The following is a 57,671-nucleotide window of genomic DNA, read 5'->3' on the forward strand; positions in this document are numbered from 1 at the left end:
ATGAGCAATGGGGTGACGCAGAAGGATAGTGACGCGAGCTGATGGATGCTCGTCCAAGCAGTGAGGCTGATGTGTAGGCAAATCCGCACATCATTAAGGCTAAGCTGTGATGGGGAGGGAAAATTACAGTACCGAAGGTCATGAGTTCAGGCTGCCAAGAAAAGCCTCTAGCCAGGGAGAAGGTGCCCGTACCGCAAACCGACACAGGTAGGCGAGCAGAGCATGCTAAGGCGCGCGGAAGAACTCTCGTTAAGGAACTCGGCAAAATGACCCCGTAACTTCGGGAGAAGGGGTGCCTCGGTAGGGTGAATAGCCCGAGGGGGCCGCAGTGAAAAGGCCCAAGCGACTGTTTAGCAAAAACACAGGTCTGTGCGAAGCCGCAAGGCGAAGTATACGGGCTGACGCCTGCCCGGTGCTGGAAGGTTAAGGGGAGCGGTTAGGAGCAATCCGAAGCTGTGAACCGAAGCCCCAGTAAACGGCGGCCGTAACTATAACGGTCCTAAGGTAGCGAAATTCCTTGTCAGGTAAATTCTGACCCGCACGAATGGCGTAACGACTTGGGCGCTGTCTCGACGAGAGATCCGGTGAAATTTTAATACCTGTGAAGATGCAGGTTACCCGCGACAAGACGGAAAGACCCCATGGAGCTTTACTGCAGCTTGATATTGGACTTTGGTACGATCTGTACAGGATAGGTGGGAGCCTGAGAAGCATGAGCGCCAGCTTGTGTGGAGGCGACGTTGGGATACCACCCTGATCGTATCGGAGTTCTAACCTGGTACCGTGATCCGGTATGGGGACAGTGTCAGGTGGGCAGTTTGACTGGGGCGGTCGCCTCCTAAAGAGTAACGGAGGCGCCCTAAGGTTCCCTCAGAATGGTTGGAAATCATTCGAAGAGTGCAAAGGCATAAGGGAGCTTGACTGCGAGACAAACAGGTCGAGCAGGGACGAAAGTCGGGCTTAGTGATCCGGTGGTACCGCATGGAAGGGCCATCGCTCAACGGATAAAAGCTACCCTGGGGATAACAGGCTTATCTCCCCCAAGAGTCCACATCGACGGGGAGGTTTGGCACCTCGATGTCGGCTCATCGCATCCTGGGGCTGAAGTAGGTCCCAAGGGTTGGGCTGTTCGCCCATTAAAGCGGTACGCGAGCTGGGTTCAGAACGTCGTGAGACAGTTCGGTCCCTATCTGTCGTGGGCGTAGGAAATTTGAGAGGAGCTGTCCTTAGTACGAGAGGACCGGGATGGACGTACCGCTGGTGTACCAGTTGTCTCGCCAGAGGCACGGCTGGATAGCTAAGTACGGAAGGGATAAGCGCTGAAAGCATCTAAGCGTGAAGCCCCCCTCAAGATGAGATTTCCCAATTAGTAAGACCCCTTGTAGACGACGAGGTTGATAGGTTCGGGGTGGAAGCGCGGCAACGTGTGGAGCTGACGAATACTAATCGGTCGAGGGCTTATCCAAATACATGAACTTCAGCATGCTTTGTTTCGATCCAGTTTTCAGGGCGCAAACCTGAATATGTTTGGTGATGATGGCGGAAGGGAACCACGCGTACCCATACCGAACACGAACGTTAAGCCTTCCAGCGCCAATGGTACTTGGACCGCAGGGTCCTGGGAGAGTAGGACGTCGCCAAGCGAGTATTGTTTGATAATGTAATACTTAACAACCATTAACATTCCCTGATAGCTCAGTTGGTAGAGCACTCGACTGTTAATCGAGTTGTCACAGGTTCGAGTCCTGTTCGGGGAGCCATTTTTGGAGAGGTGTCCGAGCTGGCCGAAGGAGCACGATTGGAAATCGTGTAGGCGTCACAAGCGTCTCGAGGGTTCGAATCCCTCTCTCTCCGTAGATTTTACTAGCAAGATGAGGATTAAAGGAATTCGTGTAGCAGCATATTTATCAAGGCCCGTTGGTCAAGGGGTTAAGACACCTCCCTTTCACGGAGGTAACAGGGGTTCGAATCCCCTACGGGTCACCATTACTTTTTAATCCCATGGAGGCTTAGCTCAGCTGGGAGAGCATCTGCCTTACAAGCAGAGGGTCGGCGGTTCGATCCCGTCAGCCTCCACCATAGAGACTTACTGACGCGGGGTGGAGCAGCCCGGTAGCTCGTCGGGCTCATAACCCGAAGGCCGCAGGTTCAAATCCTGCCCCCGCAACCAATTTTTTTCGCGGAGCCGTGGTGTAGAGGCCTAACATGCCTGCCTGTCACGCAGGAGACCGCGGGTTCGAATCCCGTCGGCTCCGCCATTATTTTTTTAATTAAATTAGGTGCAAAATAAACATCGGAATGATGCGGAGAATATCCGATATGTCCGGCGTTTTTAATTTAAAGACTACGCCGTCGTAGCTCAGAGGCAGAGCAACGCACTCGTAATGCGTAGGTCGGAGGTTCGACTACTCTCGACGGCACCACTTTAATAAGCCTCATTCACTAAATATGGCGGTCGTGGCGAAGTGGTTAACGCATCGGTTTGTGGATCCGACATTCGAGGGTTCAATTCCCTTCGATCGCCCCATACTTTTATTAACATTGGGGATTAGCCAAGCGGTAAGGCAACGGACTTTGACTCCGTCATGCCTAGGTTCGAATCCTAGATCCCCAGTATTTCTCTCAAAGCTGATATGTAGAAAAGAGAAATGTTTGAGAGCCATTAGCTCAGTTGGTAGAGCACCTGACTTTTAATCAGGGTGTCGTAGGTTCGAGTCCTACATGGCTCACCATTGTTTCAACTGGAATACAGATCATTAAGCGGAAGTGGCTCAGGGGTAGAGCATCGCCTTGCCAAGGCGAGGGTCGCGGGTTCGAATCCCGTCTTCCGCTCCATAATGAATATGTGAAATATAGATACGATCCCATTGGGGTTCATATGGGCATATTCTTTTGGAGAGTAGTGGAGTATTTATTAAGCGGAAGTGGCTCAGGGGTAGAGCATCGCCTTGCCAAGGCGAGGGTCGCGGGTTCGAATCCCGTCTTCCGCTCCATAATGAGTTGAATCAACTCATTCATATAGGCCGGTATGGCGGAATTGGCAGACGCGCGCGACTCAAAATCGTGAGGGAAACCGTGGGGGTTCAAGTCCCTCTACCGGCATTGAATAACGGGACGTAGCTCAGCTTGGTAGAGCACCTGGTTTGGGACCAGGGGGTCGCATGTTCAAATCGTGTCGTCCCGACCACTATATTTTAATGCGGGTGTAGTTCAATGGTAGAACTCCAGCCTTCCAAGCTGGTAGCGTGGGTTCGATTCCCATCACCCGCTCCAAATCATTAGTTCCAGTAGCTCAGTTGGATAGAGCAACGGCCTTCTAAGCCGTCGGTCGGGGGTTCGAATCCCTCCTGGGACGTAAACAGTCTCTCGCATACGCGAGGGGCTTTTTTCGTATAAAGGGAGAGAACCTTAGAGGTATGTAGAGCAGGAATTAGTAAGAGAAACATCGCAATAGTGAATCTGTTCATAAAGGTTTGAATATACTTTCTCCATCACATTTCCTGTCAATGTGTCATAATCCAACACACAGCTAACTTGCCGCGTACTTCAATACTGTGTAAGCAGGCTACTCCATTTTTTGAAGGTCATCTTTAAATAAAGGAACCGTATTATAGAATTCTTACAGTAATCTCATATATTTGAGTAAGTTCCTTACATAATAAGAAATTCTGCGACTCGTAAAGGAGTGTCTTTGTTATTTAACATAAAATATAAAATAAAAAAGTCGTCGGGATACCCGAACGACATAGTTTAATTCCTTCATTATTCGACTGCTGACACAAACGGAGTGCGCAGCGGGCGGATTCAATGAATTGGGACAAGGTTCGAAAGTTTAGCCAAATCCAGCTAAGCGATTTTTTATTTTCTGCGTATGATAGACAGCCACGTTGTTCTTTCCCGCTTTCTTTACTTCATACATGGCTTTATCCTCATTTTATTGTTTGTTTATCTCAAATATGGTTAGAGAACTCTTCTTGAATGTTCTTCGCCTTGACCTCGACCGCATGTCGATCAGAAGGAGCATTAGAAAATGGGACTATTTCATTGAATGTGATGATTGAAATAGATAAATGACCTATTTTTCCCTCTTTTTCCTGAGAAGTTAAGAGCAAGACGATAATCATGAATGCTATCGATAAAATTGGATCAAATAAAAGAGGTTAAAATGACTTGTCCACGCCAATGGTGTGTAGTAAAATACGTTTTAGTTGAATTGTTAACCTAATATGATAAACGAAGGTTAACAATTAATAGATTCGCGTATAGGGGTATGACCTATGAGTACAGGATTGTTCGTTACCGGTACGGATACGGATGTAGGCAAAACATGGGTGACAGGCGCTCTTGCTGCTGCTATCCACCGTAGGCTGGGCAGCGAGGAGCGAAAACAAAAACTGCGTCTGTGGAAGCCTGTGCAGTCCGGAGTTCGAATGGGCGAGGCCCAAGCGGATAGTTACCGGCTTGTACATGGCAGCGGTCTACAGCAAAAGGAATCAGACACGGCTACCATTACACTTGAGGAACCGTTAGCCCCATGGATGGCAGCGGAACGAGCGGGCACGCCAATGGATTGGGACGAGCTGGTTCGGGAAGGACGCCAAAGGCTTCAAGCTGATGGACCGCTTCTTGTGGAAGGAGCCGGGGGACTGATAGTCCCCTTAACCGAGCACTGTTTGGTCGCTGATTTGGCTGCAGTCCTGAATCTGCCTTTGCTCATTGTAGCCCGTCCTAAGCTGGGCACGGTGAACCATACACTACTGACCGTAGAATATGCTAGGCAGAGAGGACTCCGGGTGGCCGGCGTCATTATGAACGGATATGAGGATGAACTCGACCCCATGTTGAAAGAAAACCAGCGCATGATCGAAACATTTGGTCAGGTTCGCGTATGGGGAATGCTGCCTTGGGTCGGAGAAAGCCCACAAACCGATGCAGCGTGGTCAGCTTGGCGCGATCTGTGGGTGGAGACGGTAGAGCGCCGGATCGATATGCAAGCGGTTATGGAATACTTTTAGCGGATTAAAATCACATTATTCATGAGGAGGACAATTTGGATGTTGACAATGCAGACTAATTGGAATGAGCTGGCGGATAAATCGATTCGCGGCGAATTGCTTACTTTGGAGGAAGGTTTATCGGTACTTCAAGCCGATGATGACGAACTGCTTTCCATTATGCAAGCGGCGTTTAAAGTAAGGAAGCATTATTACGGGAAAAAAGTGAAGCTGAACCTGATCATCAATGCCAAGAGCGGACTTTGCCCGGAGGACTGCGGATACTGCTCACAATCGATTGTATCGAAGGCCGCGATTCAAAAGTACCCGCTGTTGGAGAAAGACACACTGGTAGACGGTGCGCGCAAAGCGATGGAGCTCAAGGTCGGGACGTACTGTATTGTGGCCAGCGGCCGCGGTCCGTCGAATAAGGAACTTGATCAAGTCGTAGAGGCCGTAAAAGAGATTAAATCGACGATGCCGATGAAAATCTGTGCTTGCCTTGGGATTTTGAGCGAGGAGCAGGCTATAAAGCTAAAAGAAGCGGGCGTGGACCGGTATAATCATAATTTGAACACAAGCAAGCAAAATTTCACCAATATTACAACTACACATACATATGACGACCGGGTAAATACGGTGGAAATGGCGAAGGCAGCGGGCATGTCCCCATGTTCGGGCTGCATCATCGGTATGGGGGAGACAAATGAAGAGATCGTCGAGATGGCGTATGCTCTGCGGGAGCTGGACGCCGATTCGATTCCGGTCAATTTCTTGAATTCGATTCAAGGAACGCCGCTGGAGAACAATCGGGAGCTGAATCCTCGCAAATGCTTGAAGGTGCTTGCCTTGATGAGGTTGATTTGCCCGTCCAAGGAAATTCGGGTAGCAGGAGGACGCGAGGTGAACCTGCGTTCGCTGCAGCCTCTAGCACTATATGCGGCAAACTCCGTATTTGTCGGCGATTATTTGACTACGGAAGGTCAAGAGGCGACAGCCGACCACAAGATGATTGAGGATCTTGGTTTCGAGATCGAGCTGTGCGCTCTTTAAGGTGACGTCTACAGATGAGGAAATCAGCTTGGCAGTGGATGCATACGGAATTGGAATCGCTGAAGGAGCGGGCCCAGTTCCGTTCTTTAGTGGAATCGGAGCTGCAGGAACAAGGCTGGCTGCTGCGGGACGGACAGCGGATGCTGAATCTTGCTTCGAACGATTACTTGGGCCTGCAGCAGCGGAGCGGAATCGCTGATGCACGAATGGGGGCAACCGCTTCGAGGTTGATTGTGGGCAATGACCCGGTGTATCGACAATTTGAAGAGGAATTCGCCCGGTTTAAAGGAACGGAAAGCTGCCTGTTGTTCAGCAGCGGATACATGGCCAATGTCGGCGCCATCCCGGCTTTAATAGGGCGTCATGACATCGTGTTCAGCGACAGGCTGAATCACGCCAGCATTGTTGATGGCATTGTGTTGAGCCGCGCGGAGCATCTCCGTTACCGCCACCGTGATCTGCGTCATTTGGAATCACTGCTTTGCAAGGCGGATCCCGGCAGCAAAAAGCTGATCGTCACAGATTCGATCTTCAGTATGGACGGCAGCATAGCCCCTTTAGAGGAGCTGGTGGAGCTGAAGGACCGCTATGGCGCGATGCTGATGGTTGATGAAGCGCACAGCGGCGGACTCTACGGAGAACAGGGACAAGGTCTGGTGCATGAGCTTGGCTTAACGGAACGGGTAGAAATCCAAATGGGCACGTTCAGCAAAGCCTATGGAGGTTACGGCGCCTATATTGCTGGCGACGAGGTACTCAAGCAGTATCTCGTCAACAAGGCACGCAGCCTGATCTACACGACGGCGCTGCCTCCTGCCGTCATTGACTCGGTAAGGCGAAGCTGGCTCCAGGTGCGGGAGGAGGATTGGCGGCGTAAGGAGCTGTCCCGCAAGTCCGCCTGGTTCCGCGATGCGCTGCAGCGGCGGGGGTTCGATACAGGTGAGAGCGAGTGCCATATTATACCGCTTCTGTTGGGCAGTAACGAGCAAACGGTGCATTTTAGCGAGAAGCTGCAGCAGGCGGGCATCGCCGCCGTAGCGATCCGGCCGCCAACGGTGCCGGAGGGAACGGGAAGAATACGTTTTACACTGATGGCTACGCACCGGGACGAGGATTTGCAGTGGGCGGTGGAGGAAATTGACAGAGCAGGACGTGATTTAGGCTAGGCTCATCGCCTATCTTTGTGATCAAGATGGTATGGAAGTCGGTGATAGAGATGATAGACGGCAAAAGACGTATCTTATGGATTCACGGCTGGGGCATGTCGCCTGCCGTATGGGAACAGTTTGCTCGGGAGCAGGTGACAGGTCAGGGAGTAGAACATCATTTTTTTTCATACACGGACTGTCATTCGATCGCAGAGTTCCACGAAGCGCTGGACCGGACGCTCCGCGAGGTGCAGCCGGAGGCGGTCATCGGGTGGTCGATGGGCGGCATGTTGGCTATCGACCGGTTTACGGTACTGGCTGAGGAAAGTGCTGGAGCGATGGGCACGACTCTGCATTCTCTGGGGATCAGACGGCTCATTGTGGTCGGATCGACCCTGCGTTTTGTCAGCGCCGATCGGAACCTGGGCTGGCCAAGACGGATTGTAGAACGAATGCTCAGCAAGCTGGAATCGGACCCAGAAGCTGTGCTGCGGCAGTTTGCGGATTCGATGGTATCTGCGGAAGAGAAGACTGCCGGTAAAGAAATAGCCGTCTGCGGGACTGATTTTTCAATGGAGGGACTCCAGGCCGGGCTTCATTATTTACTTGAATCCGATTTAGCAGAAGGATGGGCTAAGACGCTGGTTCCCAGGTTCACTGCCTCGGGAGGTCGGATTCTGTGGATTCACGGGCGTGAGGACACGATCTGTCCGGTTGGAGCGGCGCCCGGAGACGCAAAAGGCGTAAGGAGCGTGCTGCTAGAGGGAGCAGGGCATGCTCCTTTCTTGACGAAGCCGGAAACTTTTTACGAACAACTGAGGGGTTTTCTTGATGACGATGAGGATTGATAAGGGGAAGGTACGCCGGCATTTTGACCGGCATGCCGGAAGCTACGATCAATATGCGGTCGTACAGCGAACGATGGCGGATTATCTGCTGGAGCTAACTTTGAAAAGAAAAGCGCCGGAGGATGTAAGGCGGATCATCGAGATCGGCTGCGGTACGGGGCTGCTTACCGGTAAGCTGCTTGATGCTTATCCGGAGGCCATTGTGCTGGCCATCGATTTATCTCCGCAGATGGTAGAGTGCACGCGGCTGCGTTATAGCAGTTCTGCGGCTGGGCGGCTGGAGGTGCTGGTTGGTGATGCCGAACCTGAGGGAGTTGATGACGAATCTGCACTTAAAGAGTGTGATCAAGCGGATTTGATCATTTCGAGCGCTGTTTTCCAATGGTTTGACGATCCTGAACGCACGTTGAAGGCATGGCTTGGACAGCTCAGTACGGATGGTCTGCTCGCGTTTGCCACGTTCGGACCGCAAACCTTTGGCGAGCTGCATGAAGCTTTTCGTGCTGCGGAGCGGGAGCTTGGTCTCCCAGAGATGTCCCATGGACAGGACTTTCTAAGTCTGAGCGAGTGGGAAATGCTGTTACGGCGAGGGGCTAAAGGGCTGCGGCAAGGCTTGACCTTTACCGGTCAGGAGGCTCTGGAGGTGCAGGCATTTGAGGATGTCAGGACTTTCTTGTACAGTGTGAAACGGGTAGGGGCAGGCAACGCCAATTCAGATTCCGGGGAGACCCAGCGTGCGGGACGACGCCTTTTTGCAGAGATGGAAAAAAAGTATACGGAGCGGTTTGCTATGGATGAAGGAATTCGCGCTACATACCATTTGCTTTATGGCTTTTTCGGCGCCGAATGATCGGGTTCCGGAACGGCTTCTTTTTATACCATAGTCTAGCGATTTGCCGGTAATTGCCTTATAATAGATAGGTCAGCAATCCGCAAATCGTTCAAGACCGGATACGCTTAAAACGTTTAAATGGGGTGTGAAGATGAATTTGTTTGATTTAACCGGAAAAGTGGCTATTGTGACCGGCGGTGCGATTGGTCTGGGCGGGGGGATTTCCTTAGGGCTGGCCAAAGCGGGAGCCGAAGTCGTGATCGTCACCAGCAACGACCGTTCGCGCGAGGTTGAGCAGCAAATCCAGGCTATGGGCCGTAAGGCACATACCATTGTAGCGAACCTGATGGATGAGAGCGCGCTCAAAGGCGTCGTGGATGAGACGCTGTCCGTATTCGGTAAAATCGACATTTTGGTTAATAACTCGGGTATTATTCGCCGGACGCCGGCTGCTGATCATGGAGCCCAGGATTGGCATGATGTGTTGAATTTGAATTTGAACTCGGCCTTTTTCCTGTCACAGCTTGCCGGCCGTGAAATGATCAAACAAGGATCGGGTAAAATTATCAATATCGCCTCCATGCTTTCTTTTCAAGGCGGAATTAATGTACCGGGATATACAGCTTCCAAGCATGCTATGGCCGGCGTAACGAAAGCGCTTGCCAACGAGTGGGCAAGTCAAGGCATTCAAGTGAACGCCATTGCCCCGGGCTATATGTCTACGGACAATACGGCTGCGCTGCGTGCCGATGAGGAGCGTAATGCGCAGATTTTGGGCCGGATTCCTGCGGCAAGGTGGGGTACACCGGAAGACCTGCAGGGCCCTGTTGTTTTCTTGGCTTCGCAAGCTTCCGACTATATGAGCGGTCACGTGTTGTGCGTGGACGGAGGGTGGATGACTAGATAATGAGCATGAGCAGACAAACCGGAACTTCACAGATGTTTCAACCTGAAGTGATTACCTTTGGAGAGTCAATGGCGCTGATGATACCGGAGAACCCCAAAGGCATCGAATACGCTCAGCAATTTCAGGGGATGTTTGGCGGTGCAGAGGGTAATTTGGCGATGGGTATATCCCGGCTTGGTCACCGGGCCGGCTGGTTCAGCCGCCTGGGAAAGGATCCGTTCGGCCGCATGATTCTGAAGAGAATCCGCGGCGAAGGCGTGGATGTTTCCCGTGCAGAGCTGACACCGGAAGCTCCAACGGGATTAATGCTGCGTGAGGATGTTTCGGGCAAGCCCTCGGTTTACTATTATCGTAAAGGATCAGCGGCCAGTACACTGGGACCGGAGCATCTGGACGAGGAATACATCAAGCAGGCAAAATTTTTGCACGTGACGGGCATTACGCCGGCACTCAGTTCAACCTGCCGCGAGGCGGTTAAGGAAGCGATCCGTTTGGCCCGCAAGCATGGGGTGAAGGTGTGTTTTGACCCGAACCTACGGCTGAAGCTGTGGTCGCTTGAGGAAGCACGTGAGGTGCTGCTGGAGCTAGCCAAGGAAGCAGACTATTTCCTGCCGGGTCTGGACGAGCTAAAGCTGCTGTACCAAACGGAGAGCTTCGACGAAATCGTCGGTCATCTAAGTAAGCTTCGGGCGGTATCTATCGTCAAAGGCGGCGATGACGAGACGTTCATTGTTGAACAAGGACAAGTTAGCTCGGTGCCTTATTTCAAAGCCGAGCGGGTAGTCGATACGGTAGGAGCGGGAGATGGCTTCTGTGCCGGATTCATCGTTGGTTTGCTTAAGGAATACAGCCTGGAGGAAGCGGTACGCCTTGGTAATCTCGTCGGCTGCATGATCGTGCAGATGGAGGGTGACTGGGAAGGCGCCCCTACATGGGAGCAGGTTGAAGCGTTTTTAAACAATGAGAAGCATGTGGAGCGGTAGATAGAAGAAGGGACGGATGAGTGAAGGATGAAGAAAATCAAACTAATGCAGCAGTTAGTGGGTGAGGGCGTCGTAGCGGTACTGCGCGGAGACACGCCCGATGAAGTAGTAGAGATGGCGGAACAGGCTATCGAGGGAGGCATTAAGGTTATCGAGGTGACGATGACCGTGCCGTTTGCACTGCAAGCGATCGAGAAGCTTGCGAAGAAGTATTCCAGCACGGCGCAGGACCCGAGTAAATATGCCATTATCGGCGTAGGTACGGTACTGGATCCGGAAACCGCACGAGTGGCGATTCTGAGCGGCTCTGAATTTGTTGTAGGGCCATCGCTCAATCCGGATACAGTCACGCTGTGCAACCGTTACCGAGTGCCAGTCTTGCCGGGTGTCATGACGATCCAGGAGATTCAGCGGGCGCTTGAGCTGGGAGTCGACGTGGTGAAGCTGTTCCCGGGCAATTTGTATTCGCCTTCGATGATTAAAGCGATCAAAGGTCCGCTGCCGCAGGCCAATGTGATGCCGACGGGCGGCGTGTCGCTCAGCAATTTGGGCGAATGGATCAAAGCCGGCGCCGTAGCGGTCGGTATTGGCTCCGACTTGACTACAGATGCCGTAAAAGCAGGAGATTACAGTCTGGTGGCCAAAAAAGCGGCACAGTATATCGAAGCTTACCGCGCCGCCAAAGGCTGATTTCAAAAGTAAAACAAGCCCTTCTCTTTCATGCCGCAGCATGAAAAGCGAGGGCCTGTTTGTTAAAGACATAAGATTTTGGTGGAGTTGAATATTTCCATAATTAAATATAAACACCATAAAAAACCCCCAGGGCTTTCAGCTCTGAGGGTTTTGCTACTTTATATATCTTACTCGGTAGCTACCGATTGATCGGCTTGCAGACCCACCGGTGCGATGCGTACGAAGTTCGACTGAAGGTTATTCAGCAGGTTTTCGATCGTCGCAGCGGCTTCCGGTTGACCAGATGCGGCAAGTGCATCACGGTAGGCGCCAAGCAGCTCGTTCAGATCCTTGATGCTTTGCGGACCAACGGCTTCGATTTTGACTTTTGCGCCTTTGGCAACACGGCGTTCAATCGCCGCTTGATCCAGTCCCATCTCAGGAACAAGACGCTGATAGATCACACCACCGGTCATCCCTGCGCAAATCCACGGACCCGGATCGCCGAGAACGACAGCACGGCCATTCGTCATATACTCGAACGCGAAGCCTTTGAGGTTCGCGCGAGCAGCCAGACCGCCCAGTTCATCGCGAAGCGGGGACGTGATCTCACCGCCGAATACGACATCGGCGCCTGAGAAACGGATACAAGCGCGCGTGTCGGCACTTCCTTGAATCAGGAACAAGCCTTTCTGTGCACCATAGCCGAATGATTTACCCACGGAGCCGTTAATGAACTGCTTGTGCTTGCTCGGTGATTTCAGGATGGAGACCTTACCGCCGAGCGACATTTTGCCGACCCCGTCTTCCGCGCCGCCGTGAACCGTAATATCTACGCCGCGGGCGTTAAAGGCCGCAAGTCCGTTACCCGGTACGGAACCATCGGTCATCGTAATGTTGACCGGAGGAAGCTCGTCGTAGCTGCCGTCGAAACGGTCTCTTACGCGATGGCTTGCATATCGGCTTCCCAAGATACGGGATTCCGCGTCTACCTTGCTCCACTTGCGCTCTACCGGAGCCTGGAAGGAAACGGCATCCGGGAAGAACTCCTGGCCCTCCGCGCCTGCAGCGATACGGATATCCGAGGATACTGCGGCAGCGACTTCGAATTCAGCTTCTTTCGCCGCAGCGAAGGAAATCGGAGCCGGACGAAGCAGATCGGAGAGATCGATCCGCTCCAGATGGCTGGTTTGATGCAGCAGATCGGAACGCCCTACCAGCTCCTGTGCATCCTTGAAGCCTAGTTGAGCGACAATTTCGCGAATCTCTTCGCCGATTCCGCCGAACAAGCGGACAAGCGATTCTACAGCCGTATCGTACACACGAGGCACGAAGCGGCGCAGGCCTTTCTCTTCAGCCTCTTCCATCGAGTCGATTTGCGTTGCGATACCTACGTGGCAAGTATCCAAGTGACAGCCGCGGCAGGTCGTACAGCCGATCGATTGCATCGCGATGGAACCGAAGCCGACGCGGTTCGCGCCGAGCATAAACATTTTCACAACGTCCGCACCGGATTTCATACCGCCGTCGGACCAAAGCTCAACCTTATGACGCAGACCGGCATCGATCAGCGCGAGGTGAGCGAGCTTCGTGCCGATTTCCGTAGGAAGTCCCACATGCGTGAGGGAGTGGATCCGTGCCGCGCCTGTACCGCCGTCAAAACCGGACAGCGTAATGACGTCCGCACCTGCTTTGGCAACACCTACAGCAATCGTACCGATACCTGGCACAACTGGAATTTTAACAATGATTTGCGCCTTACGTCCGCTTGCTTCCTTCAGCTCGGAAATAATTTGCGCCAAGTCCTCTATCGAATAAATATCATGGTTGTTGGATGGCGAAATCAGATCGGAACCAATGGTAGCATTCCTTGCTGCGGCGATTTTAGCCGTTACTTTCGAACCTGGCAGATGACCGCCTTCGCCCGGCTTCGCGCCTTGGCCGATTTTGATTTCCAGGAAGGCTACGGCGTTCGCAAGCTCTACGTTCACACCGAAACGGCCGGACGCCACTTGCGCGCCGCGAGTCCGCTTGTAGCGGCCGAGCATGTCTTTGATCTCGCCGCCTTCGCCGTTCATCGTTACCATGTTCAGCCGCTCGCCAGCTTCCGCGTAAGCACGGAATGCCGTTTCGTTCTGCGAACCGAAGGACATGGAAGAAATAAGCATAGGCAAATCGTGACCGCCGATACCGATATTCACTTGTGAAGGATCCAATGGCTTGCGGCCTTCAGCAAGAGCTTTCTCAAAGTTGAAATCGGCAACGTGACGGATCGAAATCGGGTTTTTCTTTTCCTCTTCGCGCAGCTTGTCGCGATAGTCCGAGTAAGGAGCTGTACCGGAGGCAGCGTCTCCCAGGGCTTTCCACATCCGTTGGAAGAAGCGGAAGTTGCGTGCCGCTTTGGCCTTCGGATTCGTATAATCGTTATGACGGGCTTCCGCATCTGCTTCGAGCTCGGCAAAGCCGGTACCCGCGTTATCGCTGCCCAGGTAGTTGACGATATCCAGCACTTCAGCAAGCTCCGGCTTCAGTCCAATGGAGGAGAAGAAGCGGGTATAGCCGCGAAGCTCATGTGTACCGATGGTGGAGATGACCTTCTCCAAGCCTTTCATCAAAGCGGTGAACACCTTGCGTGCAGCCGGGGCTCCGTCCTTGGAGGAAGCCGTTGTAAACATGATGTAAGGAGACAATACATCAGCACCCAAACCACAGGCTACCGCGATGTCATGCAGGTTACGGATAGAGCCACTGCGCAGCACGAGCGTCGTTTGACGGCGCAGGTTGTCGCCGTACCCGAGTTTCTCAGCTCTCAAGGCAATATCCACTTTGGATACCGCAAGATGCGGATCCATCCATAAAAGGTCATTCTGATGCGCCTGGCTGTCATCCAGGACCAGCAGCATGGCACCGTTACGGACAGCTTGCACAGCGTCTGCACCGAGCCTATCAAGTGCTTCTTCAAGCGAAGTGCCGCGGGCAAACGTTGTGGAGAGCGTCGTTACGGCATCGCCGTTCTGAGCACCGAACATAGCCACGAGCTGTTCAAAGCTAGGCTGCTTCAATTCAGTCAAAGAGTCGGCGCCGTTGCTGCCTTCGAGTACAACCGGATAAAGCAGCTCGATGCGGAGACGTTCGTCCGGCTGACCGTACAGGGCAGGGCGAGGGCCTACCACGACACGGGTGGAGAAATGCTCCATTTCACGGTCACGGTCGATGGCAGGGTTCGTAACGACAGCTACGCTCTCTTTAATGAAGTCCGGAATGTTCTGACGCTCCGGATTCAGAGCGGCATGCGGGCTATCGTGTCCAAGGGAACGGATCGGCTCTGCGCCGGTTTGGGCTGTGGTCTCGATCATCTGAATGCCGTCACGGTCCCAGCCGAAGGAGCTGTAAAGCGCATCTGTCGGCGTAATGTCAGCTACAAGAGCAGCTTCTATCGACGGCACTTCGTTATTCAAATGCTTGCGCAGGCCTTCGAAGCCAATGCGTGCTTGAGCGCGCTCCAGCACGGTGTCTTGTACTTGATGGTACGGAATAACCTGCACATGCTCTCCCGGCGTCAGTACGACACCGATTTTTTCACCTGGTGCAATCGGCTTCGGATCGGCTACCATCTCGCCTACGGTGATCACGCCTTGCTCGGAGGAGAAATAAAGAGACGTATCGCTTTCTACCATCCAGACCGGACGAAGACCGAGCGCGTCTACGCTGAAAATGCATTCGTTGCCGTAACGGGACACGATCCCGGCCGGACCTTGTGCATAATGACCCCAAGTTTGGCGATAGTAAACATAAAGATCCTGAAGCTCTGGACGGTACAGCTTCATTTCGTTCAAAATTGGAGGGAATACGACTTCCATCGCTTCGAACAGGCTAAGACCAAAGCGGTGGATGAACGTTTCAATCGTACGGTTCATATCTTGGGAATCGCTGCCGCCGTCTACGAGCGGTACGCCGACCATATCGGCTTCTAAACGCAGTTTCTTGACTGTATTGATCTCGCCGTTATGGCCGAGCAAAGAGAATGGTTGAACGCGGAAAAAGCTTGATTGTGTGTTCGTGGAGTAGCGGTTATGGCCGATGGTAACTTGGGCTGCAAACAGAGGGTCACGAGTATCGTTAAAGTATTTAGGCAAAATGCTGGCGGCACCCATCACCTTATAGGCTGCCGTTACGTTGCTGAGCGTAGCCACGTGCACAGTGTATTTCGCTTCGATCGCAACATGCAGTTCAAACAGGTGGTCTGCCACCTTCACTTCCTGCTTGTCGCAAAGACCTACGATTTGCCAGAAGGTCGGTTCATCGTTACGGCCGTTCGGGCCGAGTACGCTGCTGTCGACTTGGTTCTCTTGCTCTAGAAGAATGCTGACTTGGTACTGGGCGAACAGTTCACGAATGCCCTTTTGCATGTCAGCAGCCGAAATATCCAACTTGCGTGGAACGAAAATATGAGCAACGGAAAAGCGCTCATCGTAAGCGAGCTTGCCGTCCAAGCCGGCATCCGTCAGTTTTTTCTCCCAAAGCGCTCTAGGAATGTCCGTCAAAATACCGCAGCCATCGCCTTCGCCATTAATAAAACCTGAACGATGTTCCATTTTTACAAGGGCATCTATCGTCTTTTGGATGTTGTCGCGGGAAGGGGACCCGTTTTTTTCTACAATACAAATGATGCCGCAGCTATCATGTTCGGTGGCCAACAGGTTCTGAAAGCGGCCTTCATTACGCATAATTTCGTTCATTCTCGTGGTCAGCAGGCTGACCGTCACCTCCCTGATAGATAAAATTCGGGTTCGTCCTAACATTAAGGCTTGGTCATGCAGCTGAAAGAAAGTGTCTTGAGCCAACGGGCAACACAGTGAATAAAAATACATTTATTCTGCATAATTAACTACGTTGACGTTTTTTCGTTTCTTTCGAAGAAGCGCAAAACAGGGCAATAATAAAAAAATAAATGTGCCCAAATCAACCAAATGAGCGCATATCTTCATGGCTATCATGATGAAAACCTTACATTTAGCCGAGATTATTTAGTTTCAAAAGTAGTTATAGAATAACATGAAATGGCCTGCTATACAATAGAACATTCCGGTATTTAAACATATGAAAGCGCTGCCTATTTTGCATAACTGGTGAATAAAGGCAGACTTTTGGCTCTGTTATAGGGATTTAAAAAAACGAACGAACTATTACCGGAATCTGATAATAGTTCGTGATTTGGGTGATAAACGGAATTTATTGTCACTTCGAATTCGACTTACACCATGCGGGCAAAAGCGCGTTCTGCCGCTTGTATGGTATATGCGATATCGGAATCGGTATGTGCGGTGGTCATAAACCACGCTTCATATTTAGAAGGAGCGAGACAGATGCCTTCTTCCAGCATGAATCGGAAAAATTGCGCAAACAGTTCGCCGTCCGTAGCCTGAGCTTCCTCGTAATCGGTCACCGGATGGCTGCAGAAGTGCGTAGATAGTGCGCCGCGAATGCGGTTGACCGTGAGTGCGATGCCATGCTTGCCGGCAGCAGCCGTCAGGCCAGCCTCGAGAGCCGCTCCCAGCTTGTCCAGCAGGGTATACGTGCCGGGCTCCTGCAACGCCTGCAGGCATGCGATGCCTGCAGAGATCGATGCAGGGTTGCCCGCCATCGTACCGGCTTGATAAGCCGGTCCTAGAGGCGCCACCTGCGACATGATGTCTTGACGGCCCCCATAGGCTCCGATCGGCAGACCGCCGCCGATGATTTTGCCCAAGGCCGTCAGGTCGGGCTCAATGGCTGCATAATCTGTTCCCGGAGGCAGCCCGTCAAAGGTTTGCGCCGATCCGTAGTGGAAGCGGAACGCGGTGATGACCTCGTCATAGATGACGAGAGAGCCGTTGCGGCGGGCGGCCGAGCAAAGTCCCTCGAGAAAGCCCGGCTTCGGCATGACCATGCCGAAATTGCCCACGATGGGCTCAACCATTACTGCGGCCACGTCATTTCCCCAGCGCGCAAGAGCTTCCTCGAGCGCTTCGACATTGTTGTACGGCACGGTGATCACCTCGTGCGCGATGCTCACCGGAATGCCGGCGCTGTCCGGGATCCCGAGCGTGGACGGGCCAGAGCCTGCAGCGACTAGCACTAAATCGGAGTGGCCGTGATAGCAGCCGGCGAACTTGACGATTTTATTGCGGCCCGTATAAGCGCGGGCTACACGGATCGTCGTCATGACGGCCTCTGTGCCCGAATTGACGAAGCGCACTTTGTCCATCGAGGGGATGGCTGCCTTCAGCATGCGGGCGAATTCGATTTCAAGCTCTGTCGGGGTCCCGTACAGCGTGCCGTTCTCCGCGGCACGACAAATGGCTTCCGTTACGTGAGGATGAGCATGGCCGAGGATGATCGGTCCATAGGCAGCCAAATAATCGATGTAACGGTTATCGTCCTCGTCCCAGAAATAAGCTCCCTTGCCGCGCTTCATAAAGACGGGCGCCCCGCCACCAACCGCTTTGAATGACCTCGACGGGCTGTTCACCCCGCCGACAATATGTTCCAAAGCTTCCTTATATAATCGTTCGGAGCGGGATCTATGTTTCCCGTAATCGGATGGGTGAGTCATGACTATCAATCCTCTCTGTTAAACGGCTTGTCGGTAAACGCACAATAATAAACAATTCTATTGTATCGCTCATTTCATATCCAATCCATTCCAAGCGTTGGTGCTACAAAAAACAGGAAGCCGAAGCTTCCCGTCTATCGAAACCTATTTATTGTTTTTTCAATGATCCTGTCCCGGCGCTCCCGTTATTGCCGATAGCCTCATGGGTTTGAGATGAAGACTTCTCTTCAGGAGCGTATGGATCGCGGCCTTGGAAGAGATTCTTAATGTAGGATTGCAGCTTATTCCGGTCTACGCTTAGCACGGCCGCTCCACCGACCCGTCTTTCCCTAAGCAGCTCCGCAGGCGGAATCTGCTTGGTAACCATTCCCTCGGCTTTGGCTTCATAAGCAAGGGCGCCCAGCTTCAACATATCGGTAGTGGTCAAGTTTGTTTCGATATAAGGGTCAATGCCGTTTAAGATTTTAGGGAGCCGGATCAGCGAGCCCGTCGTCTGCATCTTCTCTGCAACCGCCTGAAGAAATTTGCGTTGACGCTCAGTGCGGGAGAAGTCGCTTAGCGCGTCATGACGGAACCGGACGTACTGCAGCGCTTGCTCGCCATTGAGATGCTGAATCCCTTTTTTCAGGTTGATGTCATACTGATGGTTGTCTGCGGAATCCTTATACCGCATATCCTTTTCCACTTCGATCTCAATGCCGTCGATGGCGTCCACAAGCGCAATGAAGCCTTCGAAATCGGTCATGACATAATACTGAATCGGAATGCCGAGCAGATCGCTGGCTGTTTTCATGGACAGATTGGGTCCGCCGATCGCATAAGCTGTGTTAATCCGGTCGTTGCCAGAACCCGGTATCTTCACGTAGGTGTCGCGCAAAATGGAGAACAAGTGGGCCTTCTTCGTCACGGGGTCGATGGAAGCGACCATGATGGAATCGGATCGGCCGACTTCATTCTTTTTACCACGGGAATCTCCACCGAGAATAAGGACGTTGACCCGTTCTTTTCCTTCCCATTTGGGCGGAGCATTCACATCGGTCATGCCAACCTGTTTCGGATGCAGTCCTCCGAATTTTGTCGAATCGGGTCTTTGAATATTGTTTGCAAAGTTTATGAAGGCATATGAATAATAGCCGATGCCTGCGAGCAAAAGAAGCAGAGCGATGATAACTATTCGTTTGATCGCACGTGCCATGGAAACCAGATCCTTTCCTGTGGGTTCGTCGCTTTTCCAAAACGAGCCGTTCGTGTATGATAACGTGTATAGGATTAGACAACGTAGCTGAATCATGCGCTGAAAGGGCAGGAAACTATTACATTTCATTATAAAAGGTTTCGAGCTGTCCCTGCAAGCTTCGGCATATTTTGACAGGAGGAATGATGTGCCATGAGTTGGGCCATCGACGTGCATCAGCTCCGCAAGGAGTTCAAGGTACAAAAGAACCGCGAAGGCTTGAAAGGAGCGATTCGCGATTTATTTAACAGGGAATATAACCAGGTCAGAGCCGTCAAGGACATTAGCTTTCAAATTCCCCAAGGGGAGATTTGCGGCTACATCGGCGAGAATGGAGCCGGAAAATCGACCACAATCAAAATGCTTACCGGCATCCTTGTTCCGACATCCGGCGACATTCGAGTGAACGGCTACATTCCTTATAAGGAGCGGGAAAAGTTTGTCCGCGGCATCGGAGTCGTGTTTGGCCAACGCAGCCAGCTGTGGTGGGACATCGGCGTCATAGAATCGTTCCAGCTGCTCAAGAAGGTGTATCGCGTTTCTGATAGCGACTATCGGGCGCGGCTGGACGAATTGGTAGACCGATTGGAGCTCGGTGAGCTGCTGAACCGGCCGGTACGCAAGCTGAGTCTTGGGCAGCGAATGCGCTGTGAGCTGGCGGCTTCGTTGATCCATAATCCGCAGATTCTGTTTTTGGACGAGCCGACGATCGGACTGGACATTGTGGTGAAAACAGAAATCCGCGAGTTTCTTAAATCGTTGAACAAGCGATTCGGTACAACCATCCTGCTTACGACGCACGATCTTCAGGATATTGAAGCCCTCTGCTCCCGGGTGATTATGCTGGATGATGGTCGGATTATTTACGACGGTGGCCTGGAGGAGCTCAAGGAGCGCTGGGGCAAAGGCAAAGAAGTTATCCTGCGATTTGGGGAGCCGGTGGCGCTGGAGCGCTTGAAAGAATTAACTAGTGGTCTAGAAGTAAACTGGTCGCTGGATAACGAGCTGACGGCTAAAGTATGGATCCCACAGCAGCTTACCAGTGTTTCTGAAGTGCTGGCCCGTGTCGTTGGGGTCATGAGCATAGAAGATATCAAGATTGTCGAAACGAATACGGACGACATTGTACGCGAGATTTACAAAACAGGATCCAGCGACGTCAAACGGCCGGAGCAAAAAGATCAAGCGGAACGGGAAGTGACCCTGCATGTCTAGCGCTTATCTGGACATTATCCGTATCCGGTTTCTTATGATGCTTGCCTACCGAGTCAATTATTACAGCGGAATTATTATTTATGCTCTTAATATTGGCGCATACTATTTTCTATGGAAGGCGATATACGGAACGAAGGAGCTGCTCGGCGGTATGACCGTCACACAAATGACTACTTATGTGGCTGTTTCGTGGATGGCGCGGGCGTTTTATTTTAACAACCTGGATAGAGAAATCGCCAATGAAATTAAAGACGGCAGCGTGGCTATTCAGTTCATCCGTCCATACAATTATATTATTGTCAAAATGATGCAGGGTCTCGGCGAAGGCTTGTTTCGTCTGCTGTTGTTTTCTGTTCCCGGGATGGCGATCGTTTCGCTGCTGTTTCCCGTAAGTCTGCCGACGGACCCCAAGGTTTGGCTTGTTTTTCTTGCCATGCTGTTCTTCAGCTTCCTGATTAATTCGCAGATTAATATTATTACCGGGCTGTGTGCATTTTTCCTTGAAAATAATGAAGGCTTGATGCGCATGAAACGGGTGGCTGTCGACCTATTCTCCGGTCTAGTCGTGCCGATCTCGTTCTTCCCCGGATGGGCGGAGGGACTGATGAAGCTGCTGCCGTTCCCGGCGATTACCTATTTGCCGGGATCCGTGTTCACAGGGAAGGTGACGGGAAGCGCGGTGTACGGTGTGTTCGGAACGCAGATTCTCTGGTTCCTGCTTCTCACGCTTCCGCTGTTTGTACTCTGGCGCAGCGCGCGGTTGCGCCTGTTTGTGCAGGGGGGTTGAGGGCATGATGTTTTATGCAGGACTCTTGATCGATTACTTGAAAAATTATATGAAAATCCGGCTGACCTACCGTTCCGACTTCTGGATGGAGGTGGTGTCGGACCTGCTGTTTAACGGGTTGAATCTCTTCTTCATTCTGGTTGTGTTTCAGCATACGGCTGCGATCGGCGAATGGAACCAGCAGCAAATCTTGTTTATCTACGGCTATTTTATGGTGCCGTATGGCTTGTTTATTACCTTTTTCAATCTGTGGGGCTTTAGTGAACGGTATATCGTTAAAGGGGAAATGGACCGGATTTTGACGCGTCCGGCACATAATCTCGTGCAGCTGATGCTGGAAAATATGGACCCCTCTTCTTTGTTCAGCGCCTTAGTCGGCATGATCATCATGGGCTACTCCTGGACTCAGCTGGATCTTGGAATGATGTGGTACGATCCGTTGGTGTTTGTGCTGCTTGTCGCAGGATCGATGATGATTTACGGGGGCATCTATATCTTTTTCACTGCATTGTCATTCTTCTCGGATTCACCGACCGGCATCACGGCAATGCTGTGGAATTTGCAGAACTACGGTCGCTATCCGATGACGATCTATAATCGGCTGATCAATATTATGCTGACCTGGGTGCTGCCGTTCGGGTTCGTAGGCTTTTATCCCGCGGCGTATTTCCTGGATCGGGTCAATTGGGGCTCTTTCGCTTTGCTGACTCCGCTTGTGGGAGTTGTCTTCTTGACCATCGGGTTGACGGTATGGAATTACGGAGTGAAGCGGTACAGGGGAGCGGGATCATAAGGTTATCATTTAGGGCGGTTGAACGGACAATAGGTTCGTTCAACCGCCCTGCTGTTGATAGTGGGAATGTGACCTGCTGCACTGAATGAGTTGAGTATGGCAGAGCATGATTGTATTATGTTTGTATCAATATATGAGGAGGAATTAGTAATGTCATCCATTGAAGTGGGGCAAGTCGTCCCTAATTTTACGCTTCAAGCCGGTGGAGGGGAACAAGTCTCGCTGGAGCAGTACCGCGGCCGGAAGGTCGTTATTTATTTCTATCCGAAAGATATGACGCCGACGTGTACGGAGGAGTCTTGTCAATTTCGCGATTACAACGGCCAGTTCAAGACATTGAATGCAGAAGTCATCGGCATTAGCCCCGACGATCCCAAATCTCATGAGAAGTTTGCTGCAAAGCACGAGCTGCCTTTCACGCTGCTCTCCGATCCGGACCACACGGTATGCGAGCTGTTCGGGGTATGGACGCTGAAGAAGATGTACGGCAAAGAATACATGGGCGTCGTACGTTCCACGTTCCTGATCGATGAGGAAGGAAAGTTAGCAAAGGAATGGCGCAAGGTAAGGGTAAAAGGGCATGTGGAGCAAGTGCTGGAGGCCGTGAAGGCAACTTAAGCATTCTTTTTGGCCAGTCGGGGGAACGCAGTGCACACCACCCAACGTTCTTCTGGCTGCCGATAACTGTTCTGATCCTGGAATTTCCTCCAATGGTTCGTGCCTCTAGTTCCATAAATCACTCTCTTGATATCCCTCACGAAAAAAATCTTGGACTCTCAGCCTCTGTTCTTCGCAGAGCTAAACCACATCTCATTAATAACCACTTACTCCCCATGTTAATAATGAATGGAATAAATAGTCAATCTAGTTTAATTTTAAGTATACTAAGCTAACTTTATGTCATTGACATTGTAAATAATTCAACATAAATAAGGGTTTGTTAATTTTATATTATGTTTATTTACATAATAATGGAGAGGGTCTTCATGATGGGCAAAGGTTCATCAAATGATCTAATTAAAAACACCGCAAAGCCTGTGATTCAGGTTTTGCGGTGTTCCGGTATACGACCGTATAACGGTAATTTTTTATAATAGTTGCGTGAACCTGCAGCTTTATAGTTCGTTCATGTATTTGATAATCCGGTCCACATTCACAACATCGGCATACCGTGCATTTAAATCGAGTAGTGCCGTATTTTGAATCGTTTCAGTTCGGTCTCCAACCGCTTCTTCGGCTACGATCACATGATAGCCTCGCTCTAAAGACTCCACGGCTGTTGCGCGAATGCTTCCGCTAGTCGTGGTTCCAGCCAATATCACGGTATCAATCTCTCTTTGTTTGAGAAATTCCTCAACCGGTGAGCAATAGTAATCCGTGATATGAACAGTGGTATTGACCAAATCATAAGTGAAATTATCGAGATCCGGGTGGGTTTTCACCCAAGCGCTGTTTCGATCCAACACATGCAAAGACGGGAACTTTTGCCCCCATAACAGGGAAAATTTATTCGCTGGATCGTAGATGGTCTTGCTGAATATCACAGGAATATGATTGGCGATTGATGCCGTGACGAGTTTCTTGGTCGCTTCAATCTGTTCGTTTAATTGAATAGACAATTTGGAATTGGGATCGGTGAAGGCCAAGGTGAGGTCGCGAATGAGCAGGGCTGGTTTATTGCCAAATCCAATTTGTCCGGAAAAACCCTGTTGGGTGTACAATTGCTGTATTTCATCCAACAGATACCTTCTCTGTCCACCGGGAGTATAAATTACTTTTAATCCGTACCCTTCAACTACACCGTCTTGTTCTATTCTTCGCAATGTGCTTGCTGAAATCCCCAACAGTTTGGCGGCATCGGAAATATTTAATAATTTCACCTTTCATTCATCCTTTTCTGTTAAATCAAGTTGTTTGAATATATACAAAATTATCAAGTCTACACAAAGATAACAAAACTTATTTTTATTGTAAATGATAAGCCTGCTTTTGTAAATTTACTAAGCTAAAGCATTGAACGTACTGGGCCGAGAGTGGCGGAGTATGTATGATATAAGCTTTATTTATACATTTTTTTTATATTAATAATTAGGCAAAAGGTCTAAACATAATTTTCAAAAAATTAAGTTTTATCCGAAAGTTTGGTTGACGAGTTTGTGTCATTGTCTTATAATACCATTAAATATGATAAGAATGAATAAGATTGGTAAGTTTAATTAAGGGTAATTAATATACTTTTTATTTGTTTTATCATGTTTGGTAAGTTTGGTTCAATTGTAATTGTATTAAGCATTAGCATATGAACACCGTGGAATATCCTCTCATTTATTGAAAAGCAATTGAATTGATGCACAAACCATCTCAAGGAAGTGCATGACTCATAGGATGAAGCTTTGAAAGGGGGTGTACCATCATCATTATATGATGATCAAAGATTCCGTCCTGAGCCTGTATTCCAACTAAATTTATGGGTGTGGAAACTACAGCAGCAGAGCACAAGTGCGGTATATGCAATCATTTCTATCACAAATTTATAGTAATACATATATTTGATCTCACTGCTGTGCCAGTGAAAACGATATTCCACACCGAAGTTCATTCAGTTGTAATGGGAAGAACCATTGCAAATTAACCAAAAGGGGTGTTCATCTTTGCAGCAAGCTTACCGAGTGGGACTGATCGTCCCCAGTTCAAACACGACGATGGAAACGGAAATACCGGAAATGCTGCGCAGCCGATCACAGATCGAGCCGGAGCAATTCACCTTTCATTCCAGCCGGATGCGCATGAAGCATGTGACTAAGGAAGAACTGACGAAAATGGATCACGAAAGCGTGCGCTGTGCCGTTGAATTATCAGATGCCCGCTGTGACGTATTGGCTTATGCCTGCCTGGTTGCGATCATGTGCCAAGGACCGGGTTACCATGTTTCTTCAGAAATTAAATTAACGAACGCAACGGAGCAAGCGGGAGATATGATAGCGACCATCAGCAGCGCCGGCGCATTAATCGAAGGGCTTAAAATTATGGGGGCCAAAAAAATATCCATCGTAACTCCTTATATGAAGCCCCTTACCCAAACGGTGATCGAATACATCGAATCGTACGATATCCAGGTGCTGGATTCAATCAGCTTAGAAGTGGCTGATAATCTTGAGGTGGGCAGACTTGATCCGATGAATTTAATTGATATCGCCCAAAGGCTGAACATTCAAGACGCGGATGCGGTGGTGCTTTCCGCTTGCGTGCAAATGCCATCGCTTCCTGCCGTTCAGGAGGTGGAGAACCGGCTGGGGATCCCGGTTCTTACGGCCGCTACCTCGACTGTGTATCAAATCCTGAAAATGCTGAATTTGAAGACGGTCGTACCTAATGCTGGTAAATTGTTATCCGGCAGCTACTAGAACTTGAGCTGAATGAAATATAGAAGGGCAGTGGTTTAATCCACTGCCCTTCTATATTTCTACACCAGTGATCTGGTCCATTAAAGCTTGTCGTGCTGTATGGCATTGATTAATATTAGTGCAGTAACGGAGATGGAGAGACGGGGATCTGCTGCAAAAACAGAAAATGCCATCCCTGCGGTGGAAGCCGGTGTAAGGTAACCGGCTCGTCCGATGCTGCGAGAACGCCAATGTCAATGAATCGTTGATACAGGAGATTAGTGAACGTTACGCATGACAGACGATGTCGAAGGATAAATGTTGAAGCAAACTAGTGGGTGAATATATGGATAGCGGACTCATCGATTCTTACGAGCTGGTGAAGTTCTCCCTGGTGGGCCGCTTCATCCTTAGCTTCAAGCCTGCTGACGACGCATGCCACCGTTATAGACCCGATCTCTTACCCGCATTAATAGAAGTCCCGATGATGGTTTCCGTCATTGGGACTTCTTTGTCAGGTCATGTTTGGTTGTTGCCTTTAAGGGTATCTGCGCTCATTTTCTCCAGCAGCTTGGCGTTATTGCTAATTTCCTGCATCATACGCGGCCAGTTCTTCCGTGAGAGCAGACTGGTTCTCTGCCTCTTCGTTGATGTTGGATATTGAGGACAGGATATCTATATCGAATATTGTTTTCTTAATAGCTTCCGTATGCTGCTTTAGGGTCATATTCAGAATGCTTCTCCCATATAGTCTATAACGTAGTTTTTAATAGATTTTATGGAGGAGTTGCTCATGATGCGCGAAACACGTACTTTTGGCTGCAGCAGAGTTGTACCGGTTATCTTGCGATGGCTTTGCTTGATGCTGATGTTTACGAGCTCTCCGAATATAGCAGGTGCTTCAGAAAGTAGTTATGGAGATCAAGAGGCGGTATTCGCGCAGCTTAAAGCCGGCAAACGGATGGAAGCTGAAAGAACGTATTCCGTGCCGGAGAATGCTACGGTGTATTTGACTTTTGATGATGGACCAAGCAAGCTGACGCCGAAGGTGCTGGATATTTTGCGGGATGAGGGGGTGGAGGCGACCTTCTTCGTGCTGGGTGAACAGGCCGAAGCGCGGCCGGAGATCGTGCGGCGCATTGTGGAAGAAGGGCATGCTCTCGGCAACCACACCTATAATCATAGATATAAGGAGCTTTATTCCGATTTTAGCGGGTTCTGGGAGCAGGTGCTGAAGACGGAGGATGTGCTGGCAGCTGCAACAGGGGAGCGGCCTCGTTTGCTGCGTGCGCCCGGTGGGACATTCGGGAATTTCGACGCATTCTATTATCATTATTTAAGTCTCGCAGGATATGTGGTACACGATTGGAATATCGACAGCGAGGATGCGCGAAGGCCCGGCATGACGGCGGAGAGCATTTACCGTACGGTGGAGAAAGGGCCATTCCGTCACGAAGCGATCGTGCTGATGCATGACAAAGCGGGGCATGAAGAGACAATCAAAGCGCTGCCGAGGATCATCCGGCTGTTTAAAGAGAAAGGCTATACCTTTGCGTCGCTTTCGCCAGACGTGAAGCCTGTCCAATTCTCGGTGAGCAAACCGAAGCGGCCGCGTGCCGTGAGCATGGGTCAATACGAACAACTGGCGGTAGCTTCAAGGGAACGTGGAACCCAGTGGTCCGATAAGCTGGACATTCGTCAGGCCCCACAGACGCTGGTTGCCGATTCGGGGCCGGCGCCTGGTCCGGAGCGGCTTCGGCTGCGGGCGGAAAGAGCGGACGTCAGCTTGGCGAGGCCGGAGTTTATTTATCGGGAGGGGTATTATTCGGTTCCGATTCGTCAGCTCTCCTCGTTGATGGGAGGTAGGGTGGAGTGGAACGAGGAGACACGGACGGCCTCCGTGAGCAGGGGGCTTTACAAGGCGGAATACGATCTTGCGCTTAGAGAACTTCGCGTCCAGCGTCCAGCTGAGGAGCCGCAATCGATTTCTCTGCCCGAGATGGAAGTAAAGGACGGCGTACTGTATGTTCCGCTGCGCAAAACGTTGGAGCTGTTCGGCGGCCGGGTGACGGCTTACACCGCTGAGACGGATCCGGGAACGGCGGAAGTGCAAATCTCTTTTTCCGGGCGATACGGAAGCTGGTTGGGGTTCTATCAAAATCTGAAAGGGACGGCGTGATCGTCTAAAAATTCTGAATCCCGGACATACTAGAAACATAGATTGCAAGACGGGGAAGTCCAGCGGAAAAGGTAGAAAAGAAAGAGTCATAACCGATGCTGAGGCGCTTCCGGCTTGCCAAAACTTTCGGGAGGTTTTGGAGAATGACGACGCCCTCTGTTCAAGCGGATTCGCCGCAAACGGTGTTGGAACGTATTGTATATCAAGTGGAGAAGGTTATTGTAGGAAAAAGGAATGTGATCGAGAAGATGCTCGTGGCGATGCTCTGCGGCGGCCACGTCCTGCTGGAGGATGTGCCGGGCGTCGGCAAAACGATGCTCGTCCGCGCGCTCGGCAGGACCATTGACAGCAGCTTCAAGCGTATTCAATGTACCCCGGATCTGCTGCCGTCCGATCTGACAGGGGTCTCGGTCTATAACCAGAGGACCGCCGAATTTGAGTTTCGTCCTGGGCCGCTTCTGGCAAACATTGTGCTGGCCGACGAGCTCAACCGTTCTTCGCCGCGGACGCAGGCGGCCATGCTGGAGGCGATGGAGGAGAAGCGGGTGACAGTCGATGGAACGACGTATCCGCTGCCGGAGCCGTTCTTTATCTTGGCGACGCAAAATCCCGTTGACTTCGAAGGCACGTTCCCGCTGCCGGAGGCGCAGCTGGACCGGTTTTTGCTGAAGCTTCATCTTGGCTATCCTGACGCTCGCGATGAGGTGGAGATGCTCAGCCGAATGGAAGAGGCGTTCCCGCTGTCCCGCATCCGTACGGTTGTTCTTCAGGAGGAATTTACAGAACTGCAAAGAGAAGTGAGGACCGTTCATGTGGATGAGACAATAAAGCAGTATATCGTGGGGCTGACGACGGCGACGAGGAGTCATCCGGACGTGACGCTTGGAGCAAGTCCGCGCGCTTCGATTGCGCTGATGCGGGCCTCCCAAGCTCAGGCGTTCCTGCAGGGCCGAAGGTACGTCATTCCTGATGATGTTAAAGAGCTGAGCGTATTGGTTCTTGCTCATCGGTTGATGTTATCCTCCTCGGCCCTTCTGGGGGGGCGTACTGCGGAAGCCGTAATGGCTGGGCTCGTCTCCGCAGCGCCAGTGCCGGTACGCAGGCACGCGGCAGGCTGAGAAGGGCGGAGGATGAGGTGATGCGCAGTGCGGTGGTCCTTTTGGGCATGGTCGGTTTCTTGGGAGCCATGGGGTGGTGGGCGTTGTCCTGGGGTGGGAGAACGGCTTGGTTTATGGTGTATGTTTCGGTTTTTTTGCTGATGTACGCTGTGCTCGTAACCAGGTCTGTGAAACGGGGAATTCAGGTGGAGCGGGATACGGGTCGCGGACATCTTGAAGAAAAGTATCGTGGGGAGGAGCTCCGCATCTTTGCGGGGGAATCTTATGTTCTCCATTATCGGTTGACGGCTTCGGGATTCGCTCCTGGAGTCTGGCTGCGGCTGGAGGATTGTTGGGTCCATCAGGGTACAGGCGAGCGGGTGACGCTGCGCGGAGTGGGGACCACGGGCTTCGGCCGTACCGCAGAGCTGAGCTGCCGGTTTGAGCTCCCCGGTCGGGGGCTGTATGTGCGTGAGGCGCTGACGGTTCGCGCTAGCGATGCCTTCGGTCTCCTGCGTGTAGAGCGCAGGAGCGGCGGCGGGGGGCAGCTGTGGGTGCTGCCCCGGGCTTGGATTATGGCTGCGGAACCGAACGCGGGACAGGAAGGCACGCGTCCGGCTCAGCGGCAGCCGCGGACTTGGGAGGCCGCGACGCAGGTGAGCGGCACGCGGCCTTATGCGCCGGGGGATCCGCTGAGGCGGATTCACTGGCGCAGCAGCGCGCGCACGGGCGAGCTGCGCGCGAAAGAGACGGAGCTGCCGGCCGTTGTGAGGCAGCTCGTGGTGTTAGACGCGGCCGGAGCCGGGGAGAGTGCGGGAGCCGCCCTATGGGCGGATCCTGCGCTTGCGGCGGCGATGGAGGCTGCGGCGGGCATCGCCCGGCGAGGGCTCGAGCTGGGCGGAAGCGTGCGCCTTGCCGTCAGCGACGGGCAAGGGAGCGCGGCGGAGGCGCGGGGGCGTGAGCGCCTTGGCGAGCTGCTGCAGCTGCTGGCGGCGGTGCCGCGGGGCGGAGCCCGCCCCGAAGCCTTCGCCGAGCTCGCGCTGCGCGAGGCCCGGCACGCCGGCGGCGGGGCGGTCACGCTCGTCACTGCCCGAGCCGATGCGCAGCTGGCCGCGGCTTTGCGCCGCCTGCCGCGGGGCGCCGTGCGCGTCGTCTTCGTGCACGGGCCGGGGGCGCTGCCAGGGCCCGTGCACGCGTGGATGCGGCAGCTTAAGTCGCTCGGCTGCCGCGTGACGCTGGTGTCAGCGGGCGGTCTGACCGCGCCGCCATCGAAGGGAGGTGCCGGCCATGCCGTATCCGGCACCTAAGCAAGCCGCAGCTGGGAACGCTGCGATCAAGCGGACCGCCGCCCCTACGTCTTGGGCGGCCGATGCTGCGCTCAGCGCAGTACTGCTCCTGCTGCTGCTGGAATGGCTCTATCCGCTGCACCGGCTCTCGGAAATCACCGAGGTGTCCTCGATTATGCCGTTCGCAATTACGTTTATGCTTCTGGTGGCCGTGGATACGCTCCGACTGCCCGGTTGGGCGATCTGGCCGGTCAAGGTGTTGTGGATTGTCGGGACGACGGCTTGGCTGCACAACGGACATGCACTTCCCTCCCTGGACTGGTGGGCGAACTTCGGGCATGAGCTGCGGATTGATGCGGCGGAAGGATTGGAAGGCAATCTGGCCGCTTGGGAACCGGCAACGCGTACTCTGCTGTTTATGACGGGCTGGGCATTCTTCATCTCCGTGCTGCAATCGTTTGTGCTCGAGCGGCGGCAGGTGCTGTGGTTTTGGGGGATGACGCTCTTCTATCTGGTGTTCATTCAATGGGTCTTTGCCATCGATATGTTCCCGGCCGTTCTGCGATGCACGGGGATCAGCCTGCTGCTTCAAGGGATGCTTCAGCAGGGACGGTGGATTTATTGGCGGTTGGAGGCGGCTGACTCTTCTTCCGAAACCTATGAGCCTGCGGCGCGGGATGCTGCGCTGCAAGGCTCTGCCGCTCCGCTGGCCGGATTGCTGCTGGCTGCTGCCTGTCTGACCGCGGGCTGGCTTGGAACACTGCTCCACCCGCAGGAGATGCGGGAGCTCGACTGGTCACGGTACATTCGGGCGTTCGAGGAACGGTTCCGCAGTGAAGTCTGGGACCAAAGGCATACCGCAGGTGCGGCTCAGGCCGGGCGGACAGGCTACGGCTCGGATGATACCCGGCTCGGACAGCCGCTGCAGCTTGATGAAAGCCCTGCCTTTGTGGCTGTGACCCCAAGGCTCACCTACTGGCGGGGAGAGGCGAAGAGCTATTACACCGGGCAAGGGTGGATCCAGCCGGATAGCCGTATGGTGCAGTACTTGGCCGATCCCCCCGGATGGGACACGGCTACGGCTGCTGAGCATTCATACTATGTGCCCGTGAAGCAAACGATCCGGATCCAGGATGAAAGCTTAACCCGGCAGCTGTTTGCCGGTGGCGAGCTTATCCGGGTGGTGTCGCTGCAATCTGTCCAAGGGCAGCCTATTTCCACGGATGGGATCTGGAGACAGCTTTGGTCTGATCGTATCACGCTTCCTGTCAGGTCAGATCCTTTGGCCGAATATGAGATCGAGTCGCTGATCCCGGCGGACCGGACGGCTTTGGCTCTAATGACGGATTCGCACACATCATATCCTTCCGAGATCGAAGAGCGGTTTCTGCATCTGCCGGGTACGCTTCCGGAGCGGGTAAAGCAGCTTGCAGCGAGCATCGTGGCCCAGGAGTCCTCTGCATACGCTAAAGCAGTTGCCATTGAGCGCTATCTGCGCGAACATTACGCTTATAGTCTGTTAGAAACCCGGACGGTGCAAGGAAAGGAAGATGTGGTTGACCGGTTTTTGTTTGAGCAAAAAACCGGGTATTGTGACCATTTTTCAAGCGCCATGGTGGTGCTCCTTCGATCCGTCGGCGTACCTGCCCGCTGGGTCAAGGGATTCACCCCCGGTGAGATTCTTGCGGTTGACGGAGAGGAAGGCAGCGAGCGGTATACGGTACAGGTGCGGCAAAAAGATGCACACTCTTGGGCAGAAGTGTATTTTCCTTCCGTCGGATGGGTACCATTCGAGCCGACACCTGCTTACAGCGGCTCCGGCGGCGAAGCGCCATCCTCCGCTTTAGCTGGCTCAGGCGCTCCTTCGGCAAGCGAAAGCGGGGCTTGGGGGCAAATGGCGGGACATCTGCGTTCTGCAGCGGACTCCCTGTTGTCCATGGCACGCTCGCTTCACGGCAGCTTGTCCACAGCCGCTGGTGCGGCCGGGGCTGTCATCCACAAGCTGCTGTCCACACAAGGGATAAGCTCTCTGTGGAAGTTATCCCTGTGGATCGCCGCGGCGGGGCTGGCAGCTCTTATGCTTCTTATCCCCATGTGGACAAGGAAAGCTCGTTTAGCAAGCGCGTCCTCGGAATGGGGTTCTACCGCGATTCACAGCTTGCGCCGCGCGGCTCTTCTGCGCTTCAGCGACCGGCTGTGGCGCCGTCTGCAGCATTCGCACGGCCCTGCAGCACCGTCCATGACACTGCGCGAGTATGCGGGCTCCCGCCGCTGCCAGACTGAGGCGCAGCGCGTGGCCTTGATGCAGCTGGCGGAGCAGCTCGAAACGCTGCAATACGCCGATCCGGACCACCCGGACACGACAGTGACGCGACGCTCGCTTGTCGAAGCATGGCGTCACCTCAAGCGAAGCCGAAAGTCTGTAACCACGAAGCCCTGACGATCGAGCGGAGTAGCGGCAGGCTTTTTTATCGCTGTTTTTTGAAAATTAGGGAAAGGCATGGCATGTTTGTACACGTTTCGACGTTTCGACACGACTTTTGGCGTACAGGCATTGCCCTTTATCCGGCGTAAGCTTATAATTAGGTTCATTGAAAAAAACGAACGATACAAGCAGGAGGAACCAATAGACCATGGATAAACCGAACGAAATTATAGTGGTGCTCGACTTCGGAGGACAGTACAACCAACTGATCGCGCGCCGGATTCGCGACTTGGGCGTGTACAGCGAGCTGCTGCCATTTAACACTCCCGTTGACAAAATTCGAGAATTGCAGCCTAAAGGTATCGTCTTTTCCGGCGGACCCGCCAGTGTGTACGGGGAAGAATCTCCGCTGGTCGATCCTGGCGTTTACGACCTGGGTGTACCGATCTTTGGCATTTGCTACGGCATGCAGATGATGGCTCATCAGCTGCAGGGTAAGGTGGAGCGGGCTTCCAAACGGGAGTATGGCAAGGCGGAGGTCGATTTCGCGGACGCTTGCGGTCTTGTACATGGACTTGAAAAGAAACAGACAGTTTGGATGAGCCACAGTGATCTGGTTGTAGAGACGCCGCAAGGATTCGTAGTGGATGCGAGCACGGAGCATGCGCCAATCGCAGCCATGAGCCACCCGGACAAAAAAATGTTCGCCGTCCAGTTCCACCCCGAAGTACGGCACTCGGTGTACGGTAATGAGATGATTCGTAATTTCCTGTTCCATGTATGCGGCTGTGAGGGCACTTGGAGCATGGAGACGTTCATCGAAGATACGATTCGTGAAATCCGTGAGCAAGTGGGCGACCAGAAGGTGCTTTGCGCGCTGAGCGGCGGGGTGGATTCTTCTGTGGTAGCCATGCTGATCCACAAGGCGATCGGCGATCAACTGACTTGTATGTTTATAGATCATGGCCTGCTGCGCAAAGGCGAAGCGGAGAGCGTAATGGAAACGTTCGTCGGCAAATTCGATATGAAAGTCGTTAAAATCGACGCTCGTGAGAGGTTCCTCGGAAAATTGAGCGGTGTGGACGATCCGGAGCAAAAACGGAAAATCATCGGCAACGAATTTATCCGCGTATTTGAAGAAGAATCAGAGCAGTTCGACGATTTCGCTTTCCTAGCGCAAGGAACGCTTTATACGGATATCGTGGAAAGCGGTACGGCGACGGCGCAAACGATCAAGTCGCACCATAACGTGGGCGGCTTGCCGGAAGATATGAAGTTCAAGCTGGTTGAGCCTTTGAAGGCGTTGTTCAAGGACGAAGTGCGTAAGGTTGGCGAAGAGTGCGGTCTGCCGGAGGCCATCGTATGGCGCCAGCCGTTCCCGGGTCCGGGCCTTGCTATTCGGGTACTCGGCGAAGTGACGGAAGATAAGCTGGAGATTGTGCGTGAATCTGACGCGATTCTCCGCGATGAAATCGCCAAAGCCGGGCTTGACCGGGAAATCTGGCAGTACTTTACCGCACTGCCTAACATGAAGAGCGTAGGTGTCATGGGCGACGCGCGTACCTACTCCTACACCGTAGGCATCCGTGCTGTAACGTCTATCGACGGCATGACGGCGGACTGGGCACGCATTCCTTGGGATGTACTGGAGAAGATCTCCGTCCGCATCGTAAACGAGGTCGACAACGTTAACCGCGTGGTGTACGACATTACATCGAAACCGCCGGCAACGATTGAGTGGGAATAAACTAAGCGAGCCTGTTCTCTCTAAGTTTAGAGGGAGCAGGCTTTTATAATAAGATTTTGGGAATTGCTGCGCGTAAAGGCATAAAACAAAAGCGATTAGGAAAATCTTAGTGGAGACCATGAATTCGCTATAAGGGGTTATTTTCCTTTTTGCCGAACAAATTTACAGATGAACATTAAATTGTTCGGAAAAATGATTGACAAGCTTCGACAGCGATTTTAGAATAGGGGATAGATTAATGCAAGGGAATAACCGTTTCGTATAATTCCGGGAATCGGCCCGGAAGTTTCTACGAGGTCACCGTAAATGATCTGGCTACGAAAAAAAAGCGGTTCACGGAGCAATCCGTGAAGCGTTCTTTTTCTTGAAGCCCGGGAATAGGTACCCGGGCTTTTCGTCGTTGTTCCGAAAAACCATTTGGAGGGATTTCAGGAATGGATCGTTTTTTTAAGCTGAAAGAGAACGGCACCACGGTTCGCACGGAAGTCATGGCCGGCCTTACGACATTCATGACGATGGCGTATATTTTGGCCGTCAATCCGAACATACTGAGCGCATTTGGCTCGGGAGCGACCGGGATGGATTGGACCGCGGTCTTCCTCGCTACGGCGATTGCCGCAGGCGTGATGACCATTGCCATGGGCTTGTTCGTTAACTTTCCGGTAGCGCTGGCTCCGGGTATGGGGCTTAATGCTTACTTCGCTACGGTGATTCTCGCTTCACAGGGAACGTTTACGTATCAGATGGCTTTGACGGCCGTCTTCATTTCAGGGATTATTTTTATTATTTTGACCGTGACCAGGGTGCGGCAGATGCTGCTTGTTGCCGTTCCGGACAGCCTTAAGCATGCGATTACCGTAGGTATCGGATTGTTCATCACGATTATCGGACTCAAAAACAGCGGACTGCTGGCGGTTGCCGTCGAAGCCGCGAATGATATTCCAAAGGGAACGTATACGGAACTGGCGTTCTTTGAAACGGTATTTCATCTAGGCAATGTGCAGAATGCGAACGTCCTGCTTTGCATTATCGGGATTGCTCTGATTTCCATATTGATGGTTCTGAAGGTTCGCGGCGCGATTTTGTTTGGGATTTTGCTGACAACGGTAGCGGGTATGTTCATGAGCAATCCGGACGGAACTCCGGTTGTGAGCCTGGCTTCGCTGACGAGTGGCGAAACAACCTGGGTGCCGGATATGAGCAAGCTGGCATTTGGGCATTTTGATTTTGCGGGCATCCTGAATGCCGGGATCATCTCTGTTATTTTGACATTTACGTTTGTGGAATTGTTTGATACGTTCGGCACGCTGGTCGGAACGGCCAACCGCGCCGGATTAATGAAAAATAAAGAAGAAGGTAACAAAAAAGTCGGTAAAGCCATGATGGTGGATGCCATCGGCGTTAGCGGCGGCGCTTTGGTGGGTACAAGTACCGTAACGGCGTATGTCGAGAGCGCAGCCGGCGTTGCCGAGGGTGGACGTACAGGCTTGACAGCTGTTACTACGGGCGTTTGCTTCCTTTTGGCGCTGTTCCTAGCACCGCTCGCCGCACTCATTCCGGGCTCCGCAACTGCTGCGGCATTGATCGTTGTCGGTGTATTGATGATGCAGTCTGTACGCGAAATTGAGTTCCAGGACTTGGTTTACGGCGTTCCAGCATTTTTGACTGTTACGATGATGCCGTTCACGTATAACATCGCCAACGGTATTTCCTTCGGTATTGTGGCGTACGTGCTGCTCGCTACGGTTGCCAAATTGGGCGGCCAAGGGCAATATAAAGTCCATTGGCTGATGTGGATTCTGGCGATTCTGATTATCGCAAGGTATATCTTCCTCGGGGGCCATTGATCTCCCGCGGATGGACTAAAACAGGTTAACTAGCTTCGGTGTTCGATCCATTCGGGCACCGGGGCTTTTTTCATTGATCAGGGACAGTGGTGTAATTGCAAAAGTTTTCTGATAATGGCCATTGACTTTGCGTTGGGGGCATACTATAATAGCAATCAAATCCATAACTGGATAACGCAACGAACGGGAGCAGTAGCCGTCATGTCCTGTCTAGAGAGCTGCGGGGTGGTGCAACGCAGTCAGGATCATCGGTGAATCTCGCCCGGGAGCGGCAAAGCTGAACGGCTGGAGTGTAGCGCTGCACTTCATAAGCGGTAAGCTTTGACGGGTCGCCTCCGTGATCAGGCATCGAGCGGACAACAGCTTTCTATGAAAAGCTGCGGTCAACAAGAGTGGTACCGCGATAGGCACAGCCTGTCGTCTCTTAAATTAGAGACGGCGGGCTTTTTTGATTTTCGAATTAAATATCAGAAACGTGAAGAACGGGAGCAGTAAAGTGAATCCGGTTGTGCAGAGAGCTGCGGGGTGGTGCGACGCAGTCGACGGAAGCTTGAAACTCGCCCGGGAGCGGCGGAGCGGAAAGGGCTTGAGGGAGATGATCTCATCAAGGTTGAGTAGGTTGCGACGGATTAGCCCTCCGTGACAAGGGGTTCGAGGTGGAATTCTAACGTGCGTTGGAGTTCAAAAAGAGTGGTACCGCGGCAAGGTTCAGCCTGTCGTCTCTTGATTTTCAAGAGACGGCGGGCTTTTTTTGTCGAAAAAAAATCCAAGGAGATGATCGTTATGATGATGAACCAAGACCAATCCAAGAATGAAATGAGAAAAATACACATTTTCGATACGACGCTGCGAGATGGAGAGCAGGCACCAGGAGCGACGCTGACACCGGAACAAAAAATTGTCATTGCCAGGCAGCTGGCCAAGCTTGGTGTGGATGTAATTGAGCCAGGATTTCCGGTTTCGAGTCCCGGGGATTTTGCAGCGGTTCAGCAAATTGCGAGAGAAGTTACCGGCGTTGAAATATGCGGCTTTGCCCGCGCGATGAAGGAAGACATTGACGCTGCGGTCCGCGCTATACAGGATGCCGAGCGTAAGCGGCTGCATCTGTTTATTTCTTCGTCAAGCATTCATCTGGACTTCCAGCTGCGCAAATCTCGGGATCAGGTCATCGGCATTGCCCGTCAAATGGTGGCTTACGCAAAGCAGTATGTGGATCGAATTGAGTTCTCTCCAATGGATGCTACGCGGACAGGAGACGAATTCCTGTTCGAGATGATTGAAGCCGTAATCGGCGAAGGGGCCACGATCATTAACATTCCGGACACGGTCGGCTATGCGCTGCCGGAGGAATATGGGGCGATGTTTACTCGGGTGATGAAGAATGTACGTGGCGGAGAACAGGTGCAATACAGCGCCCACTGTCATAACGACCTTGGCCTCGCGGTAGCGAACAGCTTGGCGGCCATTCGTGCAGGAGTTACTCAGGTGGAAGTAACCGTGAACGGCGTAGGGGAACGCGCCGGCAACTGTTCGATGGAGGAGCTGGTGATGGCGCTTGAGACCCGGAAGGCGGCTATTGGAGCGGAGACGTCGATTCGTGCGGAGCATATTTTTGACACCTCCCAAATGGTCAGCCGCGCGATGAGCTTTCCGATCGCATTCAATAAGCCGATTGTGGGACGCAACGCTTTTCAGCATGAGGCGGGTATCCACCAGGACGGACTGCTCAAAAACCGCAGCACCTACGAAATCATGGACCCTGAGCAGCTGGGCATTCCGCGCAGTATGATCATTCTGGGCAAGCACTCCGGCCGTCATGCGATCAAGCATCGGGTCAGTCAGTTTGGGGTAGAGCTGAGCGAGGAGCAGATGGAAAACTTCTATGCCGCTTTCAAGTCGCTGGCGGATCGCCAGAAGGTTGTTCATGACCATCAGCTGCTTGAGCTGGTGGGTCACACGGTGAATCAGGTACTGGAGCCGTATACGCTTGTCTCCGCACAACTGATAACGGGCAACGCAGGGCATCGGGTGGCGTCTTGTACGATCCGCAATGAGGCCACGGGCCATGAGGCGGTTTATGTGGGCACAGGTGATGGCCCGGTGGAAGCGGTCGTGGCAGGCATCAAGCAGGGACTGCCTTTTGAAGCGGAGTTTGCCGACCTGGAGTTGTACTCGCTCTCTTCAGGGGAAGAAGCAAGCGGCGAGGCGATTGTAACGATACGGGCGCACGGGCAAACCTACCGCGGCATCGCGGAGAATCGCGACATTCTTATGGCAGCGGCCCATGCGTATATGGCAGCTTGCAATCAAGCGGCCCGCGAGTGGGGGCAGCGAGTAGAGAAACCGACGGGGGATTCGATTGGAGCCATGGAAGTGGAAATCACCATACCATAAATTTTCAAAGGCTGTGGATAATAGTTATCCACAGCCTTTGTGTATAGTGTGGGTAAGTCGAAAAACCCGTGCCCATATTGGTATCAAAGAGGATGGTTTTCCCAAGGCAGGGTGGATAAGTTTTTCAAAAAGAATCTGTGGATAATGTGTATAACTTTGTGGATTGAGCGAAAAAGCCTGATATTTCTAGAAGAAGTGACATTTTATTCTGGGGATAATCTTGTGGATATTGCTAAGCGATCCCTTGGTTATACACCGTTTGGATAATCAGGATGTTTCTGGGCAAAGTACGGGAAAGAGAAGGATGTCTGGAAGACGGGGCAGGACAACGTTTTCGAGAGATGCATACAGGGAGTTTTTATCGATTTGTGGTAGGTGGACGATTGAATAGGGGAGGCTGACTGAGGGTTAGGAAAGAAATGAAGCTGGGGCTGCCCGGAAGTTGAATGTGCTGTGTGGATAGAAGATGCAAGAAAGGGAGGGCTAGCTGAATGCGCTGTGGATGGATTGGCGAAAAAGACGGCATCGGGACGTCGAAACGTGTAGGTTGGGCGGCCGTGGGGTTGGTTCTGTGGATCGTTGGATGTGTTTTTGCGCCGATCGTTTCTGCATTGGAGATAAACTCCGATTTGCCTATCGAAGTCATCCACAAGGCTGTCGCCGGTGCTCCGGTTATCCCCACTGTGGATAGCCGAACTCCGCTAGTCACCGTTTTATCGGTGCCGGGACTGTCTTTCATGGAGCTTCGCCCGGAGCGACTGTACAGTATGCCGTCCTTACGGCGCTTGTCGGAAGCGGGAGAATGGGGAGCTATGAATGTAAGGCTGCCATATCGAGGACTGGAATCGGTCTATGCGACATGGGGAGCTGGAGCGCCGGCAGACGGCCGGGGCTCGGAAGGGTGGAACCGGACGGAGCAGCGCGATGGGCAGCGGGTGGTCGATCTGTTAGAACGATTTTCGCTGTCGGCTTCTGAGGGGCAGGATCCGGCTGCAGTGGTCGTTCCGTCGATTGAATCGATGCGGCGAAGTAATGCTCATGGAGCTTATATAGCTCGACCGGGCTTGCTTGGAGAAACGTTAAAAGAGCATGGAATCCGTATGGCCGTCTGGGGGAATGTGGATAGGCCGGGGAAGGGATTAGACCAGTATCAGCGTTCCGCGGCATTAATGGTCATGGACGAACAGGGGCGCGTAGAAGAGGGGGACGTAGGAAGATCACTGCTGGAGACGGATGCATCTATGCCATATGGTGTCCATACCCGCTTTGAACGACTGTACCAGGAATGGAGGAAGACTGCGGCTGCGGAAGATCGTGCATCTGGAGCGCTGGCGCTGATTGAGCTGGGCGATTTGCACCGGTTGTACGCGGAAAAGGAGATGTATGCGCCTGAGCTATTTGTGCAGCGGAAACAGGAGGTACTGGAGCAGCTTGACCGTTTTATCGGGCGACTGGTTGATGATATGGAGACGAATGGAAAGGGCCATGTTCTTTGGCTGGTTAGCCCTCAGGCTCATGCAGAGGCCTTGAAGGAGAAGCTGCAGCTGACGCCCCTGCTTCGCTGGTCTCCGGAGCGGGCGGCAGGTACTGGTTTATTGACTTCAGCTGCGACGCGCCGTCCGGGTGTTGTATCGGCTGCGGATATCGCCCCTACTCTGTTAGCGGAGTTCGGGCTGGCGCGGCCGAATGGCATGATCGGGCTTCCTATCCAGACTGCAGAACCGATAGAAGGAACGGCTGGTTCGAAGGCTAACACTTTAAGCTGGTTGTTGCAGGAAGTGGAGGATATAAGCAAAGTGTACAAGCTGCGTCCGACGATTTTGTACGGGCTGGCCGGATATGAAGTGGCTGTCATGCTGGCTGGATTGACTGCGGCTTGGTTTGGGACGGCACATAAACGGTGGTGGAAGGGACTGCTGCGCGGCTTGCTGTTCAGCGTACTGCTGATACCGGGGGTATTGCTTACTATGGGCTGGTTTGTCCGCCTTGACCCAGGGGCATTAGGCTTGCTTTTGCTGCTGGGCTTGGCTGGGGCGGTGTTCAGCGGCGCTGCGGCAGGCTCCCGCGAGCTGCCGCAGCTTATCCGGATGCTTTGGTGGATCGGGGCTGGGCTAAGCGGACTGATCCTGCTGGACCTCTGCACGGGCGCTTCAGCGATGAAACGGTCGGTGCTCGGCTACGACGCAATGATCGGCGCTCGCTACTACGGCATCGGCAACGAGCTCATGGGCGTGCTGCTCGGCGCGTCGCTGCTCGGCCTCAGCGCGTGGCTGCAGGCCCGGCAGCTTCGGACGCCTAAGGCGCCTGCGCCGAGCGGGCGCGCCTGGGCCGCGGCTGCGGGCTGCGCGCTGGCTGGCGGCCTTGCGGCGCCAGCGCTCGGAGCCAACGCCGGCGGAGCGCTTGCCGCCGCTGCCGGCTTTGGAGCGCTTGCCGCCCGCCTCGCGGCGGGCAGCGCTCTGCGCTGGCGGCGCCTGGCGCTCGCGCTTGCGCTGCCGCTGTGCGCTGCGCTCGCGGGACTCTGGCTGCTGAACGCCGCCGGGTCTCCCGGCAACACCGCGGGGCCCACCGCAGCCGCAGCCAGTGTGACCGCCGTCTCCGCCCTTGGCGGCAGCATCCCCGCGGCCGGACCCGGGCACAGCAGCCACATCGGCCGCGCCTTCGGCGATTTGTTCCAAGGCCGCTACGACGTCATTGGTGCCATGATCGCGCGCAAGCTGGCGATGAACTGGCACCTCATTCGAATCTCCGCCTGGAGCAAGGTGCTGCTCACCGGCCTCGTGGTCATGGCCGTATTGGTGCTCCGGCCTCAGGGCCGCCTCCGCAGGTGGGAGGGGCGCTACCCTTACCTGATGCACGGGTGCTATGCGAACGTGATCGGCGCTACAGCGGCGCTGGTCCTGAACGATTCGGGTATTGTAGCTGCCGCTGCCATGATCGTGTACAGCAGCGTGCCGCTGCTCCTGTTGAAGCTCGAAGGCGCCTGACAAGTGCAACAATCGGGTGCTGTGAGTTTGTTTCACTAAGGTTCAAACACGGGTTTTGACTCAGCTGATTGCGCGCCTCAATACCAAAAATAGCGGACGCTCAAGCACTGATGTTGACATCCACGGCTTAGCCGGGAAACACAAACATGAAGTGCCTGTCGATCCGCTATTTCAATAGAGGGCTTTATTTTTGCTGCTTTCGCAAGTAAACTGCCACAGCTCTGCCAACCGGTCATCACAGTGCACAGCTGAAGACAGCTTACTCCGCCAGCTCTTCCCACTGCTTGTAGCTGTCCGAGAGCTGAGCGCGCTTTTCTTCCAGAAGCGCGTTTTTTTCCTGCACCAGTACGTAGTTGTTGTATACTTCCGGAAGGGCAAGCTCGGACTCCAGTTCGCCGATTTCGCCTTCCAAGCGGGCGATGAGCTCTTCGAGCTGCTCCAACTTGCGCTGGCGGCTGCGTTCCTCGCGCTTAGCCTGCTTCCCGGCTTCGTAGCTGCTGCTATTTGGAGCCTGTTCGGCAGTGTCGGAATGGCCTGCTGAAGCGGAGCCGCCAGCCTTAGCCGCTTTACTCTTGGCTACTTCGGCTTCCTTCCGCTGCTGCTCGATCTCAGCCAGCTCCAGCTTCTTTTCCACGTAATCGTCGTAATTACCAAGGTAGCTGGTGACGCCAACTGGAGTGAGCTCCAGCATGCTCTCCGCCATTTTGTTCAGAAAATAGCGGTCATGCGAAATAAACAGCAGGGTACCCTCGTAATCGATGAGCGCCGATTCCAGCACTTCTTTACTATAAAGATCCAAGTGGTTGGTGGGCTCGTCCAGGATCAGCACGTTCGCTTTTTGCAGCATCAGCTTAGCCAAGGCGACGCGCGCTTTCTCCCCGCCGCTCAGCGACCCGACCTTCTTGAACACGTCCTCGCCGCTAAACAGGAAATTGCCCAGCACCGTGCGGATACGGGCCTCCTCCAAATGGGGGTAAACATTCCATAATTCCTCCAGCACCGTCTGTTGCGGGTTCAGTCCGGTTTGTTCCTGATCATAGTAGCCGATCTTGACATTCGTGCCCCAATCATAAGTGCCGAGGTCGGGCGCATGCTGTCCGATGAGCGTCTTAAGCAGCGTTGATTTGCCAATCCCGTTAGGCCCGATCAGAGCGGCTGTGTCCCCGCGGCGCAGCTGAAACGAGACATTGCGGATGAGCGGGTTTTGATTGTCATATGAAACGGCAATCCCCCGAACATCCAGCACCTCGCGCCCGGATGGAGTCTCTACCTCGAAAGAAAAGCTCGCCCGTTTCAAATCTCCGAGAGGCTTATCGATCCGATCCATTTTGTCCAGGGCTTTGCGGCGGCTTTGTGCCCGCTTGGTCGTTGAAGCACGGACGATGTTGCGCTGGATGAACTCCTCCATTTTGGTAATCTCGTCCTGCTGCTTCTCGAACTGCTTCATCTGAATCTCATAGTCCGCTTCCTTCAGCTCGATATACCGTGTATAGTTGCCGGTGTACCTGCGGGATGTGGTTCGCTCGATTTCATAGATCGCGTCTACGAGAGCATCGAGAAAATACCTGTCGTGTGACACCACCAGAATGGCCCCGGGATATGAACGCAAGTACTGCTCAAGCCAAGTGAGCGTCTGAATGTCCAAATGGTTTGTCGGCTCGTCGAGCAGCAGGAGGTCGGGGGCTTCAAGAAGCATTTTGGCCAGTGCCAGCCTTGTTTTCTGCCCGCCGCTCAGCGCTTGGACCGAGGTAGCTGGGTCCATCCCGCCAAAGCCCATTCCGTTTAAGATGCCCCGGATTTTGGCCTCGATTTCATAGCCGCCGCGCTCGCGGAAGGCATCGGAAAGCTCAGCGTAGCGGCGCATCGTTTCTTCCGTCTTTTTCTCATCCGCCAGAACATCCGGGTCGGCCATGCGCTCTTCCAGACGCCGAAGCTCGGTTTCCATTTCAAGCAGACCGGCAAAAACGTTCAGCAGCTCGTTCCAAATCGAACGGTCGGAGACGAGCCCGCTGTTTTGCTTTAAATAGCCGATTTTCGTTTCCTTTGCTTTAAAAATGTTACCCGAATCATAAGAAAGTTCGCCCGCAATGATCTGGAGCAGCGTCGATTTGCCGGCTCCGTTCACCCCGACCAGCCCGATTCGCTCCCGAGCCTCGATTTGAAGCGATATATTAGAAAGCACGGTACTGACCCCGTAGCTTTTGGTAATCCCTGTAACCTGCAGCAACATGATTTGGTAAGCCTCCTGAATCCAAGTTCCCCTATTTTTATAAAGATGCTTCTGTATAGTTTAGCACATTCACGTGCCGATTTCGATTTCCAGTCGATTACATGTATATAAAATAAAACGCTCTGCCGTATGCTCAAAATCGAATGCGAGCGTGTGCCGGTCCGACCGTCACCCGTGGAGACGAGATCGACCCATTTATATGCAGCTTTCTTCTGCTGAGCCTGCTGTGATAGAACAAAGTCAGGCATCCGATCACATGCCGGTTCCGCCGTCTTATCCATCGAAATATCTCGTTAGCTTTCACTTCCATGAAAGGCTGTATTTCTTTTCACGATGTGATAAAATGAAAGTTAATCCAGATTTGATTTGAACGCCAAAAGTGAGGCCGTTTCATGAATATTAAAGAAAGAAAAATTGAGCTCCGCAGCCAAGCGGAAGCGGTTCGTTCCGCCATTGCAGAGGAAGAGCGGGAGAGCAAATCCCGGATCATCAGCGACAAATTGATCGAACGGTTGGAGCAGCTGTTTGGGCCCAGCCAGACGGTGAGACGACGCCCGACTCTGTTTACTTATATGCCGATCAAAACCGAGGTCGATGTCACGCCTGTGCTCGAAGCGTGCTGGGAGCACCAATGGCGTGTCGTCGTTTCTAAGGTCATGCCGGCTTACAAGCAGCTCAAGCTCTATGAGGTACGCTCATATGCGGATCTTCACCAGGGGACCTGGGGCATCCGCGAACCGGTACCCAGAGCGAAGCAGCTGTTCGACATTCGTCAGATTGATATCGCTTTAGTGCCTGGGCTTGCCTTTGATATGAATATGGGCAGACTGGGATACGGGGGCGGTTTTTACGACCGCTTCATGCAGCAGTACGTTCGGACAGGCCTTCCGAAGCCGTACATTATTGCCGCTGCTTTTGAGGATCAGTTGGTTCCCGAGGTACCGATGGGGCTCTTTGATTTTCGGATCAACGAGCTTATTACCGAATCCCGGAACATCTTGGAGAGGAGTGCGGAAGCCGATGTCTGAAAAAGAAACGAAGCAAAGCCCGCTGACCCATTTTGACGAACAGGGACGAGCGCGGATGGTGGATATTTCCGCCAAACAAGAAACGGTTCGTACCGCTACGGCCCGTACTAAGGTTACCATGCAGGCAACCACGCTCGAGCTGATCCGTCAAGGAAAGATTGGCAAAGGAGATGTGCTGGGCGTAGCTCAAGTCGCCGCTGTTATGGCAGCGAAGAAAACGTCGGATTGGATTCCAATGTGCCATCCGCTTGCGCTCACCGGCGTGGATGTGCGTTTCACGGATAACGGGGAAGGCGAGCTACATATTGAAGCGACGGTGCGGACCAAAGGGCAAACCGGAGTGGAGATGGAAGCCCTAACAGCTGTATCGGCCGCAGCGCTGACGGTATATGACATGTGTAAGGCGGCGGAAAAGTCGATGCAAATCGGTCCGACCTTCCTGCTGAGCAAAACAGGGGGCAAGAGCGGCGATTACCATTTCATCCCGCAGCCGTAGGTAGGCTTGGTTTGACACATGTAAGATAGAGAATAGATGAATTCAGGGGAGGAGCAGGTTTATGCGCTGGAAAGTGGCTATCTTGACCGCAAGCGACGCGGGATCCCGCGGGGAGCGGGAAGATACGAGTGCACAGGTGATCCGTGAGCTGATCGAAGAGGAGATGAACGGCGAGATTATCGAGTACCGCATCGTACCGGACGAGAAAGACGAGATTATGGCGGGACTGATTGAGATGACCGACTATTTCAAAGCTGATCTGATCCTCACCACGGGCGGCACGGGACTGGCCGTTCGCGACGTTACGCCTGAAGCGACGCTAAGCGTCATCGATCGTGAGGCACCGGGCTTCGCCGAGGCGATGCGCATGTTTTCCATGCAGCAAACGCGTCGCGCGATGCTGTCCCGGGCCGTTTCCGGGATTCGCGGCAGAACGCTGATCATTAACTTGCCTGGCAGCCCTAAGGGCGTGTCAGAGAATTTATCTGCAATCATGGACCAGCTGCCTCATGCGCTGGCTATTCTGACCGGACGGGAAGGGGATCATGGCAGTGAAGCTTGAGTCTATGCTTGAAGAGGTTGCAGTCGAGAAGGCGGTCGGGATGGTGCTTGCACACGACCTGACGCAAATTATCCCCGGTCAGTTCAAAGGCCGCTTGTTCAAAAAAGGCCACGTGATCCGTGAAGAAGACATCCCCGCGCTGCTTAGCATCGGTAAGGAGCATATTTATACGATCCGTTTGGAGAAGGGCATTCTGCACGAGGATGAAGCGGCTCTGCGTATGGCCAAGGCCGCGCAGGGCGCGAATGTGCAGCTGACTGAACCGCATGAAGGAAAAATTACGCTGAAATCAACGATCCACGGTCTTGCCAAAATCGATAAAGCACGTATTGACGAGGTGAATTCCCTCAACCAAATCATTATGTCCACGGTTCAGACGAATACAGTTGTCCAGCCGGGGCAGGGATTGATGGGCACGCGCGTTGTTCCGCTGATTATAGAAGAAGCGCGAATTGCGGAAGTGGAAAAGGTTGCGGAAACCGCCGCTGGACGGCTTGTGGAGGTTAAGCCGTTCAAGAAGCTGCGTGCCGGGCTGATTACGACGGGCAGCGAGGTGTTCAAAGGCCGTATACAGGACAAATTCGGGCCTGTGGTGCGAGAGAAGCTGGCCGCCTTGGGTTCGGAAGTCATAGAGCAGCGCTTTGCTCCGGATGACAGCGAGACGATTGTGAGGGAGATTCATCGGTTCAAGGAAGAAGGAGCAGACTTGATTCTTGTCACGGGAGGCATGTCCGTTGATCCGGACGATCGTACGCCGGGTTCGATCAAGCAAGCCGGGGCGAGAATCGTCAGCTATGGCACGCCGATGCTTCCTGGTTCGATGCTGTTGATCGGATATCTCGATGAGATCCCGATTATGGGGCTTCCCGGATGCGTCATGCACGATCCTTATACCTCGTTTGACGTTCTTTTGCCAAGGATTTGTGCTGGCGAAACCATCAACCGAAACGATATTACCGAGATGGGATACGGCGGCCTGTACAACTGCTGAGCATCACGGTAACGAACTTATTAGACGGAAAGGACGACTGCTATGCTTGGGAATTTGGGCTTCTCTGAAATATTACTCATCGCCGTCATAGCGCTGCTATTGTTCGGACCGAACAAGCTTCCGGAATTGGGGCGTTCTCTTGGAAGAACGTTGCACGAATTCAAGAAGGGCACGCGTGAAATATTGTCCGACGATGAAACACGGCCGCCGGAACGGAAAGACGTCACGCCTTCCAGTTCCAGCGCACAGGAACCTGAACAGCCACAGACCGATCCTCCGGTTCACCGGCAGGATTCCCGTAGACTGCCGGATTAATGAGGTGAAGTGACATGGAACAAGAAGACGGCATGACGCTTGTCGAGCACTTGACCGAGCTTCGTAAGCGAATCATTTGGGTCATTATTGTGCTTGTGCTCGGTATGGTGATCGGACTGGTTGTGGCCCAACCGCTCATTACGTATTTGAAGTCAATCCCGCCGGCGAGCGAAATCAACTGGAACGTATTTTCGCCGTGGGATGCGATTAAATTATATATGAATTTCGCTCTGGTTATGGGGCTGCTCGTAACTCTTCCTTTTACCTTGTATCAGGTTTGGGCATTTTTGAAGCCGGGACTCCGGCAAGTCGAGCAGAAGGCCTCGCTCATTTATGTGCCGTTCGCTTTCGTCATGTTTTTGCTGGGCCTTGCATTCGGTTATTTTATCGTCTTTCAGATGGCCTTTTTGTTCACCACAACGATCACGGAGAGCTTGCAGCTTAGCGAAACGTACGGTGTAACTCAATATTTCTCTTTTATGTTTAATATTCTTATTCCACTCGCGCTTGTGTTCGAGCTTCCAATTGTGGTCATGTTCTTGACGAAGATCCGTTTGCTGAACCCGATGCTGCTCCGAAAATTCCGCCGCTATGCCTACTTGGCGCTGGTTGTCATATCCACGATGATTACACCGCCGGATGCAGCCTCGGCCATCATCGTCTCGGTGCCAATGATTGGGCTGTACGAGCTCAGCGTGTTTCTGTCGGGGATAATCTACCGGAAGCAGCTGCTGCAGGATCAAGCTTGGGAATCGGAAGGAGCCGAAACGGCCATGAAGCCTGTCGATTGACAGGCTTTTTTGTTTGATTTTTGAGAAACGGATTAGAGACGTGTATGACTTGAGTCGTTAATCTGCATTACACAGCACACTCATCGCCTCAAGAAGGAAGCCGCCCGTGCCGTTCCCGTCAACGGCTTGTCTCCTACCGTAATTCAGCATCTATCTACTGCAGCCACCCTCTGAATGCTTGAAATCTCCTGTACTCACCTGCCGTATATTTTCTAATTCCCTGGATACAATGATTGAGGTGTAAAATTATTGTAAAACCACTTGCAAAATTCATGCGAAGTTAGTATCATAAGAATTGTTGTTAGCACTAAACGCATTCGAGTGCTAATAAAAAATATAACCTAATTTTAAAAGGAGGCTATTTTCTCATGATCAAACCGTTGGGTGATCGCGTAGTCATTGAAGCCATCGCTAAGGAGGAAACAACCGCAAGCGGAATCGTACTGCCTGACACAGCGAAAGAAAAGCCGCAAGAAGGCAAAGTCGTAGCTGTAGGTAGCGGTACACTCAAAGACGGTGAGCGCGTGCCACTTGAGCTTAAAGAAGGCGACCGTGTGATTTTCTCCAAATATGCAGGCACCGAAGTGAAATACGACGGCCGCGAGCTGCTCATCATGCGTGAAAGCGACATCCTTGCTATCATGGCGTAAGTGTAAGCTGCCAGATCTCGCCGCGCTTTATACTTAAGTATTGCGCATTTACATTTACTTACGAAAATATCCGAATTGGTAAAATAAATTGAATTCAAATTCGACTTAGGAGGGTTTACTCATGGCAAAAGAAATCAGGTTCAGTGAAGACGCTCGCCGCTCGATGCTCCGCGGGGTTGACGCTTTGGCTAACGCTGTAAAAGTTACCTTGGGTCCAAAAGGCCGCAACGTGGTTCTGGAGAAAAAATTCGGAAGCCCGCTCATCACCAATGATGGCGTAACCATCGCTAAAGAAATCGAACTCGAAGACGCATTCGAGAACATGGGCGCTCAGCTCGTGAAAGAAGTAGCTACCAAAACGAACGATATTGCTGGTGACGGTACGACAACAGCAACAGTTTTGGCTCAAGCGATGATTCGCGAAGGTCTGAAGAACGTAACGGCCGGCGCTAACCCTATGGTTGTACGTAAAGGTATCGACAAAGCGGTTAAAGCTGCCGTTCTAGAATTGGCGAGCATCTCTAAGCCAATCGAAGGCAAGCAATCCATCGCGCAAGTAGCTGCGATCTCCGCTGCTGACGATGAAGTGGGCGAATTGATCGCAGAAGCTATGGAAAAAGTGGGCAAAGACGGCGTTATCACCGTTGAAGAGTCCAAAGGCTTCGCTACTGAGCTCGAAGTGGTTGAAGGTATGCAATTCGACCGCGGTTACATCTCCCCGTACATGATTACGGATACAGACAAAATGGAAGCTGTTCTGGAGAACCCGTACATCCTGATTACGGACAAGAAAATCAACAACATTCAAGAAATCCTTCCGGTGCTTGAGAAAGTGGTTCAATCCGGCAAGCAGCTCTTGATCATTGCAGAAGACGTTGAAGGCGAAGCGCTGGCTACTCTTGTAGTGAACAGACTGCGCGGAACGTTTACTTGTGTAGCTGTTAAAGCTCCTGGCTTCGGTGACCGCCGTAAAGCTATGTTAGGCGACATCGCTGCTCTGACAGGCGGCCAAGTGATTACTGAAGAGCTCGGCCTGGATCTGAAATCCACAACTCCAGACCAACTCGGTTCCGCTCGCCAGATTCGTGTAACGAAAGAAAACACGATCGTTGTTGATGGCGCAGGCGACAAAAAAGATATCGGTACCCGCATCTCGCAAATTCGTGCTCAATTGGAAGAAACCACTTCCGATTTCGATAAAGAAAAACTGCAAGAGCGTCTTGCTAAGTTGTCCGGTGGCGTAGCTGTCGTTAAAGTCGGCGCTGCAACTGAAACTGAGCTGAAAGAGCGCAAGCTTCGCATCGAAGATGCTCTGAACGCGACTCGTGCAGCAGTTGAAGAAGGTATCGTAGCAGGCGGCGGTACGGCTCTCGTGAACGTATACGCAGCTGTAGCAGCTGTTAAAGCTGATGGGGACGAGCAAACCGGCGTAAACATCGTTCTGCGCGCTCTGGAAGAGCCAGTTCGCACAATCGCTGCAAACGCAGGCCAAGAAGGCTCCGTTATCGTTGAGCGCCTGAAGAAAGAATCCACAGGCATCGGATACAACGCAGCTACTGGCGAATGGGTAAACATGATCGAATCCGGTATCGTTGACCCTGCGAAAGTTACTCGTTCCGCACTGCAAAACGCAGCATCCGTAGCGGCTATGTTCCTGACAACCGAAGCGGTTATCGCTGACAAGCCAGAAAAAGATAAGCCTGCTATGCCTGATATGGGCGGCATGGGTGGTATGGGCGGCATGGGCGGATTCTAATCCAGCCTATCCCGTAAGGAAAAGCAGCATCCCGTTAGGGATGCTGCTTTTTTGCGTTATTTCACTATGTATTTGGACATGCCACGGAAATTAAAGTTGCCTCACACTGTTGAATCACGCTCTGCTTTATAAAAACGGCCTGTCAAGAACGCGTATGTTTGTTCGAGCTCAGTAAAATTGGCTTTGATATGCTCGTAAATCCGCCGTGCCGTCATCTCGTCGTAAACGTGTGAAGTTTCGTTTCGATCTTTAAGCATCTGAAGCCAGCGTGCTTCGTCATGAATCCATTGGGCTTGATATGCTCTTTGCAACGCTTCCCGAGGAGTACCGGTTTCGACACCCTCATAAGCCAATAGCCGCTTGAACGTTTTCCAATATAGCTCAATGACGAATTCGAACCTTTGGATCGTTCCATCGATCGCCAAGCTGTTGGCTTCCGGTTCCTTTAATGCCTCTTTCAGTCGCTCTAAAGCATGGCCCAAATTCACTAAACTTTGGTTAATTTTGGTTTCGCTCATATATCATCTTGCCCTCCGATTCGATTTTAAGTCTTAGATCTGAAGAAGCTTCTTCTAAACGAATGACATCAATCAGAAGTAGTGTATCCAAGTCCTCGACGGAGTGTAAAATGTTCATCCAAGTCTTTAGGTCCGCTTCCGGCGCTTGAATAGCCAGATCGATGTCCGACCGTTCTTCTGCATCCCCTCGAGCTCTTGAGCCGAATAGGATCACTTTTTCGATTTCTCTATATGGAGACAAGCTATCGATCATTTGATTATAGAGCGTTTCTTGGAGTATCATCGGAGCACCCCCTAAGAATATATGTTATTTCATTATACAACAAATTGAAAAAGAAAGAGACCCGAAGCATCGAGTCTCTTGATAATATAAATAATTACTTCGTATAAGGCAAGAAGCGTTTCAGCACGGTTGCCGCTTGAGCGCGGGTTGCTGTACTTGTAGGACTAAACGTATCTTCCGTCATGCCATTCATAATTCTGGCATTCAGCGACGCTGCAATCTCCTTGTGGCCCCATGTGATTTGATCGGCATCTTTAAACTGGGAGAGAAGCTCTTCTTGTCTCGAAGCGTTGACCTCAGAAGCTACATCCGCATAGGTCAGAGCGCGAATAATGATCGCAGCCATTTCCTCACGAGTCACCGGAGCTGTCGGGTGGAAGGTATTGTCTTCGTAACCGTTGATCAGGCCTGCATAAGTTGCGGCGGATACGGTGTCTGCATACCAGGACGAAGCGTCCACATCGCTAAAATAAGTGTTGGAGGTAACAGTAGTCAGACCCAACGAACGAACAACCAATGTTGCAAATTCAGCGCGCGTAATGCTGCGGTCCGGCTCGAATTGTGTAGGGGTAACACCTTCTACAATTTTTTGTTCAACCAAGGATTCGATATCTTTCTTGGCCCAGTGGGAAGACAAATCGTCAAAAGCTGCAAAGGCAAGGACAGGAGATAACATCGACACGATCATCAGGACCGCGAGGATTTGAGCGACCTTTTTCATAACAACGGTTTTCATTGTTTGCAGTAATCCTCCTATAATTTCTATGTTTTTCAATAAATTATACTATACCACCTTTAGCCATGGCTTGAACACCCCATAAATGTTAACAATAAACAAAAAGACCCGATACCGAAGTATCGAGCCTTGATGTAAGGATTTAGTTAATAAAGCCAGCAGAGCCTAAGAAACGCTTCAGCATCGTAGCGGATTGCGCACGAGTTGCCTCGCTTGCAGAACCGATTGTGTTATCGGTTAGACCGTTGATGATGCCTGCATGGATAGCGGCTGCGATTTCTTTTTGCGCCCAAATGATTTGGTTCGCATCATTGAATTTCGCGAGCAGTTCAGCTTGCTTGGAAGCGGAAATCTCCGTTTTCACGCCAGCGTAATTCAACGCACGAACGACCATAGCGGCCAGTTCTTCGCGAGTGATTTGGGTATTCGGACGGAACGTGTTGTCTTCGTACCCGTTAATAATGCCCGCTTTAACAGCTGCGGACACCGCGCCGGAGTACCATGCGCCAGCGTTCACATCGCTAAATTGGCTTGCGGAAGAACCGGAAGTCAGACCCAAGGAACGAACAACCAGCGTTGCAAATTCTGCACGGGTGATGTTGCGGTTCGGTTGGAATTGATTGTCCGACACGCCTTCAACCACCAGCTTGTTCGCGAGCAGCTCCACATCAGCTTTCGCCCAGTGGGATGCGAGGTCTTCGAAAGATTTATTGTTTTCGATAACCGTGTAAATGCTGTTTCCGTTACGCTTCAGCGTAGCTACGGTCTTACCATCTTTCGTTGCGAAGGTAGCAGGAACGAAGCTAAGCTTCTTCGTGACCGGGTTATAGAGAACACCAGTCGCTGTAGCAGCATTTACTGCTTTGCTCACGTTCAAAGAACGGGAGGCATAAGTTGTACCAAAGTCAATGTTAACCGATTTGCCGTTAGCGGAAGCCGTTACGGTGAATTCGATCACATCAGCAATGGCGTTACCGCCAAGAGCGTCAATCGCGCTGTTCACATCTGCAGCCGTATCGCCGCTAACTTCAGAGATCGTAACAGTGATTGTCAGATCTTTAATGTCAACGCCCAATGCTTTAGCCAGTGTATCCAAGTTCAGGACAGACAGAGGAAGATTGTAAGTACCATTCTCGGAAACGATTGTAATCGAAGTGCCAGCTTTCTTAGCTGCGTCTACCAGAGCGGAAGCCGGAAGTTCCGCTTTATCACCGGAGATGTTCACTTCCACATTGGTTTTGCCTTCAAACGCCTGTGTCAGTACGCTTGCATCTACTTTACCGTTGGAAGCATCAACTTTTCCAGGCTCAGCAGCTGCACCACCACCGCCACCGCCGGCGCTGCGGCCTTCTTCATCTTCTGGTTGTTCACCAGGCTGTGCGTCTGGTACACCGGGCTCTGTACCTGGCTCACCTGGCTGTGCGCCTGGCTCCCCAGCTGGTGTGTAAACAGCATTATATATGGCAGCAGATACTCCGTAGAATGCTTTTACATAGACAGAATCAGCAACACTGGAATCGGCTAAGGTAATAGTAAAATCAAAGTATGTAGCACCATTGACTGTTCTGTATGTAGCATCGTAAATTGAGCTAATAACAGATGTAGCATTGCTGTCAGCGTAAACGGCAAAGTAAACATTGTCATTTACGTTATAGACCGTGCTGTAAACACTTCCCGTAATCGTTTTGTTTGGCTTATCGTAAGATGCCTTGTCAAAGCTGACTGCAGCGAATGCCAAAACTGGTAAAAGCATAGACACGATCATAAGTACTGCTAAAACTTGCGATGTTTTTTTCATTACAGCAGACTTCACTCCAGAACTTCTCCTTTCAGCTCTTTCAAAATGTAATGTTCTAAATAACGAACGCATAATTTGTATTCACCCCTTTCCTGCGTAAGATATATATGCCAAGGCCGTTTCTTAGTTACCAAAGTTATAGGGCCTAAGATCTATTCTAGCACCATAAAGTCGAAAATGGTAGTATTTTGAAAAGAAAAACTACCATTTTCGTGAATTAATTAACATATTATGAATTTAATAGAAATTAGATTTCCAGACACAAAACAAAACAGGAGCATCAAGTCCTGAAGTGGCATAAGGTTTGACATTCTGTCAAGTCCTGTAGACAAGCTTCCGGCAATGCTCCTGTTGTATGATTGCAATTAGAATTGGATATTTACTATATTCTGAATTTCTTGTCGTTCATTCGGATCTTTAGCCACCAAATTATCGAATAATGTTTGATCATTCTTTCCTTGCTTCTGTAATGTTGCAAGGTACCAACGAATGTTTTGGCGTGTCAGTTGGTCATCCAGAGACCCGCTTATACCGATTCGAAGGAAATTCTCCGCCGAATCATAATTGCCGCGGATAAATTCGATTTGACCTAAAGACAATCCGATTTTTACAGTAGTTCCAAAAGCCCGGCCTTGCCCTTGCTCCTTCGGAAGTGCGGCCAATGTTGCCGTTTTATCTTCTACCATTGTATATGTCTCAAAAGCTTGATTCCAAAACTGTTCTTGGAGAGGAGTATTGTTATTTGTCCGAGCTTGATTTCCTAGGTCTTTGCTAATTGCAATGCTTCTTTCATACAAAGTAATGTCCCAAGGAAAGTTTGTGATTTCCTGATTGGTCCGTTCCAGGGCTTTAGCCAAATCTTGTTTCATTACAAGCATATTGAGTTCTCTTTCAATCAGATATCGGTGATTAGGCTCCTTTTCACGGGCTTGCTCTAATAAACTCATAGCTTCAGAGTAAAAATTCTCATCTTTCGTTTGATTATATGCTGACAACAAGATATCAATCTTGTAGCCGGTATAATCCGGATGATTCGGGTGCTGTTCCAACGATTTATCTAGCGGCACAAATATTTCATTCATATTTTTGTTACTCGAAGCTGTCGCTATGGCTTGGTTAAAATTGCTGTTTGCGCTTAAGAGCTGAAGTGAACTGAAAAGGAAAATTAAGGATAGTACAAGCAAAACGGAAGGAAACGACCATTTGTACTTATTCACATTTTCCTTCCAATTCCCTTTTAGAACAAGAGCATCCTTGGATACCATTGCTCCAAAACTAAGGAATAGAAGCATGCCTAAATATACATAACTAAGGTCAAAGTCAATCATACTATGAATCAGTAGAGAGATCGCTACAATGTAGAAAATAAAATTAGAATGTCTTAGATTTTCATCCTGCTTAAGATAATTACGAATGTAGATGTAGAAAACCAAGGCAATAAGAACGATAAAAATTAAAAATCCTATAATACCTACTTCAGTGAGATACTGCAGGAAAAAGTTATGGGCTTGCCGGCTGACGTAAGGATTGTTCTGATATTTCTCATAAAGCGCCGACCAGGCCCCTCCTCCAGCGCCGAGAATAGGATAGTCACTTACGAGCTTAATGGCATCTTGATAGAACGTCCCGCGTTCTAATACGCTGTGCTGTTGGAAGTTAATATTTTCAATCCGCGTCCGGACATTGTCCGGAAGCAGCTTAGTCAGCCCAGTGTCAGTGAGAAGCAAAGTTAAGGCAATCCCTCCGGCAACAATCGCCGTTACAGGAATGGCAATGCTTGCTAACCTGAATTTTTCAAATCGTCTCAGAAGTTTTTGAGCCCAAGGCAGCCCAAACTTCTGAATAACAACAGCTAGAACCGCATTAATCAGCGAAACGATAAGTAAGCTTGTCCATCCAGATTGAGATAGACCCACTTGGTGTCCATTGTGCAGTTCTACCCCGATATTGGTTACTTTCGTTAAAATGATCAGTGACAAAACAAAGGAGGTAACCAGATGTAACAGATAGACTACTTGACGATAAGGCTTTAAAAAAGGAAGTACCAAAATCAGAACAACAGGCAAGATCACAAGCCCGCCGCGGGACAACGTCAAGAAGAAAGAGATGATGATGGGTACGGCCATAAAGCCGTGAATTCCTGCAGACACCCATTTTCTAGTCGATGTTATTAAAAACAAAGTACACAGCAGCAAAGCAATCAGGAATCCTGCATAACTATTGGCGTATTGAAAAACCGAAGTTAAACGAGCGCCATTCGAGTCGACCATGACTGCATCCTGGTAGAACGTAGCGTTCTTCATGTTTGCCGCGAACCATTCAACAAGCGAAAAAGCGGCTTCTTTATTCCCAAACCAGTTCATGATTCCGAACAAGACAATAACATAACCGGAAATCATAAAGCCATTTTGGAGTATGGATAAGCCCAATGGATTCCTCGATATATAAAGCGCTAGTAGAAAGAATGCAACATAAATGACCTGAATGAACGTCATATTAGAAGAGTAATAAGAAGATGCCGCACCAAAACTGGAAATGAAATAAGTTAAAGGGATTAGCCAAATGATTATACTCAAAAGATCCGATACTGTGTTGACTTTCCAGTGGTAAAATAAATATATCGACACAAGGAGCAATATTATGCATGACCAGATTAGAGCTGAGTAGATTGGTCTTTCGAAATCAAATGAATTGCCGTTGAATAAGGCTTTTTGGAATGGGGACCAGAAAAGAAATATTACTGAAAAACTAGATAAAATCCAAAATAATATGGAGCTTTTGTCTATTGTATTCGGTTGACCTTTTAATTCTTTGGAGTAAGAATAACTGCTTTTTTTATTCTTATTGCTCATTCCCGTGTGCTCCTTTTTATTTCATAAATTACGTCAAAATTTTATCATATTAGACTTGTTTTATCCAATTGTTCTTCGAGATACATCGATAAATTCATCTTATGTCGTTTGTATATTCCTTGATAGAACGGGATTCCAAGCTTACAAACAGCTATATTAAGGATCAAATTCCTAATTTGAGAAGTTGAGTTAAAGATATAAGAATGGTAGAATTACCATTGGACAAAGTTCGGCAATAAATTTAATAATCTGTAAAAATTTCGAAAAAATTATGCTTTAACCAAGAACAATGCCGGATTTCGCAAGGCGGTGCTTACCATTATTTCTTTTATTTATAGGGTTATTTATAGGCTTGCCATGTTCTCAAAGTCTTTCCTTGCTCTAGTGTTTCCTCCATCCGTAATGCAAATGGCAAAGAAGCGAATTTTAAGAAAAGCCTTTCCTTTGAATACCGGTTCCAATCCTACTGGGAACAAGCATTATCCACCGGGTATTAATCTTATCGGATATGCAAGAGCGGAAATGGGTATTGGTGAATCCTGTAGAATAATGGCCAAAAGCTTGAATGCTGTTAATTTTCCTTTTGGCATCACAAATTTTACAGGCACTAACAAAGCGCGTATGACAGACCTTACGTGGATTCATAAAGAAGTCGAAAACCCGCAGTACAACATTAATGTTTTTCATATTAATGCGGAACAAATGATTGAGATCTACGCTCATTACGGCAACAGCATTTTCAAGGATAGATATAATATTGGTTATTGGCATTGGGAGCTGCCTGATTTTCCGGATGATTGGCTTGAAAGCTTTCAGATAGTGAACGAAATCTGGGTGCCTTCAACTTTTGTTGCTAATTCGATCGCATTGAAAAGCCCAGTTCCTGTGGTGAAAATTCCACATAGTATTGAGGTGAATATACCGACTCCTCGTAGTCGCGAATATTTTCATTTGCCGGAAAAAGCTTTCTTGTTTCTTACCATGTATGATGTGAAAAGCTATCAAGAACGCAAGAACCCTCGTGCCTCTATAGAGGCGTTCAAATTAGCTTTTGGTCCTGACGACTTACATGTGGGGCTGGTAGTGAAGGTAAACAGCTCAACAAGTAGTCCAGATGAAATGCAGTTACTGGAAGAGCTGATTTCTAATTATAATAATATTTATTTAATTAAGGAAATACTTAGTAGAGAAGATACGAACTCTTTAATAGATGCAACCAATGGTTATATCTCTCTTCATCGAAGTGAAGGTTTCGGCTTAGG

41 protein-coding genes, 16 tRNA genes, 2 rRNA genes, 1 riboswitch and 2 other annotated features (2 of these 62 only partly in view) are annotated in these 57,671 nt (G+C 51.4%); of the genes, 48 read left to right on the forward strand and 11 right to left on the reverse strand.

The window, feature by feature from the left end; all coding sequences use genetic code 11:
• The 26 genes from JOE45_RS18110 to JOE45_RS18235 all read left to right on the forward strand — a co-directional run.
• Positions 1–1,466, forward strand: a 23S ribosomal RNA gene (locus tag JOE45_RS18110); it begins 1,456 nt to the left of the window's first position.
• A 60-nt stretch (positions 1,467–1,526) separates the two neighbouring features.
• A 5S ribosomal RNA gene (gene rrf / locus JOE45_RS18115) occupies positions 1,527–1,643 on the forward strand.
• Between the two features lie 41 nt (positions 1,644–1,684).
• Positions 1,685–1,760, forward strand: a tRNA-Asn gene (locus JOE45_RS18120).
• A 5-nt stretch (positions 1,761–1,765) separates the two neighbouring features.
• Positions 1,766–1,854, forward strand: a tRNA-Ser gene (locus JOE45_RS18125).
• Positions 1,855–1,911: 57 nt separating this feature from the next.
• A tRNA-Glu gene (locus JOE45_RS18130) sits at positions 1,912–1,986 on the forward strand.
• A gap of 17 nt (positions 1,987–2,003) precedes the next feature.
• Positions 2,004–2,079: transfer RNA gene (locus JOE45_RS18135), tRNA-Val, on the forward strand.
• Between the two features lie 14 nt (positions 2,080–2,093).
• Positions 2,094–2,170: transfer RNA gene (locus JOE45_RS18140), tRNA-Met, on the forward strand.
• A gap of 11 nt (positions 2,171–2,181) precedes the next feature.
• A tRNA-Asp gene (locus tag JOE45_RS18145) sits at positions 2,182–2,258 on the forward strand.
• A 90-nt stretch (positions 2,259–2,348) separates the two neighbouring features.
• Positions 2,349–2,423, forward strand: a tRNA-Thr gene (locus tag JOE45_RS18150).
• A gap of 28 nt (positions 2,424–2,451) precedes the next feature.
• A tRNA-His gene (locus tag JOE45_RS18155) sits at positions 2,452–2,527 on the forward strand.
• Between the two features lie 15 nt (positions 2,528–2,542).
• A tRNA-Gln gene (locus JOE45_RS18160) sits at positions 2,543–2,614 on the forward strand.
• Between the two features lie 42 nt (positions 2,615–2,656).
• Positions 2,657–2,732, forward strand: a tRNA-Lys gene (locus JOE45_RS18165).
• A gap of 28 nt (positions 2,733–2,760) precedes the next feature.
• Positions 2,761–2,835: transfer RNA gene (locus JOE45_RS18170), tRNA-Gly, on the forward strand.
• 83 nt (positions 2,836–2,918) lie between these two features.
• Positions 2,919–2,993, forward strand: a tRNA-Gly gene (locus tag JOE45_RS18175).
• A gap of 29 nt (positions 2,994–3,022) precedes the next feature.
• Positions 3,023–3,102 (forward strand) — tRNA-Leu (locus JOE45_RS18180).
• A gap of 8 nt (positions 3,103–3,110) precedes the next feature.
• Positions 3,111–3,187: transfer RNA gene (locus tag JOE45_RS18185), tRNA-Pro, on the forward strand.
• A 12-nt stretch (positions 3,188–3,199) separates the two neighbouring features.
• A tRNA-Gly gene (locus tag JOE45_RS18190) sits at positions 3,200–3,273 on the forward strand.
• Positions 3,274–3,281: 8 nt separating this feature from the next.
• Positions 3,282–3,355: transfer RNA gene (locus JOE45_RS18195), tRNA-Arg, on the forward strand.
• Between the two features lie 922 nt (positions 3,356–4,277).
• A complete protein-coding gene (gene bioD, locus JOE45_RS18200) occupies positions 4,278–5,015 on the forward strand; it encodes a dethiobiotin synthase (RefSeq protein WP_210022986.1) in 738 nt (245 codons plus the stop codon).
• A 39-nt stretch (positions 5,016–5,054) separates the two neighbouring features.
• A complete protein-coding gene (bioB, locus tag JOE45_RS18205; protein WP_210022985.1) occupies positions 5,055–6,047 on the forward strand; it encodes a biotin synthase BioB in 993 nt (330 codons plus the stop codon).
• Between the two features lie 14 nt (positions 6,048–6,061).
• Positions 6,062–7,213, forward strand: coding sequence for an 8-amino-7-oxononanoate synthase (gene bioF, locus JOE45_RS18210; RefSeq protein ID WP_245247064.1), 1,152 nt, complete (start codon positions 6,062–6,064; stop codon positions 7,211–7,213).
• Between the two features lie 50 nt (positions 7,214–7,263).
• Complete coding sequence (locus tag JOE45_RS18215) at positions 7,264–8,043, forward strand: alpha/beta fold hydrolase (RefSeq protein ID WP_245247376.1); 780 nt, start codon at positions 7,264–7,266, stop codon at positions 8,041–8,043.
• On the forward strand, positions 8,027–8,893 hold the full coding sequence (gene bioC / locus JOE45_RS18220; RefSeq protein WP_245247065.1) for a malonyl-ACP O-methyltransferase BioC: 867 nt from the start codon (positions 8,027–8,029) through the stop codon (positions 8,891–8,893). Before JOE45_RS18215 ends, bioC begins: the two co-directional genes overlap by 17 nt.
• Positions 8,894–9,026: 133 nt before the next feature.
• Positions 9,027–9,782: a 2-dehydro-3-deoxy-D-gluconate 5-dehydrogenase KduD gene (kduD, locus tag JOE45_RS18225; RefSeq protein ID WP_210022982.1), complete on the forward strand. Its 756-nt coding sequence runs from the start codon at positions 9,027–9,029 to the stop codon at positions 9,780–9,782.
• Positions 9,782–10,765: a sugar kinase gene (locus JOE45_RS18230; protein WP_210022981.1), complete on the forward strand. Its 984-nt coding sequence runs from the start codon at positions 9,782–9,784 to the stop codon at positions 10,763–10,765. Before kduD ends, JOE45_RS18230 begins: the two co-directional genes overlap by 1 nt.
• Positions 10,766–10,792: 27 nt before the next feature.
• Complete coding sequence (locus JOE45_RS18235; RefSeq protein ID WP_210022980.1) at positions 10,793–11,455, forward strand: bifunctional 2-keto-4-hydroxyglutarate aldolase/2-keto-3-deoxy-6-phosphogluconate aldolase; 663 nt, start codon at positions 10,793–10,795, stop codon at positions 11,453–11,455.
• Between the two features lie 170 nt (positions 11,456–11,625).
• Here the strand turns inward: JOE45_RS18235 and JOE45_RS18240 are convergent, their stop codons facing one another.
• From JOE45_RS18240 to JOE45_RS18250, 3 genes are all read right to left on the reverse strand, one after another.
• Entirely contained in the window at positions 11,626–16,164 is a 4,539-nt protein-coding gene (locus tag JOE45_RS18240) for a glutamate synthase-related protein (protein WP_210023585.1), read from the reverse strand.
• Positions 16,165–16,691: 527 nt separating this feature from the next.
• Positions 16,692–18,032 carry a glutamate-1-semialdehyde 2,1-aminomutase gene (locus JOE45_RS18245; RefSeq protein ID WP_210022979.1) on the reverse strand — a complete coding sequence of 447 codons (1,341 nt, stop codon included), beginning with the start codon at positions 18,030–18,032 and terminating at the stop codon, positions 16,692–16,694.
• A 148-nt stretch (positions 18,033–18,180) separates the two neighbouring features.
• Entirely contained in the window at positions 18,181–19,227 is a 1,047-nt protein-coding gene (locus JOE45_RS18250; RefSeq protein WP_210022978.1) for an LCP family protein, read from the reverse strand.
• Positions 19,228–19,419: 192 nt separating this feature from the next.
• On the opposite strand from JOE45_RS18250, the gene JOE45_RS18255 reads away from it, so the two are divergent.
• From JOE45_RS18255 to bcp, 4 genes are all read left to right on the forward strand, one after another.
• Entirely contained in the window at positions 19,420–20,481 is a 1,062-nt protein-coding gene (locus JOE45_RS18255; protein ID WP_210022977.1) for an ABC transporter ATP-binding protein, read from the forward strand.
• Positions 20,474–21,268: an ABC transporter permease gene (locus JOE45_RS18260; protein WP_210022976.1), complete on the forward strand. Its 795-nt coding sequence runs from the start codon at positions 20,474–20,476 to the stop codon at positions 21,266–21,268. Before JOE45_RS18255 ends, JOE45_RS18260 begins: the two co-directional genes overlap by 8 nt.
• A 4-nt stretch (positions 21,269–21,272) precedes the next feature.
• On the forward strand, positions 21,273–22,061 hold the full coding sequence (locus tag JOE45_RS18265) for an ABC transporter permease (protein WP_210022975.1): 789 nt from the start codon (positions 21,273–21,275) through the stop codon (positions 22,059–22,061).
• A gap of 150 nt (positions 22,062–22,211) precedes the next feature.
• On the forward strand, positions 22,212–22,679 hold the full coding sequence (gene bcp / locus JOE45_RS18270; RefSeq protein ID WP_210022974.1) for a thioredoxin-dependent thiol peroxidase: 468 nt from the start codon (positions 22,212–22,214) through the stop codon (positions 22,677–22,679).
• 497 nt (positions 22,680–23,176) lie between these two features.
• On the opposite strand, the gene JOE45_RS18275 is transcribed toward bcp, so the two are convergent.
• Positions 23,177–23,941, reverse strand: a complete 765-nt coding sequence (locus JOE45_RS18275; RefSeq protein WP_210022973.1) for an isochorismatase family protein — start codon at positions 23,939–23,941, stop codon at positions 23,177–23,179.
• Between the two features lie 771 nt (positions 23,942–24,712).
• Here JOE45_RS18275 and JOE45_RS18280 point away from each other — a divergent pair.
• Positions 24,713–25,465 carry a maleate cis-trans isomerase family protein gene (locus JOE45_RS18280; RefSeq protein WP_210022972.1) on the forward strand — a complete coding sequence of 251 codons (753 nt, stop codon included), beginning with the start codon at positions 24,713–24,715 and terminating at the stop codon, positions 25,463–25,465.
• A gap of 562 nt (positions 25,466–26,027) precedes the next feature.
• On the opposite strand, the gene JOE45_RS18285 is transcribed toward JOE45_RS18280, so the two are convergent.
• Positions 26,028–26,171 (reverse strand): hypothetical protein, encoded by a 144-nt coding sequence (locus JOE45_RS18285; RefSeq protein ID WP_210022971.1) that lies wholly within the window; start codon positions 26,169–26,171, stop codon positions 26,028–26,030.
• A gap of 66 nt (positions 26,172–26,237) precedes the next feature.
• Between JOE45_RS18285 and JOE45_RS18290 the strand changes: the two genes are divergently transcribed.
• The 8 genes from JOE45_RS18290 (at position 26,238) to JOE45_RS18325 (ending at position 41,403) form a co-directional block, all read left to right on the forward strand.
• On the forward strand, positions 26,238–27,623 hold the full coding sequence (locus JOE45_RS18290) for a polysaccharide deacetylase family protein (protein ID WP_210022970.1): 1,386 nt from the start codon (positions 26,238–26,240) through the stop codon (positions 27,621–27,623).
• A 143-nt stretch (positions 27,624–27,766) separates the two neighbouring features.
• Complete coding sequence (locus JOE45_RS18295; protein WP_210022969.1) at positions 27,767–28,741, forward strand: AAA family ATPase; 975 nt, start codon at positions 27,767–27,769, stop codon at positions 28,739–28,741.
• Between the two features lie 554 nt (positions 28,742–29,295).
• The gene (locus tag JOE45_RS24260) at positions 29,296–30,027 is read left to right on the forward strand and encodes a DUF58 domain-containing protein (protein ID WP_245247379.1); all 732 of its coding nucleotides are present in this window, start codon (positions 29,296–29,298) and stop codon (positions 30,025–30,027) included.
• Entirely contained in the window at positions 30,008–32,446 is a 2,439-nt protein-coding gene (locus JOE45_RS18305) for a transglutaminase-like domain-containing protein (protein ID WP_210022967.1), read from the forward strand. Before JOE45_RS24260 ends, JOE45_RS18305 begins: the two co-directional genes overlap by 20 nt.
• Before the next feature lie 193 nt (positions 32,447–32,639).
• Positions 32,640–34,178: a glutamine-hydrolyzing GMP synthase gene (gene guaA, locus JOE45_RS18310; protein ID WP_210022966.1), complete on the forward strand. Its 1,539-nt coding sequence runs from the start codon at positions 32,640–32,642 to the stop codon at positions 34,176–34,178.
• 237 nt (positions 34,179–34,415) lie between these two features.
• Positions 34,416–34,516, forward strand: a riboswitch (purine riboswitch).
• 96 nt (positions 34,517–34,612) lie between these two features.
• Entirely contained in the window at positions 34,613–36,025 is a 1,413-nt protein-coding gene (locus JOE45_RS18315; protein WP_210022965.1) for an NCS2 family permease, read from the forward strand.
• A gap of 170 nt (positions 36,026–36,195) precedes the next feature.
• Positions 36,196–36,453 (forward strand) — a binding site (T-box leader).
• Between the two features lie 41 nt (positions 36,454–36,494).
• Positions 36,495–36,752, forward strand: a binding site (T-box leader).
• An 89-nt stretch (positions 36,753–36,841) separates the two neighbouring features.
• Positions 36,842–38,419: a 2-isopropylmalate synthase gene (locus tag JOE45_RS18320; protein ID WP_210023584.1), complete on the forward strand. Its 1,578-nt coding sequence runs from the start codon at positions 36,842–36,844 to the stop codon at positions 38,417–38,419.
• Positions 38,420–38,910: 491 nt separating this feature from the next.
• Positions 38,911–41,403, forward strand: a complete 2,493-nt coding sequence (locus JOE45_RS18325; protein ID WP_210022964.1) for an alkaline phosphatase family protein — start codon at positions 38,911–38,913, stop codon at positions 41,401–41,403.
• Between the two features lie 259 nt (positions 41,404–41,662).
• Here JOE45_RS18325 and JOE45_RS18330 read toward each other — a convergent pair whose 3' ends face one another.
• Positions 41,663–43,633: an ABC-F family ATP-binding cassette domain-containing protein gene (locus JOE45_RS18330; protein WP_210022963.1), complete on the reverse strand. Its 1,971-nt coding sequence runs from the start codon at positions 43,631–43,633 to the stop codon at positions 41,663–41,665.
• A 392-nt stretch (positions 43,634–44,025) separates the two neighbouring features.
• Between JOE45_RS18330 and JOE45_RS18335 the strand changes: the two genes are divergently transcribed.
• The 8 genes from JOE45_RS18335 (at position 44,026) to groL (ending at position 50,222) form a co-directional block, all read left to right on the forward strand.
• On the forward strand, positions 44,026–44,661 hold the full coding sequence (locus JOE45_RS18335) for a 5-formyltetrahydrofolate cyclo-ligase (protein WP_210022962.1): 636 nt from the start codon (positions 44,026–44,028) through the stop codon (positions 44,659–44,661).
• On the forward strand, positions 44,654–45,157 hold the full coding sequence (moaC, locus tag JOE45_RS18340) for a cyclic pyranopterin monophosphate synthase MoaC (protein ID WP_210022961.1): 504 nt from the start codon (positions 44,654–44,656) through the stop codon (positions 45,155–45,157). The genes JOE45_RS18335 and moaC overlap by 8 nt, the downstream gene beginning before the upstream one ends.
• A gap of 61 nt (positions 45,158–45,218) precedes the next feature.
• Complete coding sequence (locus tag JOE45_RS18345) at positions 45,219–45,719, forward strand: MogA/MoaB family molybdenum cofactor biosynthesis protein (RefSeq protein ID WP_210022960.1); 501 nt, start codon at positions 45,219–45,221, stop codon at positions 45,717–45,719.
• Complete coding sequence (locus JOE45_RS18350) at positions 45,709–46,710, forward strand: molybdopterin-binding protein (RefSeq protein WP_210023583.1); 1,002 nt, start codon at positions 45,709–45,711, stop codon at positions 46,708–46,710. The genes JOE45_RS18345 and JOE45_RS18350 overlap by 11 nt, the downstream gene beginning before the upstream one ends.
• Positions 46,711–46,752: 42 nt before the next feature.
• A complete protein-coding gene (locus tag JOE45_RS18355) occupies positions 46,753–47,025 on the forward strand; it encodes a twin-arginine translocase TatA/TatE family subunit (protein WP_210022959.1) in 273 nt (90 codons plus the stop codon).
• A gap of 14 nt (positions 47,026–47,039) precedes the next feature.
• Positions 47,040–47,816: a twin-arginine translocase subunit TatC gene (tatC, locus tag JOE45_RS18360; RefSeq protein WP_210022958.1), complete on the forward strand. Its 777-nt coding sequence runs from the start codon at positions 47,040–47,042 to the stop codon at positions 47,814–47,816.
• 368 nt (positions 47,817–48,184) lie between these two features.
• Complete coding sequence (gene groES, locus JOE45_RS18365) at positions 48,185–48,466, forward strand: co-chaperone GroES (protein ID WP_210022957.1); 282 nt, start codon at positions 48,185–48,187, stop codon at positions 48,464–48,466.
• Between the two features lie 121 nt (positions 48,467–48,587).
• The gene (gene groL, locus JOE45_RS18370) at positions 48,588–50,222 is read left to right on the forward strand and encodes a chaperonin GroEL (protein ID WP_210022956.1); all 1,635 of its coding nucleotides are present in this window, start codon (positions 48,588–48,590) and stop codon (positions 50,220–50,222) included.
• 101 nt (positions 50,223–50,323) lie between these two features.
• Here groL and JOE45_RS18375 read toward each other — a convergent pair whose 3' ends face one another.
• From JOE45_RS18375 to JOE45_RS18395, 5 genes are all read right to left on the reverse strand, one after another.
• Positions 50,324–50,740, reverse strand: a complete 417-nt coding sequence (locus tag JOE45_RS18375; RefSeq protein WP_210022955.1) for an HI0074 family nucleotidyltransferase substrate-binding subunit — start codon at positions 50,738–50,740, stop codon at positions 50,324–50,326.
• Positions 50,721–51,023, reverse strand: coding sequence for a type VII toxin-antitoxin system MntA family adenylyltransferase antitoxin (gene mntA, locus JOE45_RS18380; RefSeq protein WP_245247067.1), 303 nt, complete (start codon positions 51,021–51,023; stop codon positions 50,721–50,723). Before mntA ends, JOE45_RS18375 begins: the two co-directional genes overlap by 20 nt.
• Positions 51,024–51,117: 94 nt before the next feature.
• Positions 51,118–51,759: an S-layer homology domain-containing protein gene (locus tag JOE45_RS18385; RefSeq protein ID WP_210022954.1), complete on the reverse strand. Its 642-nt coding sequence runs from the start codon at positions 51,757–51,759 to the stop codon at positions 51,118–51,120.
• 142 nt (positions 51,760–51,901) lie between these two features.
• Positions 51,902–53,572, reverse strand: a complete 1,671-nt coding sequence (locus JOE45_RS18390) for an S-layer homology domain-containing protein (RefSeq protein WP_210022953.1) — start codon at positions 53,570–53,572, stop codon at positions 51,902–51,904.
• Positions 53,573–53,922: 350 nt separating this feature from the next.
• Positions 53,923–56,409, reverse strand: coding sequence for an O-antigen ligase family protein (locus JOE45_RS18395; RefSeq protein WP_210022952.1), 2,487 nt, complete (start codon positions 56,407–56,409; stop codon positions 53,923–53,925).
• Positions 56,410–56,718: 309 nt separating this feature from the next.
• On the opposite strand from JOE45_RS18395, the gene JOE45_RS18400 reads away from it, so the two are divergent.
• Positions 56,719–57,671 carry the 5' portion of a glycosyltransferase gene (locus tag JOE45_RS18400; RefSeq protein ID WP_348632556.1) on the forward strand. The gene runs 325 nt beyond the window's last position, so 953 of the gene's 1,278 nt are visible here — the first part of the coding sequence; its start codon is at positions 56,719–56,721; its stop codon lies beyond the right edge, outside the window.

The organism is Paenibacillus sp. PvR098, from assembly GCF_017833255.1.
Lineage (GTDB): Bacteria > Bacillota > Bacilli > Paenibacillales > NBRC-103111 > Paenibacillus_G.

Coding starts and splice junctions, on each gene's coding strand:
- groES (WP_210022957.1), top strand. CDS start 48,185: ATGATCAAACCGTTGGGTGATCGCGTAGTCATTGAAGCCATCGCTAAG.
- JOE45_RS18250 (WP_210022978.1), bottom strand. CDS start 19,227: ATGGCACGTGCGATCAAACGAATAGTTATCATCGCTCTGCTTCTTTTG.
- JOE45_RS18355 (WP_210022959.1), top strand. CDS start 46,753: ATGCTTGGGAATTTGGGCTTCTCTGAAATATTACTCATCGCCGTCATA.
- JOE45_RS24260 (WP_245247379.1), top strand. CDS start 29,296: ATGGCTGCGGAACCGAACGCGGGACAGGAAGGCACGCGTCCGGCTCAG.
- JOE45_RS18335 (WP_210022962.1), top strand. CDS start 44,026: ATGAATATTAAAGAAAGAAAAATTGAGCTCCGCAGCCAAGCGGAAGCG.
- JOE45_RS18215 (WP_245247376.1), top strand. CDS start 7,264: ATGATAGACGGCAAAAGACGTATCTTATGGATTCACGGCTGGGGCATG.
- bioC (WP_245247065.1), top strand. CDS start 8,027: ATGACGATGAGGATTGATAAGGGGAAGGTACGCCGGCATTTTGACCGG.
- guaA (WP_210022966.1), top strand. CDS start 32,640: ATGGATAAACCGAACGAAATTATAGTGGTGCTCGACTTCGGAGGACAG.
- JOE45_RS18320 (WP_210023584.1), top strand. CDS start 36,842: ATGAGAAAAATACACATTTTCGATACGACGCTGCGAGATGGAGAGCAG.
- JOE45_RS18285 (WP_210022971.1), bottom strand. CDS start 26,171: ATGACCCTAAAGCAGCATACGGAAGCTATTAAGAAAACAATATTCGAT.
- JOE45_RS18235 (WP_210022980.1), top strand. CDS start 10,793: ATGAAGAAAATCAAACTAATGCAGCAGTTAGTGGGTGAGGGCGTCGTA.
- bioF (WP_245247064.1), top strand. CDS start 6,062: ATGAGGAAATCAGCTTGGCAGTGGATGCATACGGAATTGGAATCGCTG.
- moaC (WP_210022961.1), top strand. CDS start 44,654: ATGTCTGAAAAAGAAACGAAGCAAAGCCCGCTGACCCATTTTGACGAA.
- JOE45_RS18395 (WP_210022952.1), bottom strand. CDS start 56,409: ATGAGCAATAAGAATAAAAAAAGCAGTTATTCTTACTCCAAAGAATTA.
- JOE45_RS18290 (WP_210022970.1), top strand. CDS start 26,238: ATGATGCGCGAAACACGTACTTTTGGCTGCAGCAGAGTTGTACCGGTT.
- kduD (WP_210022982.1), top strand. CDS start 9,027: ATGAATTTGTTTGATTTAACCGGAAAAGTGGCTATTGTGACCGGCGGT.
- JOE45_RS18305 (WP_210022967.1), top strand. CDS start 30,008: ATGCCGTATCCGGCACCTAAGCAAGCCGCAGCTGGGAACGCTGCGATC.
- groL (WP_210022956.1), top strand. CDS start 48,588: ATGGCAAAAGAAATCAGGTTCAGTGAAGACGCTCGCCGCTCGATGCTC.
- bcp (WP_210022974.1), top strand. CDS start 22,212: ATGTCATCCATTGAAGTGGGGCAAGTCGTCCCTAATTTTACGCTTCAA.
- JOE45_RS18375 (WP_210022955.1), bottom strand. CDS start 50,740: ATGAGCGAAACCAAAATTAACCAAAGTTTAGTGAATTTGGGCCATGCT.
- JOE45_RS18230 (WP_210022981.1), top strand. CDS start 9,782: ATGAGCATGAGCAGACAAACCGGAACTTCACAGATGTTTCAACCTGAA.
- JOE45_RS18260 (WP_210022976.1), top strand. CDS start 20,474: ATGTCTAGCGCTTATCTGGACATTATCCGTATCCGGTTTCTTATGATG.
- mntA (WP_245247067.1), bottom strand. CDS start 51,023: ATGATACTCCAAGAAACGCTCTATAATCAAATGATCGATAGCTTGTCT.
- tatC (WP_210022958.1), top strand. CDS start 47,040: ATGGAACAAGAAGACGGCATGACGCTTGTCGAGCACTTGACCGAGCTT.
- JOE45_RS18255 (WP_210022977.1), top strand. CDS start 19,420: ATGAGTTGGGCCATCGACGTGCATCAGCTCCGCAAGGAGTTCAAGGTA.
- JOE45_RS18245 (WP_210022979.1), bottom strand. CDS start 18,032: ATGACTCACCCATCCGATTACGGGAAACATAGATCCCGCTCCGAACGA.
- JOE45_RS18385 (WP_210022954.1), bottom strand. CDS start 51,759: ATGAAAACCGTTGTTATGAAAAAGGTCGCTCAAATCCTCGCGGTCCTG.
- JOE45_RS18330 (WP_210022963.1), bottom strand. CDS start 43,633: ATGTTGCTGCAGGTTACAGGGATTACCAAAAGCTACGGGGTCAGTACC.
- JOE45_RS18240 (WP_210023585.1), bottom strand. CDS start 16,164: ATGCGTAATGAAGGCCGCTTTCAGAACCTGTTGGCCACCGAACATGAT.
- JOE45_RS18325 (WP_210022964.1), top strand. CDS start 38,911: ATGCGCTGTGGATGGATTGGCGAAAAAGACGGCATCGGGACGTCGAAA.
- bioB (WP_210022985.1), top strand. CDS start 5,055: ATGTTGACAATGCAGACTAATTGGAATGAGCTGGCGGATAAATCGATT.
- bioD (WP_210022986.1), top strand. CDS start 4,278: ATGAGTACAGGATTGTTCGTTACCGGTACGGATACGGATGTAGGCAAA.
- JOE45_RS18345 (WP_210022960.1), top strand. CDS start 45,219: ATGCGCTGGAAAGTGGCTATCTTGACCGCAAGCGACGCGGGATCCCGC.
- JOE45_RS18265 (WP_210022975.1), top strand. CDS start 21,273: ATGATGTTTTATGCAGGACTCTTGATCGATTACTTGAAAAATTATATG.
- JOE45_RS18315 (WP_210022965.1), top strand. CDS start 34,613: ATGGATCGTTTTTTTAAGCTGAAAGAGAACGGCACCACGGTTCGCACG.
- JOE45_RS18295 (WP_210022969.1), top strand. CDS start 27,767: ATGACGACGCCCTCTGTTCAAGCGGATTCGCCGCAAACGGTGTTGGAA.